This is a genomic window from Blastococcus saxobsidens, assembly GCF_002938435.1.
GTDB classification, from domain to species: Bacteria; Actinomycetota; Actinomycetes; order Mycobacteriales; family Geodermatophilaceae; genus Blastococcus; species Blastococcus saxobsidens.
Genome location: NZ_POQT01000020.1, coordinates 1 through 57,257 on the forward strand (window position 1 = coordinate 1; position 57,257 = coordinate 57,257).

51 protein-coding genes are annotated in these 57,257 nt (G+C 73.4%); 22 read left to right on the top strand and 29 right to left on the bottom strand.

Annotated elements, in window-relative coordinates:
* Both C5507_RS12985 and C5507_RS12990 read left to right on the top strand, forming a co-directional pair.
* The coding region (locus C5507_RS12985) for an NAD-glutamate dehydrogenase domain-containing protein (RefSeq protein WP_211295521.1) at positions 1-491 on the top strand (491 nt) is incomplete at its 5' end.
* A 103-nt stretch (positions 492-594) separates the two neighbouring features.
* A complete protein-coding gene (locus C5507_RS12990; protein WP_207225973.1) occupies positions 595-1,086 on the top strand; it encodes an Lrp/AsnC family transcriptional regulator in 492 nt (163 codons plus the stop codon).
* A gap of 6 nt (positions 1,087-1,092) precedes the next feature.
* Here the strand turns inward: C5507_RS12990 and speB (C5507_RS12995) are convergent, their stop codons facing one another.
* Complete coding sequence (gene speB, locus C5507_RS12995) at positions 1,093-2,049, bottom strand: agmatinase (RefSeq protein WP_104528951.1); 957 nt, start codon at positions 2,047-2,049, stop codon at positions 1,093-1,095.
* A 142-nt stretch (positions 2,050-2,191) separates the two neighbouring features.
* On the opposite strand from speB (C5507_RS12995), the gene C5507_RS13000 reads away from it, so the two are divergent.
* The 3 genes from C5507_RS13000 to C5507_RS13010 all read left to right on the top strand — a co-directional run bounded on the left by C5507_RS13000 (position 2,192) and on the right by C5507_RS13010 (position 4,947).
* Positions 2,192-2,791 carry a helix-turn-helix domain-containing protein gene (locus C5507_RS13000; RefSeq protein ID WP_104529004.1) on the top strand — a complete coding sequence of 200 codons (600 nt, stop codon included), beginning with the start codon at positions 2,192-2,194 and terminating at the stop codon, positions 2,789-2,791.
* Between the two features lie 162 nt (positions 2,792-2,953).
* Complete coding sequence (locus tag C5507_RS23155) at positions 2,954-3,250, top strand: nitrilase-related carbon-nitrogen hydrolase (RefSeq protein ID WP_242611057.1); 297 nt, start codon at positions 2,954-2,956, stop codon at positions 3,248-3,250.
* Complete coding sequence (locus C5507_RS13010; RefSeq protein ID WP_104528952.1) at positions 3,247-4,947, top strand: flavin monoamine oxidase family protein; 1,701 nt, start codon at positions 3,247-3,249, stop codon at positions 4,945-4,947. Before C5507_RS23155 ends, C5507_RS13010 begins: the two co-directional genes overlap by 4 nt.
* A gap of 155 nt (positions 4,948-5,102) precedes the next feature.
* On the opposite strand, the gene C5507_RS13015 is transcribed toward C5507_RS13010, so the two are convergent.
* The 4 genes from C5507_RS13015 to speB (C5507_RS13030) form a co-directional block, all read right to left on the bottom strand.
* A complete protein-coding gene (locus tag C5507_RS13015; protein WP_104528953.1) occupies positions 5,103-6,620 on the bottom strand; it encodes an HNH endonuclease signature motif containing protein in 1,518 nt (505 codons plus the stop codon).
* Positions 6,621-6,800: 180 nt separating this feature from the next.
* Positions 6,801-7,217 (bottom strand): hypothetical protein, encoded by a 417-nt coding sequence (locus C5507_RS13020; RefSeq protein ID WP_104528954.1) that lies wholly within the window; start codon positions 7,215-7,217, stop codon positions 6,801-6,803.
* Positions 7,217-9,157: a primary-amine oxidase gene (locus tag C5507_RS13025; RefSeq protein WP_104528955.1), complete on the bottom strand. Its 1,941-nt coding sequence runs from the start codon at positions 9,155-9,157 to the stop codon at positions 7,217-7,219. The genes C5507_RS13020 and C5507_RS13025 overlap by 1 nt, the downstream gene beginning before the upstream one ends.
* A complete protein-coding gene (speB, locus tag C5507_RS13030) occupies positions 9,154-10,194 on the bottom strand; it encodes an agmatinase (RefSeq protein WP_104528956.1) in 1,041 nt (346 codons plus the stop codon). The genes C5507_RS13025 and speB (C5507_RS13030) overlap by 4 nt, the downstream gene beginning before the upstream one ends.
* 472 nt (positions 10,195-10,666) lie before the next feature.
* Here speB (C5507_RS13030) and C5507_RS13035 point away from each other — a divergent pair, with 472 nt between their 5' ends.
* The 3 genes from C5507_RS13035 to C5507_RS13045 all read left to right on the top strand — a co-directional run bounded on the left by C5507_RS13035 (position 10,667) and on the right by C5507_RS13045 (position 15,006).
* Positions 10,667-12,193: an APC family permease gene (locus C5507_RS13035; protein WP_104528957.1), complete on the top strand. Its 1,527-nt coding sequence runs from the start codon at positions 10,667-10,669 to the stop codon at positions 12,191-12,193.
* Between the two features lie 284 nt (positions 12,194-12,477).
* Entirely contained in the window at positions 12,478-13,683 is a 1,206-nt protein-coding gene (gene serA, locus C5507_RS13040; protein ID WP_104528958.1) for a phosphoglycerate dehydrogenase, read from the top strand.
* Between the two features lie 45 nt (positions 13,684-13,728).
* Positions 13,729-15,006, top strand: coding sequence for an MFS transporter (locus C5507_RS13045; RefSeq protein ID WP_104528959.1), 1,278 nt, complete (start codon positions 13,729-13,731; stop codon positions 15,004-15,006).
* A 158-nt stretch (positions 15,007-15,164) separates the two neighbouring features.
* On the opposite strand, the gene C5507_RS13050 is transcribed toward C5507_RS13045, so the two are convergent.
* From C5507_RS13050 to C5507_RS13085, 8 genes are read right to left on the bottom strand one after another with little or no spacing between them, the layout of a single operon-like run.
* Positions 15,165-15,656 carry a heme-degrading domain-containing protein gene (locus tag C5507_RS13050; RefSeq protein WP_207225725.1) on the bottom strand — a complete coding sequence of 164 codons (492 nt, stop codon included), beginning with the start codon at positions 15,654-15,656 and terminating at the stop codon, positions 15,165-15,167.
* Positions 15,653-16,687, bottom strand: a complete 1,035-nt coding sequence (gene mgrA / locus C5507_RS13055; RefSeq protein WP_104528960.1) for an L-glyceraldehyde 3-phosphate reductase — start codon at positions 16,685-16,687, stop codon at positions 15,653-15,655. The genes C5507_RS13050 and mgrA overlap by 4 nt, the downstream gene beginning before the upstream one ends.
* Positions 16,688-16,713: 26 nt before the next feature.
* The gene (locus C5507_RS13060; protein ID WP_207225724.1) at positions 16,714-17,331 is read right to left on the bottom strand and encodes a bifunctional 4-hydroxy-2-oxoglutarate aldolase/2-dehydro-3-deoxy-phosphogluconate aldolase; all 618 of its coding nucleotides are present in this window, start codon (positions 17,329-17,331) and stop codon (positions 16,714-16,716) included.
* Positions 17,328-18,071 carry an IclR family transcriptional regulator gene (locus C5507_RS13065; RefSeq protein ID WP_104528961.1) on the bottom strand — a complete coding sequence of 248 codons (744 nt, stop codon included), beginning with the start codon at positions 18,069-18,071 and terminating at the stop codon, positions 17,328-17,330. Before C5507_RS13065 ends, C5507_RS13060 begins: the two co-directional genes overlap by 4 nt.
* A gap of 19 nt (positions 18,072-18,090) precedes the next feature.
* Positions 18,091-19,011 carry a sugar kinase gene (locus tag C5507_RS13070; protein ID WP_207225723.1) on the bottom strand — a complete coding sequence of 307 codons (921 nt, stop codon included), beginning with the start codon at positions 19,009-19,011 and terminating at the stop codon, positions 18,091-18,093.
* The gene (locus tag C5507_RS13075) at positions 18,983-20,488 is read right to left on the bottom strand and encodes a tripartite tricarboxylate transporter permease (RefSeq protein WP_104528962.1); all 1,506 of its coding nucleotides are present in this window, start codon (positions 20,486-20,488) and stop codon (positions 18,983-18,985) included. Before C5507_RS13075 ends, C5507_RS13070 begins: the two co-directional genes overlap by 29 nt.
* Positions 20,485-21,057, bottom strand: a complete 573-nt coding sequence (locus tag C5507_RS13080; RefSeq protein ID WP_104528963.1) for a tripartite tricarboxylate transporter TctB family protein — start codon at positions 21,055-21,057, stop codon at positions 20,485-20,487. The genes C5507_RS13075 and C5507_RS13080 overlap by 4 nt, the downstream gene beginning before the upstream one ends.
* Positions 21,054-22,037: a Bug family tripartite tricarboxylate transporter substrate binding protein gene (locus C5507_RS13085; protein ID WP_104528964.1), complete on the bottom strand. Its 984-nt coding sequence runs from the start codon at positions 22,035-22,037 to the stop codon at positions 21,054-21,056. The genes C5507_RS13080 and C5507_RS13085 overlap by 4 nt, the downstream gene beginning before the upstream one ends.
* Positions 22,038-22,460: 423 nt before the next feature.
* On the opposite strand from C5507_RS13085, the gene C5507_RS13090 reads away from it, so the two are divergent.
* Complete coding sequence (locus tag C5507_RS13090) at positions 22,461-23,369, top strand: pyruvate, water dikinase regulatory protein (protein ID WP_104528965.1); 909 nt, start codon at positions 22,461-22,463, stop codon at positions 23,367-23,369.
* Complete coding sequence (gene ppsA, locus C5507_RS13095) at positions 23,369-25,789, top strand: phosphoenolpyruvate synthase (RefSeq protein ID WP_104528966.1); 2,421 nt, start codon at positions 23,369-23,371, stop codon at positions 25,787-25,789. The genes C5507_RS13090 and ppsA overlap by 1 nt, the downstream gene beginning before the upstream one ends.
* Before the next feature lie 56 nt (positions 25,790-25,845).
* Here the strand turns inward: ppsA and C5507_RS13100 are convergent, their stop codons facing one another.
* On the bottom strand, positions 25,846-26,454 hold the full coding sequence (locus C5507_RS13100; RefSeq protein ID WP_104528967.1) for a TetR/AcrR family transcriptional regulator: 609 nt from the start codon (positions 26,452-26,454) through the stop codon (positions 25,846-25,848).
* Between the two features lie 72 nt (positions 26,455-26,526).
* Between C5507_RS13100 and C5507_RS13105 the strand changes: the two genes are divergently transcribed.
* The 4 genes from C5507_RS13105 to C5507_RS13120 all read left to right on the top strand — a co-directional run bounded on the left by C5507_RS13105 (position 26,527) and on the right by C5507_RS13120 (position 31,493).
* The gene (locus tag C5507_RS13105; protein ID WP_242611056.1) at positions 26,527-27,738 is read left to right on the top strand and encodes an MFS transporter; all 1,212 of its coding nucleotides are present in this window, start codon (positions 26,527-26,529) and stop codon (positions 27,736-27,738) included.
* A gap of 2 nt (positions 27,739-27,740) precedes the next feature.
* The gene (locus tag C5507_RS13110) at positions 27,741-28,988 is read left to right on the top strand and encodes a 3-deoxy-7-phosphoheptulonate synthase (protein ID WP_104529008.1); all 1,248 of its coding nucleotides are present in this window, start codon (positions 27,741-27,743) and stop codon (positions 28,986-28,988) included.
* 167 nt (positions 28,989-29,155) lie between these two features.
* Positions 29,156-29,986 (top strand): PaaX family transcriptional regulator, encoded by an 831-nt coding sequence (locus tag C5507_RS13115; RefSeq protein ID WP_104528969.1) that lies wholly within the window; start codon positions 29,156-29,158, stop codon positions 29,984-29,986.
* A 106-nt stretch (positions 29,987-30,092) separates the two neighbouring features.
* Positions 30,093-31,493, top strand: a complete 1,401-nt coding sequence (locus C5507_RS13120) for an alpha/beta fold hydrolase (protein ID WP_104528970.1) — start codon at positions 30,093-30,095, stop codon at positions 31,491-31,493.
* A gap of 78 nt (positions 31,494-31,571) precedes the next feature.
* Here C5507_RS13120 and C5507_RS13125 read toward each other — a convergent pair whose 3' ends face one another.
* The 4 genes from C5507_RS13125 to C5507_RS13140 all read right to left on the bottom strand — a co-directional run bounded on the left by C5507_RS13125 (position 31,572) and on the right by C5507_RS13140 (position 35,506).
* Positions 31,572-32,195: a LutC/YkgG family protein gene (locus C5507_RS13125; RefSeq protein WP_104528971.1), complete on the bottom strand. Its 624-nt coding sequence runs from the start codon at positions 32,193-32,195 to the stop codon at positions 31,572-31,574.
* A complete protein-coding gene (locus C5507_RS13130) occupies positions 32,192-33,652 on the bottom strand; it encodes a LutB/LldF family L-lactate oxidation iron-sulfur protein (protein ID WP_104528972.1) in 1,461 nt (486 codons plus the stop codon). The genes C5507_RS13125 and C5507_RS13130 overlap by 4 nt, the downstream gene beginning before the upstream one ends.
* A 67-nt stretch (positions 33,653-33,719) precedes the next feature.
* Positions 33,720-34,493, bottom strand: a complete 774-nt coding sequence (locus C5507_RS13135; protein ID WP_104528973.1) for a (Fe-S)-binding protein — start codon at positions 34,491-34,493, stop codon at positions 33,720-33,722.
* Entirely contained in the window at positions 34,490-35,506 is a 1,017-nt protein-coding gene (locus C5507_RS13140) for a LacI family DNA-binding transcriptional regulator (RefSeq protein WP_346193783.1), read from the bottom strand. The genes C5507_RS13135 and C5507_RS13140 overlap by 4 nt, the downstream gene beginning before the upstream one ends.
* Positions 35,507-35,692: 186 nt before the next feature.
* Between C5507_RS13140 and C5507_RS13145 the strand changes: the two genes are divergently transcribed.
* The 8 genes from C5507_RS13145 (at position 35,693) to C5507_RS13180 (ending at position 45,802) form a co-directional block, all read left to right on the top strand.
* Positions 35,693-37,246: a sugar ABC transporter ATP-binding protein gene (locus C5507_RS13145; protein ID WP_207225722.1), complete on the top strand. Its 1,554-nt coding sequence runs from the start codon at positions 35,693-35,695 to the stop codon at positions 37,244-37,246.
* Positions 37,243-38,316 (top strand): ABC transporter permease, encoded by a 1,074-nt coding sequence (locus C5507_RS13150; protein WP_104528975.1) that lies wholly within the window; start codon positions 37,243-37,245, stop codon positions 38,314-38,316. The genes C5507_RS13145 and C5507_RS13150 overlap by 4 nt, the downstream gene beginning before the upstream one ends.
* The gene (locus C5507_RS13155) at positions 38,306-39,349 is read left to right on the top strand and encodes an ABC transporter permease (protein ID WP_207225721.1); all 1,044 of its coding nucleotides are present in this window, start codon (positions 38,306-38,308) and stop codon (positions 39,347-39,349) included. The genes C5507_RS13150 and C5507_RS13155 overlap by 11 nt, the downstream gene beginning before the upstream one ends.
* 88 nt (positions 39,350-39,437) lie before the next feature.
* Positions 39,438-40,523: a rhamnose ABC transporter substrate-binding protein gene (gene rhaS, locus C5507_RS13160; protein WP_207225720.1), complete on the top strand. Its 1,086-nt coding sequence runs from the start codon at positions 39,438-39,440 to the stop codon at positions 40,521-40,523.
* Positions 40,524-40,592: 69 nt separating this feature from the next.
* Positions 40,593-40,964 carry an L-rhamnose mutarotase gene (locus C5507_RS13165; protein ID WP_104528976.1) on the top strand — a complete coding sequence of 124 codons (372 nt, stop codon included), beginning with the start codon at positions 40,593-40,595 and terminating at the stop codon, positions 40,962-40,964.
* Positions 40,961-42,133: an L-rhamnose isomerase gene (rhaI, locus tag C5507_RS13170; RefSeq protein WP_104528977.1), complete on the top strand. Its 1,173-nt coding sequence runs from the start codon at positions 40,961-40,963 to the stop codon at positions 42,131-42,133. The genes C5507_RS13165 and rhaI overlap by 4 nt, the downstream gene beginning before the upstream one ends.
* Positions 42,134-42,222: 89 nt before the next feature.
* Entirely contained in the window at positions 42,223-44,259 is a 2,037-nt protein-coding gene (locus C5507_RS13175; RefSeq protein WP_242611055.1) for a bifunctional aldolase/short-chain dehydrogenase, read from the top strand.
* A gap of 73 nt (positions 44,260-44,332) precedes the next feature.
* Positions 44,333-45,802, top strand: coding sequence for a rhamnulokinase (locus C5507_RS13180; RefSeq protein WP_104528979.1), 1,470 nt, complete (start codon positions 44,333-44,335; stop codon positions 45,800-45,802).
* 7 nt (positions 45,803-45,809) lie between these two features.
* Here the strand turns inward: C5507_RS13180 and galK are convergent, their stop codons facing one another.
* The 11 genes from galK to C5507_RS13235 form a co-directional block, all read right to left on the bottom strand.
* Positions 45,810-46,970, bottom strand: a complete 1,161-nt coding sequence (galK, locus tag C5507_RS13185; RefSeq protein WP_104528980.1) for a galactokinase — start codon at positions 46,968-46,970, stop codon at positions 45,810-45,812.
* On the bottom strand, positions 46,967-47,983 hold the full coding sequence (locus C5507_RS13190) for a UDP-glucose--hexose-1-phosphate uridylyltransferase (protein WP_207225719.1): 1,017 nt from the start codon (positions 47,981-47,983) through the stop codon (positions 46,967-46,969). Before C5507_RS13190 ends, galK begins: the two co-directional genes overlap by 4 nt.
* 2 nt (positions 47,984-47,985) lie before the next feature.
* Positions 47,986-49,170 (bottom strand): glycoside hydrolase family 1 protein, encoded by a 1,185-nt coding sequence (locus C5507_RS13195; RefSeq protein ID WP_104528981.1) that lies wholly within the window; start codon positions 49,168-49,170, stop codon positions 47,986-47,988.
* Positions 49,167-50,819, bottom strand: coding sequence for an FAD-dependent monooxygenase (locus C5507_RS13200; RefSeq protein WP_104528982.1), 1,653 nt, complete (start codon positions 50,817-50,819; stop codon positions 49,167-49,169). The genes C5507_RS13195 and C5507_RS13200 overlap by 4 nt, the downstream gene beginning before the upstream one ends.
* Positions 50,820-50,994: 175 nt before the next feature.
* Positions 50,995-52,248: a DUF3500 domain-containing protein gene (locus C5507_RS13205; RefSeq protein ID WP_104528983.1), complete on the bottom strand. Its 1,254-nt coding sequence runs from the start codon at positions 52,246-52,248 to the stop codon at positions 50,995-50,997.
* 4 nt (positions 52,249-52,252) lie between these two features.
* Positions 52,253-53,098 (bottom strand): fumarylacetoacetate hydrolase family protein, encoded by an 846-nt coding sequence (locus C5507_RS13210; RefSeq protein ID WP_104528984.1) that lies wholly within the window; start codon positions 53,096-53,098, stop codon positions 52,253-52,255.
* A complete protein-coding gene (locus C5507_RS13215) occupies positions 53,095-54,030 on the bottom strand; it encodes an alpha/beta hydrolase (protein ID WP_104528985.1) in 936 nt (311 codons plus the stop codon). The genes C5507_RS13210 and C5507_RS13215 overlap by 4 nt, the downstream gene beginning before the upstream one ends.
* A gap of 67 nt (positions 54,031-54,097) precedes the next feature.
* Positions 54,098-54,652, bottom strand: a complete 555-nt coding sequence (locus tag C5507_RS13220) for a quercetin 2,3-dioxygenase (protein WP_104528986.1) — start codon at positions 54,650-54,652, stop codon at positions 54,098-54,100.
* A gap of 106 nt (positions 54,653-54,758) precedes the next feature.
* The gene (locus C5507_RS13225) at positions 54,759-55,556 is read right to left on the bottom strand and encodes an SDR family NAD(P)-dependent oxidoreductase (protein WP_104528987.1); all 798 of its coding nucleotides are present in this window, start codon (positions 55,554-55,556) and stop codon (positions 54,759-54,761) included.
* A 53-nt stretch (positions 55,557-55,609) separates the two neighbouring features.
* Positions 55,610-56,170: an antibiotic biosynthesis monooxygenase gene (locus tag C5507_RS13230; protein ID WP_104528988.1), complete on the bottom strand. Its 561-nt coding sequence runs from the start codon at positions 56,168-56,170 to the stop codon at positions 55,610-55,612.
* 1 nt (position 56,171) lies between these two features.
* Entirely contained in the window at positions 56,172-57,152 is a 981-nt protein-coding gene (locus C5507_RS13235) for an alpha/beta hydrolase (RefSeq protein WP_104528989.1), read from the bottom strand.
* Between the last annotated feature and the right edge of the window lie 105 nt (positions 57,153-57,257).

A 57,257-nucleotide genomic window follows, 5' to 3' on the forward strand; every position in this document is an offset into this window, starting at 1 on the left:
CCCGGCCGGGCGCCGCCGGCGACCGCGCCCGCGCGCTGCGGGACGAGCTGGCCGACGCCGGCGCCGCTCCGGTGCTCGCCGCCCGGGTGGCAGTGCTGGCTGCCCGCGCCGATCTCGTCGACCTGGCCGGGGTCGCTCGAGGTACGGGTGCGCCGATCGACCGGGTCGTGGCCGCCGACGCCGCCGTGGAGGAGCTGCTGGCACTGCCGCGGGTGCACGCGTGGACCGCGGAGCAGGCCGGCATCTCGCACTGGGTGGTCGCCGCCCGCGCGGCGGTGCGCGACGAGGTGGACCGGTTGCGCTGGGCCCTCGTGGCGGCGCTGCTGCGGGAGACCGACGGGGACGTCGGTGCCTTCACCGCCCGGCACGCGGCCGCGCTGGCGCGCTTCACCGCTGTCCGCGAGCAGGCCGTGTCCGCCCGCGACGACGTGCTGGGCCGGGCCTGCGTGGTGGCCGCGGAGCTGCGCAGGCTGGTCGAGGGCCTCGGCTGAGGCTCCCCCGGAAGGAGGGCGCCGGGCCCGGCGGGTGATCGTTACGATGCCTGGGCCCGGAGCCGCCGGGTCCACGAGCACCAGGCGGGAGCGACGGGTGAGCATGCGCCGGCAGTTCGTCCTGGACGACGTCTCCCGGGCGATCATCGAGCAGCTGCAGGAGGACGGTCGCCGCCCGTACGCCCGCATAGCGGCGGCCGTGGGGCTCTCCGAGGCGGCGGTCCGCCAGCGGGTGCAGCGGCTGCTCGACTCCGGGGTCATGCAGATCGTGGCGGTGACCGATCCGATGCAGGTCGGCTTCTCGCGGCAGGCGATGGTCGGCATCCGCACCAGCGGTGACGCCCGGGTCGTGGCCGAGCGGATCGCGGACTTCGGCGAGGTCGACTACGTCGTCATCACCGCCGGGTCGTTCGACGTGCTGGCCGAGGTCGTCTGCGAGGACGACGACCAGCTGCTCGACGTCGTCGCCCGGATCCGCGGCGTCGACGGGGTGGAGACGACCGAGACCCACCTCTACCTGGGGCTGGCCAAGCAGACCTACGCCTGGGGCACCCGGGGCCCGCAGAGCCCGACGTCGTCCGACGCCGGGCTCTGACCCGGCTCAGCCCGCGGCGCGGTTGAGCGCCAGGACCGACAGCAGCTCGTAGCCGACGTGGGCCGCGGCGATGCCGGTGAGCTCGGCGTGGTCGTAGGGCGGGGAGACCTCGACGATGTCGGCCCCGACGACGTCGAGCCCGACCAGCCCGCGCAGCGTGTTGAGCAGCTCGCGGCTGGTGAGCCCGCCGGCCTCGGGCGTGCCGGTGCCCGGCGCGTGCGCGGGGTCGAGGACGTCGATGTCGACCGACACGTAGACCGGTCCACCGGTGAGCCGGCGCCGCATCCGCTCCACGATGCTGCGCACGCCGTCGACCTCGTAGTCGTCGGAGCGGATGACCTGGAAGCCGAGGACGGCGTCGTCCTCCAGGTCCTGCTTGCTGTAGAGCGGGCCGCGGATGCCCATGTGCAGCGAGCGCTCCATGTCGATGAGCCCCTCCTCGCTGGCCCGGCGGAACGGCGTGCCGTGCGTGTAGGGGGCGCCGAAGTAGGTGTCCCACGTGTCGAGGTGGGCGTCGAAGTGCAGCACGGCGACCGGGCCGTGGTCGCGGGCCAGCGAGCGCAGGATCGGCAGGGCGATCGTGTGGTCGCCGCCGATGGTGAGCAGCTGGGTCCCGTCCGAGCGCAGCGCGGTGACCTCGCGGTCGATGGTCTCGATCGCCTCACCGAGGTCGAAGGGGTTGACGCCGATGTCCCCGGCGTCGGCCACCTGCTGGGTCCCGAAGGGGGTGGCGTCCAGTGCCGGGTTGTACGGGCGCAGGAGCTTGGAGCCGGCGCGCACGTGGCCCGGGCCGAAGCGGGCGCCGGGCCGGTAGCTGACCCCGGTGTCGAAGGGCACCCCGACCACGGCGACGTCGGCACGCGAGACCTCGTCGATCCGCGGCAGCCGGGCGAAGGTCGCCGGGCCGGCATAGCGGGGGACCCGCGTGGCGTCGACGGGGCCGATCGGGCTCTGCTCCTGCACGGGATCTCCTGTGTGCGCGAGGCCGGGTGGTGCGCGGGGGAGCGGATCCCCCGTCCGGGTCGGAGGCCACTGTCAACTCGTGTTTCTTATTTGTCAACGCCGACGCGGGAACTACTGTCCGCCAGGAGACCGGGAGGTGGCGATGGAGGCGGTGTCCAGCGGTGGCGCGGTGTCCGAGGTGCCGCGCATCGGCGAGCGGCTCAAGGCCGTCCGGCAGGCGCGCCGGCTGACCCTCACCGACGTCGCCGGGGCGAGCGGGCTGACCAAGGGGTTCCTGAGCAAGCTCGAGCGCGACCAGGCCAGCGCCTCGGTGGCCGCCCTGGTGCGGGTGTGCGCCGTCCTCGGCATCTCTCCGGGCAGCCTGTTCGAGGCGCCGTCCGGTGGCGAGGCGGTCCGGGCCGGCAGCTACCCGCCCATCGCGTTCGGTGGGCAGGGTCTGACGGAGTACCTGCTCACGCCCTCCGGGGAGCGCCGGGTGCAGGCCATCCTCTCCGAGATCGCGCCGGGGGGCGGCAGTGGCGAGGAGACCTACGCCCTGCCCGCCGAGGTGGAGTTCGTGTTCGTGCTCGACGGCGACCTCGAGGTCACGGTCGGCGGGGATGTCACGGTCCTCGGGGCGGGGGACGCCTTCACGTTCTCGCCGGGCTCCCAGCACGGCTTCCGGTCCCTGCGTACCGACGGCGCGACGCGCGTGCTGTGGGTGTTCGCCCCGGCGCTCTCGGCGGGTCGGACCGCTCCGTAGGAAACGTTCGTTGACACTCAGGCAACCGGTGGCGATGCTCTCTGCGATGCGGACCACGCAGAGACCCGGGGGAGCACCTCCGGGGAGGCAGTGAGCGCCGCCTCCGGCCCGACACCGTCGCGGCGTCGGCCGGTGCACGAGCCCGGACCGGAGGGGAGAACCGTGCGCATCGCACTCTCGCAGGGACCGGCCGAGACGCCCGACCCCGAGGCCGGGCTGGCCGCGGTCGCGGTCGCTGCCCGGTCGGCCGCGGCGGCCGGCGCCCGGCTGCTGGTCACGCCGGAGATGTCGCTCACCGGTTACGCGATCGGAGCGGAACGGGTGGCCGAGCTCGCCGAGCCCCTGCCCGAGCTGCTCGTGGTCGACGTCGACCCCGCCGCCCGGACCGCCTGGCGCCGGGTGAACACCCACCTGGCCGACCGGCGTCCCGAGCTCTACCTCCCGGAGCAGCCCGCATGACCTCCGCCATCCCGGTCAACGCCCACGAGCCGGGTCAGCAGCGGCCGGCCCGCCCGCTGACCATGTTCGGCCCGGACTTCCCCTTCGCCTACGACGACTGGCTGGTGCACCCCGCCGGGCTCGGGCAGGTGCCGGTGGACCGGCACGGCACCGAGGTCGCGGTCATCGGTGGCGGCCTGTCGGGCATCGTGACCGCGCACGAGCTCGTGAAGCTGGGGCTCAAGCCGGTCGTCTACGAGGCGCACGAGATCGGCGGGCGGCTGCGCTCGGTCGGGTTCGAGGGGCACCCGGGCGTGGTGGCCGAGATGGGCGCGATGCGCTTCCCGCCGTCGTCGACCAGCTTCTTCCACTACGTGGACGACCTGGGCCTGCCGACCACGCGGTTCCCCAACCCGCTGGACCTGGCGACCCCCAGCACGGTCGTGGACCTCAAGGGGGAGTCGCACTACGCCCGCACGCTCGACGACCTGCCACCGCTGTACCGGGCGGTCGCCGACGCCTGGCACGAGACCCTGGTCGAGCGTGCGCGCCTGGAGGAGATGCAGGCGGCGATCCGGAACCGCGACGTCAAGGCGATCAAGGCCGTCTGGGACGACCTGGTCGAGCGGCTCGACGACACCACGTTCTACGGGTTCCTCGCCGCCTCGCCGGCGTTCAGCTCCTTCCGGCACCGCGAGGTGTTCGGCCAGGTCGGGTTCGGCACCGGCGGCTGGGACACCGACTACCCGAACTCGATGCTGGAGATCCTGCGGGTCGTCTTCACCGCCGCCGATGACGACCACCTGTCGATCGTCGGAGGCTGCCAGCAGGTGCCGGTGCGGCTGTGGGAGAAGCGGGTCGCGGCGCCGGCGCACTGGCCGGCTGGCACCAGCCTGGCCGACCTGCACCCCGGCGGGCGACCGCTGCCCGCCGTCACCCGGCTGCACCGGACCGAGCCGGGCAACATCACCGTCACCGACGAGGCCGGCGGCATCCGCACGTACGCCGCCGCGGTCTTCACCGCGCAGAGCTGGAACCTGCTGTCGCGGATCGTGTGCGACGAGAGCCTGTTCCCGATCGACCACTGGACGGCGATCGAGCGGACCCACTACATGGGGTCGACGAAGCTGTTCTGCCTGGTCGACCGGCCGTTCTGGAAGGACGTCGACCCGCAGACCGGGCGGCACCGGATGAGCATGACCCTCACCGACCGGATGACCCGCGGCACCTACCTGCTCGACCAGGGGGAGGGGCGACCGGGGCTGATCTGCCTGAGCTACACCTGGGCCGACGACTCGCTGAAGTGGCTGCCGCTCTCGGCGACCGAGCGCATGGAGGTCATGCTCGAGTCGCTGCGCGGGATCTACCCGGACGTGGACCTGCGCCGGCACATCATCGCCTCGCCGGTGACGGTGTCGTGGGAGTCCGAGCGCGACTACATGGGCGCGTTCAAGGCCAACCTGCCCGGCCACTACCGGTACCAGCGGCGGCTGTTCACCCACTTCGTGCAGGACGAGCTGCCGGAGCAGTACCGCGGGCTGTTCCTCGCCGGGGACGACATCTCCTGGACCGCCGGCTGGGCCGAGGGCGCGGTGCAGACGGCGCTCAACGCCGTGTGGGGCGTGGTGCACCACCTCGGTGGGCGCACCCACCCGGAGAACCCCGGACCGGGTGACCTCTTCGACGAGCTCGCGCCGGTGCGGTTGCCCGAGGACTGACCTCCGGCTGCGGAGTGCCGGTCGGCGAACGTCGCACGCAGCCTTACCAACCTGACACGCCGCCTCGCCGCCGAGCCGCCGCCCCTTCCGCTCGACACCTGTCAACCTTCGGCTGGGCGGCACGGGTCGCGCCCGGACCACCGCGGCACGGGTGGTCAGAACGGTGGCGGGTCGTCGTCCGAGGTGGAGCCGGCCGGTGTGCTCTCCGGCTGCGGTGGCTCGGCTGGTTCGGGTGGCTCCGGGGGCTCCGGTGGCCGTGCCCGCATGCCGGGTGGCCGGGTGGTGCGGGTGACCCCGGACGGCGTGGTCACGTGCAGCGTGCCGTCGTCCTCCATGACGAATCGCCAGCCGGGGGCGAGGGTCTTGAGCCGGTGGTGGCTCCGGCACAGGCAGCAGAGGTTGGCGCAGTCGGTGGCTCCGCCGGCGGCGTGCGGAACCACGTGGTCGCGGTCGGTCCACCCGACCCGCTGTCCGCAGTTGGGCATGCGACAGCCGCGGTCGCGGGTGGTGAGGAACAGATCCTGGGCGCCGGTGGGCGTGTAGGCATCCGTCGGCGCCGGCCGACCGAGCACCGTGCAGCCGCAGCCGTCCCCGTGGGCGGCGCATCCCCGCCGGGCGAGCCGCTGCAGCTGCTCCGGAGTGGCGGTTGCCAGCAGTCGCCCGTTGGCATCGGTGAGCGCGAGGGTGAGAGAACCGCCTTCGGGCGTCTGCAGACCCAGCGCGCCGATCCGTCGCAGCAGATCGCAGACGTGCGCTGCGGTGATGGGAAACCCGCCCACCGACCCCGCCGTCGCCGAGCCGCCTTCGAGGGCGTCGAGGGCGGCGGTGACGGTGACGTGCGCTTGGACGGCGGGCAGGCCGTGCCCAGCCGGGCGGCGCAGCAGCAGGGAGAACACTTCTGCGCGGATCTGCCCGATCGGCCGCGGGTCGCCGTCGGCTTTCGCCATGCGCGCCAGCCGGTCGATCAGGTCGTAGCTCTCGGCGGCCTCGTCGGCGGGCAGCTCGGCGGCGAGGGTGGCCATGCCCTCCAGGTGCGAGGGGTGGCTGCGCACGTCGGCGTGCCGGCGGGCGTCCTTCCGACGGGCATCTATGGCCTCCGCGTCGAGCGCCAGGAGCAGCTCGAGTGCCCGGGCGTGCAGCCGGGCCCTGGACATCTCGGTCGCGTCCGGCAGCAGGCGCGACTCGATCTGCCGGGCGATGTCCGGCGAGGTGTGCTGCAGGACGTCGGCGAGCACCTTCGCTCGCCCTTCGTCCAGGGTGCCGTCGGCCATGGCCGCCCACGTGGCCGGGAGGCTCTCCCGGTAGATCCACGCCCGGTGCGCCAGGTGGGAGGCCGCACCGCGGCCGATGTTGAGCACGACGGCCAGTTCGGCTGGGAAGAACTGCGACACCCCGGGCGGCTGGGTGTCCGGCGCCCACGAACCCTTCCGCGCTCCCGGGTGGTCCGGCGACGGGTCGAGGGTGTCGGGGGTGTCCTCGGCCAGGCCGAGGATCAGCTCCGTCTCGTACGCGGCGTCCATGGCCTTGCGGGCCTGCAGCCGCTGCAGCTCGGCAGCCTTCTCCTGCTTCGTCAGCACGCCGACCGGAAGTCGCGCGCTCGTCGGCGGCCGGCCGAGGAACCACCCCACCAGGCCGGCCTCCAGCGGCGAGCGCACGGTGCCGGCTGCTGTCATACCTCGAACATACGTTCGAGGTATGACAGTTCCGGGCGCGCTGTGGGATCGGATCCGATTCTGCTCGGTTCGGGGGTCGATGCACCCGACGGGGGCCGGGGCCCTGGTGGAGGCGGAATCCGGTCCCGGGGATCCCGTCCGTGGCACGCAGCCGCCGGCCTGGCGAGCCGGGAGGTACGACTACGCGGTTCGGCGGACCGCCGAGCCCGTCCGCGCGGAGGCGAGGGTGAGCACCGCCGAGCCTGCGCGCACGGCGGCCAGGACCAAGGCCGCCACTGCCAGTCCGCCGGCGACCGGGCCGGCCCAGGCGGCGAGCTCGGGGGCCGCATGCGCCGCGTGGCCGGTGAGCACGGGCGGGTGGGCGACGAGCATCGCCGTCGTCAGCACGACGTGCGCCGCCCACGCCACCGGCCCCGGCCGTCGGAACAGGTGCACCGCGCACAACAGGCACGCCAGGACCAGGGCGGCGGTCGCCGTCGTGCCGGGGTGCGGCGCCGCGGCCAGCGCCAGGCCGTGCACGGCGGCGCAGCCCGCGGCGGCCCCCGCCGCACTCCGGGCGAGGAACCGCGGCAGCGCGGCGGGGCCGAGCGGCTCCATCAGTGGCAGCGACCCGGGGCCGGCGGCACGTCGAGCGCGGGGTTGCGGTCGAAGAACCCGACCGGCTTGAGCTCGAACGAGACGACGTCCACCGGCATGACCGGCCAGTCCTCGGGGCGCGGCACGTGGTGGATGCCGAACACGTGCCACAGGACGACGTCGGTGTCGGTCAGCGGCCGGTCGGCCTTCTGCCACTCCGGCAGGCCCTCGTCCCGGCGGCTCTGGTTGCAGAACTCGCCGGACGGCCAGCGCTCCTCCTCGTCGAAGCGGCTGACCCACACCGGGTGGTCGATGACCTGCGCCCGCTGCCGGAACGGCGCATCCGGGTGCGCCATGGAGGGCAGCGCCGAGGTCGGGTAGAGCTTGTAGCCGGGCGCCGTCCCGAGGCGGTTGGGCTTGGTCCGGTTGACCACCTTGAACGACCGCTGGGTGGCGAAGTCGAGGTCCAGGCGGCCCTCGGCCTCGGTCTCCACCGGCCGGCTGCGGGTGACCACGGCCAGCCCGTGCGGGTTGTCCTCCGACATCGGCAGCGCTTCGCTCTCGGTGACGACGACGGTGTTCTCCGGCCCGTCCACCTCCATGTCCAGCCGCGCGACGATGAAGTGCTGGTGGATCGGCGCGTAGGTGCGCTCGTCGACGACGGTGCCGTACGGCGGCGCGTCCCCCTCGAAGGCGCTGGTCACCATGATCCCGGTGGCGCGGACCTCGCACTGGATCGTGCCGTCCTGGTAGAAGCGCCAGTAGGTGAGGTACTCGTAGTTCGCCACCGTGGCGTGGAAGGACACCACCATCCGCCGCGACCGGCGCACCTCGGACCCCGCCTGCTCGTCGACGTGCTTCCACAGCACGCCGTCGTCCTCCTCGTGGAGGCAGATGGCGTTCTCGATCGTGTAGGGCTCGCCGCGGGTGTCGTGCAGCACGGCGTCGACGTAGGTGATGTCGCCCAGGCAGTCGCAGCCGAGCTTGAGCGACGTCGTCATGTTGCCCAGGCCCCACTCGCCGGCGTCGAACGCGGTGCGCCGGTGGTGGTCGGGGCTGGGGTCTCGGTAGGGCACGACCATCTCGGCGAAGGACATCCGGTGGGCGACCGGCCGGCCGTCGTACTCCAGCCGGTGGATGACCAGGCCCTCGCGGTAGTTGAAGCCCAGCCGCATCGTCCACTTCTGCCAGCGCAGCTCGTGGCCGTCCAGGGCGAAGGAGACGCCCTCGGGCTGGATGATCTCCAGCGCCTTGACGTCGGTGCGCTGCTGCAGGCCCGGGACCAGTGACGGCACGTACTCACCCATCACCGCCGGTTCGGCCGGCGGCGCGGTGTCCTCGATCTGCAGCAGCTCCATCGTGTTGAGGTCGACGACGAAGTGCAGGCCCATGACCGGGTTGGCGTAGGGGTTGGCGTTCGGTGCGGAGCGGCGCCACACGTCGGTCCAGCCGACCCGGCGGTCCTGGAACCCCTGCGGGATGAGCGAGTGGCCGTAGGCCCAGGTGTCGATGAGCACCAGGTCCAGGTCGGTGATGCCGCGCTTCGCGAGGGCGGCGACCACGTCGGGGTGCCGGATCAGCACCTCGTGCGCCTCGTGCCACTCGTCGACGGTCATGTTGGCCTGCTGGCCGGGCACGGCCTCCCACGAGACGACGGCGTCGTCGGTGAGCGACACGACCGCCTTGTAAGGGACGCCCTCGTCGCGGCTCCAGGCGGTGACCCGGGCCTCGCGGCGGACGGGGTCACCGGCACGGAAGGCGCGGACGACGTCCTTGGCCGGCTCGCGCAGCTCGATGGCGGCGAACCGCCAGCGCTCGTCGACGCCCTTGTCGCGGCGCAGGACCGCCGCGGCGGCGCGGAACTCGTCGGCGGTCAGCGGGTCCAGCGGGTGCGGGGTGCCGGGAGCCGCCGGGGCACTGGCGGTGCCGGAGCCGTGGCACGACGGCGCGGACTCGGTCATGACGGGTTCTCCTGGGTGGTGTCGGGGCGGTCCGCGAGCAGGGGGAGGGACGGGTCCCAGCGGGTGCCGTCGCGGGCGTCGCGGCGGCGCCGGGCGATCGCCGACAGCGCCTCGAGGACGACCCGGTTGGCCAGTGCTGCGGTGATGTCGGCGTGGTCGTAGGGCGGGCTGACCTCGACGACGTCGACGCCGACGACCGGCAGCTCCAGGCAGATGCGGCGCACGGAGTCCAGCAGCTGGCGCGCCGAGAGCCCGCCCGGCTCGGGGGTGCCGGTCCCGGGCGCGTGGCCGGGGTCGCAGACGTCGATGTCGACGGAGAGGAAGACGCCCTCGCACTCGTCGGTGGCGATGCCGAACGCCTCGGTCAGGCAGTCGGTGAGCCCGCGGTGGACGATCTCGGTCATCTCGTAGCTGCGCATGCGCTGCCCGGCCATCCAGTCCAGCGTCTCCGGCGGCGGCCAGTAGCCGCGCAGGCCGATCTGCAGGAACCGGTCGCCGCGCAGCGCGCCGGACTCGATGAGCCGGCGCATCGGCTGGCCGTGGCCCCACAGCGAGCCGAACTCGATGTCGCCGGTGTCGGCGTGGGCGTCGAAGTGCAGCATCGACACGCGGCCGTGCCCGAGCACGTTGGCCACGCCCTTGGCGTCGGCGAAGGCGATCGAGTGGTCACCGCCGAGCACGACGGGGATCGCCCCGGAGCGGGCCACCTTCTCCACGGCCCGCTCCAGCGCGGGCAGCGCCGTCTCGATGTCGCCGGAGTACATCTCGACGTCCCCGGCGTCGAGCACCCGCAGGTCGCGCAGCCCGTCGGTGCGCAGCGCCAGGCTGGGCCGGGACCCGTCGTGCGGCAGGTAGTCGGTCATCCGGATCGCCTGCGGGCCGAAGCGGGTACCGGGACGGTGTGACGTGCCGCCGTCGAACGGCGCCCCGAGGACGACGACGTCGGCGTCGGCGTAGGACGCCGGGTCGTCGAGGTCGCAGCGGTCGACGCCGAGGAAGGTGATGTCGGGGCCGAACTGGGGGCCGTAGCGGGTCATCGCTCGAAGTCCGATCGGTCGTGCGGTGGGGGGATCCGTCGTGCGGGTGAAGCTTCGCACGGTGCCTGCGCCACGGGTGGCGGCTCACACGCCACGTTCGACGGAATCAGTTGCGTCAGCGAGGGTAAGCCACGGATCGCGTCGGCACCACGGTCGTCCACTGCGGTTCCGAGGATCGGGTGACGTCGAGCGGTCCGCCGCCCCCGGCTCCCGGGCGTGCGCCGGCGAATCTGCCGGATCTCCAACGGATAACGATTGTCCGACGGCGATACGCCGACGAAACAGTCGTCGGGCATCCTCTCGGCGCCGGGATCCGTGATCCACCTCTCGTGCCGGACCGTCGATGCCGTCGGCGGTCGGTGTACGAGGCGGAGTCTTCCCCCAGGGGGCGGGTGGCTGGCTGGCTTCACTGTGATCCGGCGCACAGGCCGGCACCGGACGCGCGCCACGCCGGCGCGACGAGGAGGACCGCATGACCCTGAACCAGGGCGCCACCACGGGTGGCACCGACCTGCGGGCCAAGGGCCTGTCCAAGAACTCCGTGGGCCTGCTCGCCAGCGTCGTCCTCGGCGTCTCGAGCATCGCGCCGGTCTACGCGCTGACCGCGACGCTCGGCCCGACGGTGACCGAGGTGGGGTTGCAGATGCCGGCGATCTTCCTCGCCGGCTTCCTGCCGATGCTCCTCGTCGCCTACGCGTACCGGGAGCTCAACCGGGTCGCCCCGGACTGCGGGACCTCGTTCACCTGGACCACCAAGGCGTTCAACCCCTACGTGGGCTGGCTGGCCGGCTGGGGCGCCCTGCTGGCGACGATCATCGTGCTGTCCAACCTGGCCGGCGTCGCCGTCTCCTTCTTCTACCTGCTGCTCGGCGAGATCACCGGCTCGGCGACGATCGGCGACCTGGGCAGCAACACCCTGGTCAACGTGGTCACCTGCGTCGCCTTCGTGGCCCTGGCCACCTGGGTCACCTACCGCGGCGTCGAGGCCACCAAGCGCGTCCAGTACGTGCTGGTCGGCTTCCAGATGGTGGTGCTGGCGGTGTTCGCCGTCCTCGCGCTGTCCGAGGCCGGCTCGGCCCCGGGCGGCATCCCCTTCGAGCTGTCCTGGCTCGACCCCACGGCGATCACCTCCTTCAGCGCCTTCACCGCCGGACTGTCGCTGTCCCTCTTCATCTACTGGGGCTGGGACACCTGCCTGACGGTCAACGAGGAGACCTCGGGCAGCAGCCGCACCCCGGGCCGGGCGGCGCTGGTGACCATGCTGGTCATCATCGTCACCTACGTCGGTGTGGCGATCGCCGTGCAGATGTACGCCGGCATCGGCACCGAGGGCACCGGGCTGGGCAACCCCGACACCGGTGACAACGTCTTCGCCGCGCTCGCCGGGCCGGTGCTCGGCCCGGGTCTGGCGTTCATGCTCTTCCTCGCCGTCGTGGCCAGCTCCGCGTCCTCCCTGCAGACGACGTTCCTGCCGACCACCCGGACCATGCTGGCGATGGGCGCCTACGGCGCGCTGCCCAAGCGGCTGGCCGAGGTGCACCCGCGCTTCCTGGTGCCCTCCACGGCCACCTTCGTCGCCGGCGCCGCCACCGCGGTCTTCTACGTCGCGATGACGCTGATCAGCGAGAACGTCCTGCTCGACACAATCTACGCGCTCGGGCTGATGATCTGCTTCTACTACGGCCTCACCGCCTACGCCTGCGTCTGGTACTTCCGGCACGAGCTCCGGCGCAGCGCGCGCGACCTGGTCTTCAAGGGCGTCCTGCCGCTGCTGGGCGCGCTGATGCTCACGGCGGTGTTCCTGCAGACGGCGGTCGACACCCTCGACCCCGCCTACGGCAGCGGCTCGTCGGTGTTCGGCCTGGGCAGCGTCTTCGTCATCGGCATCGGCCTGCTGGCCGCCGGCGTGGTCTTCATGTTCGTGTGGCGGGCCCGGCACCCGGAGTTCTTCCGCGGCGAGACGCTCAAGACCGACACCCCGGCGCTGGTCTTCGACTGATCCGCCGGACCCCGTCACCCGGGCGGACGACCGGGTGGGTGCACGGCGGGCCACGACCTCCCTCCGGGAGCGTGGCCCGCCGTGGGCCGCCGCGGCAGGTGCGCGGCGTACGGCGGATTTGGGGTCGCCGCTAGCGTGTCTGTCGTCCGATGCGCACCCCGTCCGGTGCGCAGCCCGTCCGGTGCGCAGCCCGTCCGATGCGCAACCCGCCCGATGCCCAGCCCGCCCGGTGCCACGACGTCGGGCGGCGGCCGCCCCGTGCCTCCCGAGGAGACCAGCCCGACATGCCCAGAGCCCTGCTGCTCGAGAACATCGACCCGGTGGCGGTCGAGCTGCTGTCCTCGGCGGGCTTCGAGGTCGAGTCCCTGCGCGGGGCGCTGGACGAGGCCGACCTCATCGCCGCGCTCGACGGCGTCGACGTGCTGGGCATCCGGTCCAAGACCCAGGTGACCGCGGAGGTCCTGGCCCGCCGCCCGCAGCTGGCCGCCGTGGGCGCGTTCTGCATCGGCACCAACCAGATCGACCTGACCGCGGCGGCGGAGGCGGGAGTGGCGGTGTTCAACGCGCCGTACTCCAACACCCGCAGCGTGGTGGAGCTGGCCATCGCCGAGATCATCAGCCTGGCCCGGCGGCTGACCGACCGGGACCGCGCGCTGCACGCGGGCATCTGGGACAAGTCGGCGACCGGCAGCCACGAGATCCGCGGGCGGACCCTCGGCATCGTCGGCTACGGCAACATCGGCAGCCAGCTGTCGGTCCTGGCCGAGGCCCTGGGCATGCGGGTGCTGTTCTACGACCTGGAGGACAAGCTCGCGCTGGGCAACGCCGAGTCCTGCGGCAGCCTCGAGGAGCTGCTCGAGCGCTCGGAGACCGTGTCGCTGCACGTCGACGGCCGGGGCGGCAACGCGGGGCTGTTCGGTGCCGAGCAGTTCGCCCGGATGCGCCCCCGCAGCCTGTTCCTCAACCTCTCCCGCGGGTTCGTCGTCGACCACGAGGCCCTGCGCGACCACATCCTCAGCGGGCACATCGCCGGCGCCGCGGTGGACGTGTTCCCCGAGGAGCCGAAGAAGCAGGGCGACGAGTTCAGCTCCGTGCTGCGCGGCCTGCCCAACGTCATCCTGACCCCGCACGTCGGCGGGTCGACCCAGGAGGCGCAGTACGACATCGGCCGGTTCGTCGCCGGCAAACTGGTGGACTACTCCCGCACCGGGACGACGACGCTGAGCGTGAACCTGCCCGCGGTGGCGCTGCACGGCTCCTCGGTCTCCCGGTTCGCGCTGCTGCACCGCAACGTGCCCGGCGTCCTGGCCCGCGTGGACGCCCTGGTCGGGGAGCACGGGCTCAACGTGGACGGTCAGATGCTGTCCACGCGCGGCCCGTTCGGCTACGTGGTGACCGACGTCAACGGCGCGCTGCCCGCGGACCTGCTCGACCAGCTGCGGGCGCTGCCGGAGACCGTCCGCCTGGTGACGTCGCACCGCCGCGCCTGACCTCGAGGCCACCCCGGGACGAACTGGAAGGTCCGGACGACGAACGTGACGACAGGCCCCGACCGCGTCCCGTCCCCGCTCGACGTGCAGGACGGGCGGCGGGCGTGGTCGGTCCTGGCGGCCGCCTTCGTCGCGATGTTCGTCAGCTTCGGGGTGGCCTACAGCTTCGGGGCGTTCCTCGTCCCGGTGAGCGACGCGCTCGGCTCCGGGCCGGGAGCGACCGCCGGCGTCTTCTCCCTCACCCTGATCGCCCTGTTCGGCCTCGGCGCGCTCTCCGGGCCGGCGGTCGACCGGTTCGGGCCCCGGCGGGTGGTGCTCGTCGGGGCCCTCGCGATGGGCCTCGGACTGCTGCTGACCTCCCGCGCCACGGCGCTGTGGCAGGCCTACGTGGGCCACGGTCTCGGCGTGGGGCTCGCGGTGGCCTGCAGCTACGTGCCCCTGGTCGCGGTGGTGGGCGGGTGGTTCACCCGGCGGCGCACCCTCGCCGTCGGCATCGCGGTGTCCGGGATCGGGCTCGGCACGCTGCTGGTCGCCCCGCTGGCCGCCGACCTCATCGCCCGCCTCGGGTGGCGGGAGGCGTACCTCGTCCTCGCCGGCGTCGGCACGCTCGCGCTCGGCGGGTGCGCCTTCCTCGTCCGCGCGGCCCCCGGGGTCGTCTCCGCCGAGCCGGCGCCGCTGCGCCCCCGGCTGCGCACCCCGACGTACCGGCGGCTCTACGCCAGCGGCCTGCTGCTCTCGATCGTGCTCTTCGTCCCCTTCGTGCACCTGCCGGCCTACGCCGTGAGCCGGGGGACGGGGCAGGTGGCCGCGGCGACCCTGGTCGGGGTCATCGGGGCGGCCAGCATCCTCGGGCGCCTGGCCCTCGGCGCCGCCGCCACCCGCACCGGGGTGCTGCGCACCTACCAGGGCTGCTTCGCCCTGATGGCCGGGAGCTTCCTGCTGTGGCTCGGGGAGCCCGGCTACCCCCGGCTGGTCGTCTTCGCCGCGCTGCTCGGGATCGGGTACGGAGGCTTCGTCGCCCTCGGCCCGACCCTGGTGGCCGAGCTGTTCGGGCTGCACGGGCTGGGGGGTCTGCTCGGGATCCTCTACACGTCGGCGGCCGTCGGGTCCGCGATCGGTCCCCCCGCCGCGGGCGCGGTGATCGGCGCGACGGGGGAGTACCTGGCGGTGATCGTGGCGGCCCTGGTGCTCGGGGCGGCGGCCACCGCGATGGTGCTCACCGTCCGGCCGGCCACCCCGGCGGACCCGCACCCGTGGTCGATGCCCGCCCCGGCGTCGAGACGTGGCCGGCGGCGAAGGGTCCTGGATGGCCGGAGCGGGTGATCGGCCAGCCGGCGCAGGGCCAGACCACCACCTCGCGCGGTGACCACAGGTCCTCGATCAGGTCCCGAACGCCGGCACGGGTCCCGCTGGCGCGGTGAGCGACTGGTTAGCGGCCGCCTCCTCACCCCGGTCGCGCCGGCGGGGGCGACGAGCGGTGCTCAGCCGGCCAGGAACGCGCGCAGCTGCTCGACCACGAAGGCGTGGTCCTCCACCTGCGGCAGCCCGGAGATGCCCACCGTGCCGACCACGCCGACCCCGGCGACCGTGATCGGGAAGACCCCGCCGTTGGCGGCGACGCGCGTGTGGTCCAACCGGGAGTCGGCGGCGTAGTCCCGGCCGGCAGCACGGAATTGCTCCCGCACGCCCAGCGAGGAGCGCTGGAAGTGCACGACGGCGGCGACCTTGCGGTCCAACCAGGCGTCGTTGTCCGGGGAGGCGCCGGGCAGGGCGGCGTGGAAGAGCCGCTGCCCGGCGAGCGTCACCCCCACGACGACCGGGAGGGCGCGCCCGAGCGCGGCGTCGCGCAGGAAGGCGCCGAGCGTCCAACCGGTCTGCCGGTCGAAGCGCGGGAACACCAGTTCCCGCTCCTCGGCGGTGATCCGGGCGAGCGCGGCGGCGGCCTCCTCCCGCTCGTCCATCGTGGCGCTCACGCCTGCGACGAGGCGGCCCACATGTTGAGGCCCCCGTCCTGGGCGTGCTCGTCGATCCGGGCCAGCTCCTCCGCGGTGAAGCCGGAGGCCTGGACGCAGCGGACGGTGTCGTCGAGCTGCTCGGGGCGGCTGGCGCCGATCAGCACCGAGGTGACCCGCGGGTCGCGCAGCGCCCAGGACAGGGCCATCTGCGGCAGGGTCTGCCCGCGCTGCTCGGCGATGGCGTTGAGCGCTCGGACGCGCTCGATGTTGGCCTCGCTCAGCATGCCCTCGCGCAACGTCTTGCCCTGCGTGGCTCGCGACCCCTCGGGCACCCCGTCCAGGTACTTGGTGGTGAGCAGGCCCTGGGCGAGGGCGGAGAAGGCGATGACGCCGAAGCCCTGCTGCTCGGCGACGTCCAGGAGGCTGGGCTCACCCTCCTCGATCCAGCGGTTGAGCATCGAGTACGAGGGTTGGTGGATCAGCAGCGGCGTCCCCAGCTCGTGCAGCAGCTCGCTGATCTCGGCGCTGCGGGCAGGGGAGAAGCTGGAGATGCCCACGTAGCGGGTCTTGCCCGCCCGGACGGCGGCGTCCAGGGCCGAGGCGGTCTCCTCCAGCGGCGTCTCGGGGTCGAAACGGTGCATGTAGAAGATGTCCACGTGGTCCAGCCGCAGGCTGCGCAGCGAGTGCTCCAGGCTGCCGAGCAGGTGCTTGCGCCCTCCGCCGGTGCCGTGCGGGCCGGGGAAGAACGGGTAGCCGGCCTTGGTGGCGACGACCAGCTCGTCGCGCAGCCCGGCGAAGTCCTCGGCCAGGAGGCGGCCGACGTTGCGTTCGGTCGAACCGGGCGGCGGGCCGTACCCGTTGGCGATGTCGATGTGGGTGATGCCCAGGTCGAAGGCGTGCTGCAGCAGGGCCCGCTGGCGCGCCAAGGGGGTGTCGTCGCCGAAGTTGTGCCAGGTACCCAGGGACACGGCCGGCAACTGCAGGCCGCTGCGGCCCACCCGGCGGTGCGGCATGCGGTCGTAGCGGTCGGGGGCCGGGATGTAGCTCATCAGGACTCTCTCTTCCGTGGTGGAGCTCAGCCGGCGGTGAGCTCAGCGAGCAGGTCGAGCTGGCGGGGATCGTCGAGGGCCGATCCGACGGCCACCACGCGGGCGCCGGCGGCGAGGTAGTCCCGGGCGTTGTACGCGTCCATGCCACCGGTGGCCACCAGCGGCAGCCCGGGGAACGGCCCGCGCATCGCGGCGAACCACCCCGTGCCCAGCACCGAGGCCGGGAACGCCTTCACCCAGGTCTGGCCGTCGGCCAGTGCGGCCTGCACGTCCGAGGGAGTGGCGACGCCGGCCAGGTGCGGCAGCCCGGCGGCCCGGCTTGCCGCGGTGACGGCCGGGTCGAAACCGGGGGCCACGGTGAACACGGCACCGGCATCGGCGGCTCGGCGGACCCGCTCGGCCGAGGTCACCGTCCCGGCGCCGACCACCCGGCCGGCGCCCGCGGCGGCCGCCACTGCAGCCCGCAGCGAGGCGACGGCGTCGGGGGACTGGATGGGCACCTCGACGACGTCGATGCCGACCGACCAGGCGCGCTCGCACAGCGCGACCGTCCGGGCCGGGTCGTAGCCGCGCAGGATCGCCATCACCGGGGTGCGGGCGAACCACGCGTCGAAGGCCGGCGGGCTGCCGCCTGCCGCGGTCACGGTCGCCACCCGATGGCGCGCGACACGTCGCTCACGACCTCGTCGAGCCGCGGCAGCAGTTGCTCCAGGGCGGCCAGGTCGGCGCGCGCCTTGAGCGCGGTCACGGACACGGCGGCCAGCACGTTGCCGCGGGCGTCGCGGATCGGCATGGCCACGCAGTTGACGTAGTCCTCGTACTCGGCGTCGTCCACCGACCAGCCGCGGCTGCGGACCCGGTCGAGTTCGGCGTCGTAGGCGGCGCGGGAGGTCAGGGTGGTCTCCGTGTATCGGGTGAAGGCGTGGGTGGCCAGCATGCGGTCGACCACGGCGGCGGGTTGGAACGCGAGGATGGCTTTGGCCACCCCGGCGGTGTGCAGCACGACCGGCTGCCCGACCTGCGAGTAGAGCCGCACCATGCCCGGCTGCTCGATCTTGTCGGCGTAGACGATCGCGCTGCCGTCGAGCACGGCCAGGTGCACGGTGTGCAGGCACTCCCGGCCCAGCGACGCGAGGTGCGGACGGCTGATGTTGCGCAGGTCGAACTGCTCGGCGGCGACCGAGGCCAGGCCGGCCAGCCGGTAGCCGACGCCGTAGTGGCCGTCGGCGTGCCGACGGGTCAACCCGGCCTCGGTCAGGGTCTGCAGCATGCGCAGCGCCGTGGAGCGGTGCACCCCCAGGTGCTCGGCGACCTCGCTCTGGGTGCGGGGGCGCAGGCTGACCAGTTCGAGGATCTCGGCCGCGCGCTGGATGCTCTGGGACATCGTCGTCTCCTTCTGTCGCTCAGGCAGGCACGAAGTCGTGGGTGCTGCCCAACGCGCGGGCGGCGGTCCGGTGCCCGCAGCTCAGCCGCCCGCCGACGTCCTGCCCGCCGAGCATCGCGGACAGGTAACCCGCGGCAAAGGCGTCCCCCGCACCGACGGGCTCCACCACCTGCACCGGGATCGCCGGCTCGAAGGTGGCAGTGGTCCCGTCGAACTCGGTGGCGCCGACAGCGCCGTCCTTGACCACGACGGTGCCGCCCAGCCCCAGCCGGCCGTGCAGCCGGACGGCGTCGCCCTCGCCCCACAGGCCCTCGGCCTCGTCGCGACCGACGAAGACCAGGTCGGCCGCGGCGGACAGCCGCGCGAGCTCCGGCGCCGCCTCGGCATGGGACCACAGCCCCGCACGGTGGTTCACGTCGAAGGAGACGAGGGCTCCGGCGTCCCGGGCGGCCGCGATCGCGGCGTCGGTCAGCCGGGCGCAGCCCTCTGACAACGCCGTGGTGATGCCGGTCAGGTGCAGGATGCGCACCCCCCGCAGGTCCACCCGGTCCAGCACCGCCGGGTCCATCCGGGACGCCGCGGAGCCGGCTCGGTAGTAATGCACCGTGGTCGCCTCCGTGCCGGGGTCCTTGAAGTAGACGCCGGTGGGCGCAGCGGGATCCACGTCCACCCACCGGACGTCGACGCCGTGCCGGCTGACCTCGTCCAGCAGCCGGGACCCCAGCGGGTCGGAACCGACGGCGCTGACCCAGGCGGTCCGGTGGCCGAGCCCGGTCAGGTAGAGCGCCACGGTCGACTCGGCGCCACCGGTACGGACGGAGAAGTTCTCCGCTGTGCGCAGCGGCTGACGGAGCGTGGGGGTGACCATGGCCATGCTCTCGCCCAGGGTCACGACCGCGGGCACGTCGGCCTCAAACGACCGGGGTGGGAGTGCGCTCACGGGAGCGTCGTCCTTTCATGGAGCTGCGCAGGGGCTGGACGGTGACCGCGAGCAGGCTCAGCGCGATCAGCGTCATCCCGATGGGGCTGGAGAACAACGCGTCGCCGCCGTCGATGAGCAACGCGCGCCGCAGGTTGCTCTCCGCGAGCGGGCCCAGGATCAGCCCGAGAACCAGCGGGCCGGGTGGGAACCCGAACCGACGCATCAGCAGGCCGAGCAGACCGAACACCCACATGAGGGCGACGTCGAAGACGCTGTTCTGCACCGCGAACGTCCCCACCATGCAGAAGGTCACGACGACGACCGCCAGGTAGCGCGGGGGCAGGGCGAGCAGCTTGATCACCCCGCGCATGCGCATCAGGGCCAGAGCCAGGGCCAGGAGGGTGGCCAGCGTCATGAGGCCGGCCAGGCTGTAGACCAGGTCGGGGTTGGTGACGAACAGCGCCGGGCCGGGCTGCAGACCCCACACGACCATCGAGCCGAGCATCACGGCCATCACCGAGTCGCCGGGCACCCCGACGGCCAAGGTCGTGGTCAGCGAGCCGCCCATGGTGGCGCAGCTGGCACTGTCCGGCGCTGCGACGCCCTCCAGCGCTCCCTTGCCGAAGCGTTCGGGGGTCTGGGAGGTGCGACGCGCCTGATCCCAGGCGACGACCCCGGCGATGTCCCCGCCGGCGGCCGGCACGACACCGACGACCGACCCGACCGCGCAGCCGATCATGGTGGGCTTGACCAGCGAGCGGGTCTCTGCCCGGTTCGGCCACCAGCGGCCGAGCTGGGAGATCGGCTGCGGGACCCTGCCGGGGCGGGCGGAGACGAGCTGGTTGGTCACCTCGGCGATGCCGAAGAGCCCGATGATGGCGGCGATGAAGGGCACCCCGCTGGCGAGCTCGTCGAAGCCGAGGGTGAACCGCTGGTCACCGGTGATCGGATCGCGGCCCACGACGCCCAGCAGGAGTCCGAAGAGCCCGGCGCCCAGGCCCTTGACGATCCGGCCGCCGGAGACGCCGACCATCATGGTCAACCCGAACACGACCAGGCAGAACAGCTCGATCGGCCCGAACTGCAGGGCGAACCCGGCCAACGGCTGGGCCAGGAAGACCAGGATCAGGATCCCGGTCAGCGACCCGATCGCGGACACCAGGGCGGAACTGGTGAGCGCGATGCCGGCCTTGCCCTGCTTGGCCATGGGGTAGCCGTCGAAGGTGGTGGCGATCGAGGCGGGGGTCCCCGGGGTGTTGATCAGGATCGAGGGGACCCGGTCGCCGAACTGGGCGGCGACGTAGATCGACAGGAGCACGGCCAGGCCCGGCAACGGGTCCAGGGTGAGGGTGAACCCGGCAGCCAACGCCACCGCCATGGTCGCGGTGACGCCCGGGACGGCGCCGACCAGCGAGCCGAGCAGTACCCCGATGACCAGGCAGACCCCGATGTAGGGATCGGCGAGGGCGCCGAGCCCCTCGGCGAGTGCGTTCACAGCGGCACCCGCAGCAGCAGGCCGAAGATCCCGTACGTCAACCCCACGATGACCGCCGGGAAGACCACCAGAGCGTGGACACCCCGGCTGCCCAGCACCGCGGTCAACGCCGCGACGAACACGAAGGTCACGGGCACGAAGTGGAAGTACTGCCAGGCGCTGCCGTAGCAGATGACCAGGGCAGCGAGGCCACCGAGCTGCAGCAGCCCGTGCCGGGTGACCGACTCGTCGTCGGGCACCGCACGGTGCAGCAGCCCGGCGGCGGCGATGCCCCCGGCCGCCAGCAGCAGGCCGAGGCCCAGCACGGTCGGCCACCAGTCCGGGCCGAGGCTCCCGTCGTCGCCTCCTGTCGGCAGGCCGCGGCTGCCGGCCAGGGTAAGCACCCCGCAGCCGGCGACGACGGCGGCGACCAGCAGGTCACGGGCCCGGCCGTAGGGGACCCTCGCCTCGGCGTCGAGGTGTCCGTCCACCGCGTTGCCGGGCACGGCCGCGTCTGGGCCGGTGGGCTCGACGGGCGGGCCGCCGGTGCCCCCCGCCCCCGCCGGGCGCACGGAGATCCGGGGGCTCATGACGCCAGCAGTTCGGCGAACCGAGCGCTCTCCTCGGTGACGAACTCGCTTGCCTCGTCGGCGTCCCGGTAGGTGACGATGTTGCCGCCGCTCTCGATCAGCTCGATGTAGCTCGGGGCCTCCACGGCAGTGCCGATGGCGGACTCCAGGGTGTCGCGGACCTCGTCGGGCAGGCCGGCCGGTGCGGCGATGACCGCCCAGCTGCCGATCTCGACGTCGTAGCCCTGCTCGATCGCGGTCGGGACGCCCTCCAGGGCCGGAGCCGGTTCCTCGGTGAACACCGCCAGCACTCGCAGTCGCCCGTCGGCGTGGGCCGGGGCGGTCTCGCCGATCCCGGCGACCACCGCGTCGACCTGGCCGCCGATGGCCGCGGTGACCGCGGGGGCGCCGCCGTCGAAGGGCACGGCCTGCAACTCGATGTCGGCGGCCTGGGACAGCGCAGTCACGCCGGCGTCCCAGATCGAACCGGCACCGGCGGTGGAGACCGACACCGTGCCAGGCGCCTCCTTCGCCGCCGTGATCAGGTCCTCGAGGGTCTGGTAGGGGCTGTCGGCGGGGACGGCGATGGTGCCCGGCTGGGCGTTGACCTGCCCCAGGAAGTCGTAGTCCGCCGGGTCGACGTCGAAGTCCTGATACTGCAGCATGCTCACCTCGACCGGCAGGACGGCGATCGAGTAGCCGTCGGGGTTCTGGTCGGCGAGGAACTGCATGCCGACCGAGCCGGAGGCGCCCGGCCGGTTCTCCACGACCACCGAGACGCCGAGGTCGTCCTCGAGCTCCGTGCCCAGGGTGCGGGCGGTCAGGTCGGTGGCCCCACCGGCCGCCGTGGGCGTGTAGAGCGTGATCGTGTCGTTCGGGAAGTCGTTGCCCGGGGGGGTCTCGCCGGCGCCTCCGCGGGAGGCGCACCCGTTCAGGGCGACGGCGACGGAGGCGACCGCGACGGCAGCGGCGGTGCGACGGGCGGTGACGGATGGGGACATCGTCGTCCTTTCGTTTGTTGCATAGGCTGCAACAGGTGTGCTCAATGCGCACACGCTATGCCATGTGCATCACACCGACAAGGGGATGAGCGGGCCAGTTCGCGGTCGTGTGCGGTGGAGCGCCACCTCTGCGCCCTCGAGGAGCCGGGCACGCGCTCCGGCCACTCGCCAGACGGCATGCTGAGTACCGCGTGCCGCGGCCTGGGCTCGCTACCCCGTTCGGCGATGTCCGGGGGCTGCACCTGCGGGGTGTGCGACAGCACGCGGGCCGGTGATCCGACGGCCCGACACGTGCCCAACAAGCCGTGCGCGGGGCAGACTCGGCCCTCGAGCTGTTTCCTGCGACGACGCGGAAGGCCAGAGGTGCGACATGACGCCCGATCCCTCGGGTGACCGTTCCGGCGACGTCCGCCGGGGTGCCCGGTGACCCATCGCCTCCCGGCCCTGCCCGACGACGGCGACGACGAGACCGTCGTCCCGGTGTTCTTCCTGTCCGACAGCACCGGCATCAGCGCGGAGACGATGGGCAACGCGCTGCTCATCCAGTTCCCGGACGTGCGCTTCGAGCGCACCGTGATCCCGTTCATCTCCTCGGTCGAGGAGGCCCGCGAGGTGGTGGCCCAGCTCGACGAGGTGATGGCGGGACCGGTCGCCCCGCTGGTCTTCACCACCGCGGCGGTCGACGAGGTGCGCGCGGAGCTGATGCGGACGAAGGCCCCGATCATCGACTTCTTCGGGCTGCACATGGACCGCGTGGAGGCGCAGCTCGGCGCCCGCGGGCTGCGCGAGGCCCGGCGGCTGCACGGCCTCGGCGACGTCCGCCGCTACAACGACCGGATGGCGGCGATCGAGTTCGCCATCGAGCACGACGACGGCCTGAGCCCCCGGGGGCTGGACCGGGCCGACGTCGTCCTGCTCGCGCCGTCGCGCTGCGGCAAGACCCCGACGGCCATGTACCTGGCCCTGCAGCACGGCCTGTTCGTCGCCAACTACCCGCTCGTCGACGAGGACCTGGAGACCACCGACCTGCCGCGGCCGGTCCGGGGTCTGGCCGACCGCTGCTTCGGGCTGACCACCACCGTCGCCCGGCTCAGCCGGGTGCGCCAGGAGCGCCGCCCGGACTCCCGGTATGCCTCGGAAGAGCAGTGCCGGTTCGAGCTGCGCCGGGCGACGGCGATGTACGACAGGCATGATCTGCCCACCGTGGACACCTCGGCGGCCTCCGTCGAGGAGATCGCCGCCGTGGTGATCCAGACCCTGGCCCGGCAACGGCGCAGCCTCGCGCGCCGGCAGGCCGGCCACGACCTCCGCCGAGGAAGGATGGACCGCTGATGAGCACCGACACCACCTCCGACGTACCGACCGGGGGCACGCCGGACGACGGCGACAACGTCCGCTGGTTCGCCGAGCTCGGGCTGGCCGACCTGGAGGTGGTGGGCGGCAAGAACTCCTCGCTGGGCGAGATGATCTCCCAGCTCGCCGACGCCGGGGTCAGCGTGCCCGACGGCTTCGCCACCACGGCGGCGGCCTACCAGCGCTTCCTCGGTGACACCGGGCTCGCGGACCGGATCGCCGAACGGCTGCGCGGCCTGGACACCGACGACGTCCGGGCCCTGTCGGCCGCCGGCCAGGAGATCCGCCGGGCCGTGGTCGAGCAGCCGTTCCCGCCGGCCCTGGAGGGCGACATCCGCAAGGCCTACGAGCAGCTGGCCGGCGACGACGCCGAGGCCTCCTTCGCGGTCCGCTCCAGCGCCACCGCCGAGGACCTCCCGGACGCCTCCTTCGCCGGGCAGCAGGAGACGTTCCTCAACGTGCGCGGCATCGACGCGGTGCTGCAGGCCGTTCGCGAGGTCTACGCCTCGCTCTACAACGACCGGGCGATCGCCTACCGGGTGCACCACGGCTTCGACCACGAGGCGGTCTCGCTGTCGGCGGGCGTGCAGCGGATGGTGCGCTCCGACATCGGCGCCTCGGGCGTCATGTTCACCATGGACACCGAGTCCGGGTTCCGCGACGCCGTCTTCATCACCTCGGCCTACGGCCTCGGCGAGGGGGTCGTGCAGGGCGCGGTCAACCCCGACGAGTTCTACGTCTACAAGCCCGCGCTGGCCGCCGGGCGCCCGGCGATCCTCAAGCGGGGCGTGGGGGAGAAGGCCACCAAGATGGTCTACACCGAGCACGCGGAGGTGGGCCGGACGACGGCGTTCGTCGACGTCGACCCCGCCGAGCGCCGGCTGCTGTCCCTCACCGACGACGAGGTCCTCGAGCTGGCCCGCCAGGCCGTCCGGATCGAGGAGCACTACGGCCGGCCGATGGACATCGAGTGGGGCAGGGACGGGCTGACCGGGAAGCTGTTCATCCTGCAGGCGCGCCCGGAGACCGTGCAGTCCCGGTCGGGCAACACCTCCGAGCGGTACCGGCTCACCGGCACCGGGGAGGTCATCGCCGAGGGGCGGGCGATCGGCCAGAAGATCGGGGCCGGTGCCGTCCGGGTGCTCGACGACATCGACCAGATGGACTCCTTCGTCGCCGGGGACGTGCTCGTCGCGGACATGACCGACCCGGACTGGGAACCGATCATGAAGCGGGCCTCGGCGATCGTCACCAACCGCGGGGGGCGCACCTGCCACGCGGCGATCATCGCCCGCGAGCTGGGCATCCCCGCCGTCGTCGGCACCGGCACGGCCACCCGTACGCTGTCCGACGGCGACACCGTGACCGTCTCCTGCGCCGAGGGCGACACCGGCTTCATCTACGCCGGTGAGGTCGGCTTCGAGGTGGCCGAGACCGAGCTCGACGCCATGCCGGAGATCCCGACCAAGATCATGATGAACGTCGGGACGCCGGAGCAGGCCTTCGCGTTCTCCCGGCTGCCGCACTCCGGCGTGGGGCTGGCCCGGCTGGAATTCATCATCAACCGGCAGATCGGCATCCACCCGCGGGCGCTGCTGGAGCTCGACCGGCTCGAGGGGAAGCTCAAGGCGCAGATCGAGGAGCGGATCGTCGCCTACCCCTCGCCGCGGGACTTCTTCGTGCAGCGGGTCGCCGAGGGCGTCTCGATGATCGCCGCGGCGTTCGCGCCCGAGCCGGTGATCGTGCGGATGAGCGACTTCAAGTCCAACGAGTACGCCAATCTCCTCGGCGGCGAGCAGTACGAGCCGCACGAGGAGAACCCGATGATCGGCTACCGCGGGGCCTCGCGGTACCTGTCGGACGACTTCACCGAGTGCTTCGCCATGGAGTGCGAGGCGCTGCGGTACGTCCGCGACGAGATGGGCCTGACGAACGTCAAGATCATGATCCCGTTCGTCCGGACGGTGGCCGAGATCGAGGGCGTCGTCCGGCTGCTGGGCGAGCACGGGCTGCGCCGCGGGGAGAACGACCTGTCCGTGGTGATGATGTGCGAGCTGCCGTCCAACGCGCTGCTGGCCGGCGACTTCCTCGAGCACGTCGACGGCTTCTCCATCGGCTCCAACGACATGACGCAGCTGACGCTGGGGCTCGACCGCGACTCCGCACTGGTGGCCGGGGGCTTCGACGAGCGCGACCCCGCGGTGCTCGCGCTGCTGGAGATGGCGATCCGGGCCTGCCTGGAGCGGGGCAAGTACGTCGGCATCTGCGGCCAGGGCCCCAGCGACCACCCCGACCTCGCGCAGTGGCTCGTGGAGCAGGGCATCGAGAGCATGTCGCTCAACCCGGACACCGTCGTCGACACCTGGCTGCACCTGGCGAAGCTCGCTCGCGCGTCCTGACCGACCGCGGCCGCACCGGCACCGCTCCCGGGAGCGGTGCCGGTGCGGCGCGGGGCTCAGCCCGCCCGGGGGTCGCTCAGCTGGGTCCCGATCCACGCCGCGGCGAGCCGGCGGGCCCGGGCGAGCGGGTCGTCGCCGGGCAGCCCGGGGGTCGTGGCCGCGCGCGCGAAGCGGTTCAGGGCGCCGTCGTAGAGCAGCAGCAGGGTGGCCGCGGCCTCCTCCGGGTCGAGGAGGCCGGCGGCGGAGGCGAGCTCCCGGAGGCGCTCGCCGAGCAGCCGGGTGTCGGCCTCCAGCCACGGGTGCCCCGGGTGGTCGGCGGGCAGCTCGGTGGCGGCCGCGAGGAAGGCGCAGCCGCGGCCGTTGCCCTCCCGGGACCGGTACCGCGCGACCGCGTCGAACAGCGACAGCAGCCGGTCGACCGGGTCGTCCCGCTCGGCCAGCACCTCGTCCCAGGTCAGCCGCCACCTCTCGTGCCGGCGGCCCAGGTACGCGGCCACGAGGGCGTCCTTGCCCGCGAAGTGGGCGTACATCGTGGCCGGGGAGACCCCGGCGCGGGTCAGCACCGCGTCCACCCCGGTCGCGGCGATGCCGGAGGCGTAGAACAGCTCGCCGGCCGCGGTCAGCAGCCGCTCGCGTGCCGGTGGGGTGGCGGGAGCCCTCGTCATGCCCCTACTGTAACGAGCGTTATGCCGAAACGATCGTTACGTCGCCCGCCGGAGCCGCACGGCGGTTCGGGGATGGTCGTGGCCGGCCTGGCTGTCATCGCCGTCACCTACGGCCTGGCCCGCTACGGCTACGGCCTCTACCTGCCCCAGTTCCGCGCGGCGTTCGACCTGTCGGCCGGTACCGCCGGCGCCATCGCGGCCGGCGGGTACGTCGGCTACTGCGCTGCCGCCGTCGTGGCCGGCGGCCTGACCGGCGGGGGCCGGGCCCGCCTGGCGCTGTGGGCGGCCGGCGGGAGCGCCGCTGCCGGTTCGCTGCTCGTGGCTGCCGCCTGGGACGGCGCCTCCCTGGCGGTCGGTGCGCTGATCGCCGGCAGCGGTGCCGGTGCCGCCACCCCGGCCCTGGTGGCGGCCGTCGCCGGCACGGTCGCGCTCCGCGAGCAGCCACGCGCCCAGGGCGTGGTCAACAGCGGGACCGGCGCCGGCGTGGTCGTCGGCGGAATGCTGGTGCTGGCGCTCCCTGCGGCCTGGCGCTGGTCGTGGGCCGGCTTCGCCGTCGCGGCACTGCTGGTCACCGGCTGGGCGGACCGCCGCAGCCGCTGGCCCGCGGCCCCGGGCGGTCCGTCCGGGGGCTCGGCGGCTGCCGGCCGGGTGCCGGTCCGGCAGCTCCGCCGGCCGCTGGCCGCCGCGCTGCTCGCCGGTGCCGGCTGCGCGGGCGTGTGGACCTTCGCCCGCGATCTCCTGACCACCGACGGCGGGCTGTCCTCGGCGGTCACCGGGCTGCTGTGGTGCCTGCTGGGTGCGGCGGGCCTGCTGGGCGGGCTCAGCGGGGTGCTCGTCGGACGGGTCGGCCTGCGCGCCGCCTGGATCGGCACCGTGCTGGCCGCCGCCGCGGGCACGGCCGCGCTCGGCGTGCTCCCGGGGGCCGTGCTCCCGGCGGCGCTGGCGCTGGCGTGCTTCGGCAGCGCCTTCGTCACGCTCAGCGGCGTCCTGCTCGCCTGGGGCGCGGAACGGGCTCCCGCGGCCGCGGCCGCGGCGGCCGCCGTGCTCTTCATCGGGCTGACCGTCGGGCAGGCGCTCGGCGCGGTCGGGCTCGGCCTGGTCGCGGGGGCGGCCGGTGCGCCGGTCGCCTTCCTCGCCGCGGGCGCGCTGCTGGTCCTCGCCGCGGCCGGGGCCGAGCGGCCGCCGCGGGGGTCCGGTGACGGTGCGGGGAACAGGTCCGGCCATGCTGTGCGGGCGGCGATCCCGTCCGGGGCGCCGGCCCGCCGAGCCGCTGGAGAACCGTGACGATGCACGAGCCGACCGTTCCCGCGGACGACATCCTCGGTGCGGCGACGCGGGTCGCCGACCTGCTCGTGGACGTCCAGACACGGGTGAACGCGCAGATCGACGCCGCGCACGCCGAGCTCCTGCCGGCGGTCCGGCGACAGCTCGGCGCCGCGGAGCCGGAGCCGCTGGACGACGCCGGTCTGGTGAACGCCCGGATCACCGGCCTGAGCGTCGTCGTCACGCCGGCCGCCGTCGCGACCGTCGTGCCGCTGTCACCGGCGTCCCTGGCCACGACGCGGGCCGGCCGGGCGGCCATGACCGGCATCGTGACCGGAGCCGACGACCGACTGGCCGTCATCGCCGGGCCCTGCTCCATCCACGACGCGGCCGCCGCGCTCGAGTACGCCGCCTTCCTGGCGCGCATGCGCGAGCGGCACGGCGCGGACCTGGAGATCCTCATGCGGACCTACACCGAGAAGCCGCGCACCGAGGTCGACTGGAAGGGCTTCGCCTACGACCCGTTCCTCGACGGTTCCAGCCGGATCAGCGTCGGCCTGGTCGCCACCCGGATGCTCATGCGCCGCATCACCGAGCTGGGCGTCCCGGTGGCCGCCGAACCGCTCAACGCGCTCACCCCGCAGTACGTCGACGGGCTGATCACCTACAACGGCGTCGGTGCCCGCAACGTGACCGACCAGACGGCGCGCGAGCGCGTATCCGGCTTCTCGTCGGTGGTGGGCTTCAAGAACTCGCCGGAGGGCAGCATCGACTCCGCGATCCAGGCGGTCGTGGCCGCGCGGGCGCCGCACCAGTTCCTGGGCGTGGACCACCACGGGGTCAGTGCCCAGCTGTCGACGACGGGCAACGACACCGGCCACGTGATCCTGCGCGGCGCCAAGGACGGTCCCAACTACTCCGCCGCCCACATCGCCGGGACCCGGGCGAAGCTCGCGGCGCGCGGGCTGCCCGAGGTGATCGTGGTCGACGCCTCCCACGGCAACAGCCAGAAGGACCACCTGCGCCAGATCGAGGTGGTGCGCGACCTCGCGGGGCAGATCGCCGGCGGTGAGCGGGCGATCCGCGGGGTGATGGTCGAGAGCAACCTGGTGGCCGGGCGGCAGGACCTCGACCAGCAGCGCCCGGCGGACCTGGAGTACGGCAAGAGCGTCACCGACGCCTGCGTGGACCTGCCGACCACCGAGGCCATGCTCGCCGAGCTCGCCGGGGCGGCCCGGGCCCGGCGGGAGGTCGCCGGTCGGCACGGCTGACCGCGCGGAAACGGGTGAAGGTGCCCGGTCGGTGCCGGGGTCGGCACCGGATCGGGAGAAGATGACCACCGAGCCGCCGACTTACCCGTCCGGCGGCTGCCGCGACCGGCGTCCGGCGAACAGGTCCTCGAGCCGGGGCGCACGCCCCGACCGTCCCAGGGGGGGCTATGGAGAACACTGCCGCCGAGGTGCGCGCCAGGCCGCAGGACCTGCTGCTCGCGCTGGGAGGCGCGCTGGTCCTGGACAGGTACGAGCAACCGCTCCCGACCCGGGTCTTCCTGGATGCGCTGAGACCCCTGGGCGTCAGCGACGACGCGGTCCGGTCGACACTGACCCGGCTGACCGAGCGCAACCTCCTGACCCGCCACCAGGACGGCCGGGTGGCCAGCTACGGCCTGACCGACCGGTCGCACCGGCTGCTGCGGGAGGGGCGGGAGCGGGTCGAGGCCACCGAGCCCTTCCACCAGCCGAGCAGCGACTGGACGCTGCTGAGCTTCTCGCTGCCCGAGACGCACCGGGACGTCCGCAACCGGCTGCGGTCCCGCCTGGCCTGGGCTGGCTTCGGCTGCCTGCGGGACGGGCTGTGGATCGCGCCGGGGCGCGTCGACGTCGACCGGATCGTCGACGTCCGCGCCGAGGTCGAGGGCACCCTGCAGATCGACGGGTTCGTCGCCACCCCGACCGCCGACACCGACGTCGCGAGGTTCGTCCGGCGGGCATGGGACCTCGACGCGCTCCGCCGCGAGCACGAGGAGTTCATCCGTCGCTGGAGCGGTCCGGCTCCGCAGGGCCTGGACCCGGTCGCGCTGTTCACCCTGCACGGCGCCGACTGGATCCGGCTGCTCCGGCAGGACCCGGTGCTGCCCGGGCAGCACCTCGGCGAGGACTGGCCTGCCCCCCGATCGGCCGACGTGCACCGCGCCGTCGTGGCTGGGATCGAGGCCTCCGCGCACGCCGCCTTCGCCGATCTCGTGGCAGACGCCCGGGCCCGTCGCTGAGCACGACGTGAACCAGTTCACAGAAACATTCGGCAGATCATTGACGGTCGTCGCTCAACTTCCTAGCGTCTGGAGCTGTTCCCAGCCCCTCCCGTGAGGATGTCGAATGTCCCCCAGATCCCGTGCCACCGGCCTCGGCTGCGCTCTCGCCGTCTCCCTCTCTCTCGTCACCGCTTCACCTGCCATGGCCGAGGAGTCCTCGGGTCCCCAGCACTACGAGGGGCAGCTGGCGAACGAAGACACCACCTGGGTAGCGGACGTCCCCGCCGACTGGACCGGCACCGTGATCCTGTACAGCCACGGTTACCGGCCAAGCTTCGTCCCGAACGACGCCGCGAACGCTCCGGACGACAAGACCCGGCAAGCACTCCTGGACCGGGGGTACGCGCTGGTCGGCTCCTCCTACGAGCGCAGCGGCTGGACCTTGGACACCGCGGCCGAGGACCAGCTGCAGACCCTGGCGGCGTTCGGTGCGACGGTCGGTGAGCAGCCGTCGAGGGTCCTCGCGATGGGCACGTCCATGGGCGGCCTGGTCACCGGACAGCTCGCCGAGTTGCCGGGCGCGCCCATCGACGGGGCGCTGTCCACCTGCGGGCTCATGCACGGTGGTGTCGACCTGCTCAACTACCAGCTCGACGGTGCCCACTCGATCGCCGAGCTTCTCCTGCCGGAGGGCGCCGACGTGCAGCAGGTCGGCTTCGGTGGCAACCTCGGCGCAGCCCTCGGGACGGCGGGCACCCTCAGCGTGGCCGTCCAGAACGCGAAGAACAGCCCCGAGGGGCGGGCGCGGATCGCGCTGGCCGCCGCGCTCTTCCATCTGCCCCGCTGGGCGCCGAACCAGGCGGAGCCGGGCCCGCGGGACTACGAGGCGCAGGTCGACGCGCAGGTCGCGCAGCTGACCGGCGCCCTGTCCTTCTACTACATCGGCCGCGTCGACATCGAGAACACGGTCGGCGGCAACCCGTCGTGGAACGCCGGAGTGGACTACGGGGCGCTGCTGCAGCACGCCGACGAGCGGGAGCAGGTCGAGGCGCTGTACCGCGCCGCCGGCCTCGATCTCCGTGCAGACCTCGACCTCCTCACGGACACGGCATCGATCACGCCCGACGAGGGCGCGCTCCAGGAGAACTACGCCATCTCGGAGCTCACCGGCGACCTGCAGGTCCCGACCCTGAGCCTGCACACCACGCACGACGTGCTCGCACCGGTGCAGGTCCAGGAGGAGTACGCGGAGACCGTGCGCCAGGCCGGCGCGAACGGCCTGCTGCGCCAGGCCGTCACCCACCGGCTCGGCCACTGCGCCTTCACCCCCGCAGAGCTGGTCGCCTCGGTCGAGGCACTCGACCAGCGGGTCGACACCGGCCACTGGGGATCGGTGGCGAACCCGCGTCAGCTGGACGCGGCCGCCGAGCGGCTCGACCTCGGCGGCTCGGAGATCCTGCCGAACTACCGGCCGGCGGAGTGGCTCGGCGACCGCGGTGGCGTGTTCGGCGGACCGCGCTTCTGATCGCGACCTCGATCGGCACCGGGCCGGGCACCAGGCGTGCCCGGCCCGATGCCGGCCCGGCCGTCCCGCTGTTCGGGGTCAGGCCACCAGGACGACGACCAGCGTCCGGGGACCGTGCACGCCCTCGACGCGCTGCAGCTCGATGTCGCTGGTCGCCGACGGCCCGCTGATCATCGTGAGCGGCGCCAGCGGGTCCAGCCGGGCCAGGCCCTCCGGCACGCTGCCGACGACCTGGGCCGCCTCCACGACGCACACCAGGCAGTCCGGCAGCAGGGAGAGGGCCCGCCGGCCCGACAGCGGGCTGCCGTCGAGCACCAGGGTCCCGGTCTCGGCGATCGCGACGGCGACCCCGGTGACGGTCGCGGCGTAGCCGGCCAGCGCCACCGCGGGGCGGCCGTCGTCCTCGACCGCGCCGTCGGGCCGCCGGTCCGCGGGCACTCCCGGGGCGACGACGACGTCGGCGGGGGAGTGCTCGCCGAGCGCCGTCCGCAGGGCGCTGCCGACGGTGGCCGCGACCTCGGAGGGCGCGCAGCGCACGACCGTCGCCCTGTAGTCCTCGAGCCGGTCGGTCAGTACGTCGAGCAGCTCGTCGGGGGAGCGGTCGTCGGTGAGCCGGTAGTCGCGCCGGACCTCCGCCGGGGCGGCGCGGTCCGGACCGAGCGCCGTCCGGATGCGGCCCAGGATCTCGTCGCGGGCGCTCATCCGCCGTGCTCCCGGGCCCAGGCCTGCGTGAACGTCTCCTTCGGAGGCGTCGGCAGGTCGCGGGTGCGGGTCCACCTCGACGCCGGCGGCGGCAGCGCGGCGGGCAGGGTCGGCCTGCCCCATGCGAGGAACCGGCCGAGCCCCGCGGCCTTCTGGGCCAGCCGCCACAGGCGGGGGTTCGACATGGCCTTCGACAGCGCCCGGAACGCCAGCGCCTCCGGGCCGGCGTGCTGCTGGGCCTCGACGTGCTCCGCGCGCAGGTGGACCAGGATCGAGGGGATGTCGATCGCGACCGGGCAGACGTCGTAGCAGGCTCCGCAGAGCGAGGAGGCGTACGGCAGCGAGGCGTTGTCCTCGATCCCGGTCAGCTGCGGGGACAGCACCGCGCCGATGGGGCCCGGGTACACGGAGCCGTAGGCATGCCCGCCCGCGCGCTCGTACACCGGGCAGACGTTCAGGCAGGCCGAGCAGCGGATGCAGTGCAGCGCCTCGCGGCCCACCTCGTCGGCGAGCACCGCCGTCCGGCCGTTGTCCACCAGGACCAGGTGGAACTCCTGCGGGCCGTCGCCGGGGGTGACCCCGGCCCACAGGGAGGTGTAGGGGTTCATCCGCTCGCCGGTGGAGCTGCGGGGGAGGAGCTGGAGGAAGACCTCGAGGTCGCGCCAGGTGGGCACGACCTTCTCGATGCCCATCACGGTGATCAGGGTCTGCGGCAGGGTCAGGCACATCCGGCCGTTGCCCTCGGACTCGACGACGGCGAGCGTGCCGGTCTCGGCGACGGCGAAGTTCGCGCCGCTGATGGCCACCCGGGCCCGGAGGAACCGCTCGCGCAGGTGCGCGCGGGCGGCCATGGCGAGCTTGCGCGGGTCGTCGGTCAGCCCGGGGTCGACGCCGGGCATGGTGCGCAGGAAGATCTCGCGGATCTCGGCCCGGTTCTTGTGGATCGCCGGCACCAGGATGTGCGAGGGCGTGTCCTCGCCGAGCTGGACGATGAGCTCGGCCAGGTCGGTCTCGTGCGCGGCGATGCCCGCGGCCTCCAGGGCCTCGTTGAGCCCGATCTCCTGGGTGGCCATCGACTTGACCTTGACGACCTCGTCGGTGCCGGTCGCCTGGACCAGTCGGGTGACGATCTCGTTGGCCTCGGTGGCGTCGCTCGCCCAGTGCACCGTCCCGCCGCGTGCGGTCACCTGCTCCTCCAGGGCGATGAGGTGCTCGTCGAGCCGGGCCATCGTCGCGGCCTTGATCGCCCGCCCGGCCTCGCGCAGCTCCGCCCAGTCGGGCACCTCGCCGACGACGGCGGCCCGCTTGCCCCGGATGGTCGCCGTCGCGTGCCCGAGGTTGGCCCGCAGCTGCCCGTCGCGCAGCGAGTCGCGGGCGGCGTCGGGGAAGGACAGGTCGCCGCGCAGGTGCCCGACGCCGCGGGGAGCGGTCGGGATGCCGAGGAACACCGCGGTCATCGGAGCCACCTCTCCTGGTCGGCGGTTCGTGCGCGAGAGCGCCGGCACTTCGTGCACTTTCCGCCCGTCATGCCGGCACCGCGGGCGTCGTGGACTGGTGCGGGGTCACGGCTTCCTCCGTCGAGGCGAGGATCTCGGCGAGGTGCACCGTGCGGGTGCCCGAGCGCAGCCGCGACAGCCCGCCGCCGATGTGCATCAGGCAGGACGCGTCGCCCGCGGTGCACACCTCGGCGTGCGTCGAGAGCACGTTGGCCATCTTGTCGGTGAGCATCGCCGTCGACGTCTCGGCGTTCTTGACCGCGAACGTCCCGCCGAAGCCGCAGCACTGGTCGGCCGCGGGCAGCTCGACGAGGTCCAGCCCCCGGACGGCGCGCAGCAGCTGCAGCGGGCGGTCGGCGACCTTCAGCATGCGCAGCGAGTGGCACGTCGGGTGGTAGGTGACGCGGTGCGGGTAGTAGGCGCCGACGTCGGTGACGCCGAGGACGTCGACCAGGAACTGCGAGAGCTCCCAGGTCCGGTCCGCCAGCGCCGCGGCCTCCTCGGCCAGCGCGTGCTCGCCGGCCCGCCGGGCGACCGCGGCCTGCTGGTGGTGGATCGAGGCCACGCAGGAGCCGGACGGCGCCACGACCGCCTCCGCCCCGGCGAAGGCCCGCACGTGGTTGGCCACGATCGGCACGGCCTCGCGCCGGTAGCCGGTGTTGACGTGCATCTGCCCGCAGCAGCTCTGGCCCGGCGGCACGACGACCTCGTGGCCCAGCCGCTCGAGCAGCCGCGCCGTGGCCATGGCGACCTGCGGGACCATCGTGTCGACCAGGCAGGTGGCGAACAGCGCGACCTTCATCGGGACTCCTCACGGCGGACCATGCTGGACTCGCGGACCACGAGCACCGGCTCGAAGACCGGCTGCTCGTGGCGGTGGCCGTCGCGCGCCTCGTCGAGCAGCAGCTGAGCGGCGCGACGGCCGAGCTCGTGCCGTGGCTTGCGGACCGAGGAGAGCGGGACGGCGGCCGCGGCGGCGAACTCGATGTCGTCGTAGCCGACGATCGCGAAGTCGTCGGGCACCGAGACGCCGTGCCGCACCATCTCCTGCAGCATCCCGAGGGCGATCAGGTCGTTGGCGCAGACCGCGGCGGTGGGTCGCCGCGCCGCAGGGATCCCGATGATCCGGGACGCCGCCTCCCGACCACCGGCGACGGTGAGCTCGTCGGGGGACAGGACGGTCAGCTCCGAGCCGGGGGCCTCGTCCACGGCGGCGGCGACCCCGGCGTGCCTCTCCCGCACCTGGGGCAGCTCGGCGTGCCCGCCGACGAACGCGATCCGCCGGTGGCCGCGCTCCACGAGGTGCTCGGCGGCCAGCCGTCCGCCGAGGACGTCGTCGGTCGCGACCGCGCACTGGTGGGTGTCCGCTGCGCGACGGTCGAGCAGCACCACGGGCACGCCGCGGGCGCGCAGGGCGGCGATGTCGTCGTTCAGCTCGGCGGTGGGGGTGATCAGCACACCGTGCACCCGCTGCTCGGCGAGCACGGCGAGGTGGGCGCTCTCCCGCTCCCGGCGGTCGTCGGTGTTGCACAGGATCAGGGACAAGCCGGCCGCCTCGACCACTTCTTCCACGCCGCGCGCGACGTCGGTGAAGAACGGGTTGGCGATGTCGAGGACCACCAGACCGACCGTGCGGCTCGAGCCGGCCCGGAGCTGCCGGGCCGACTCGTTGCGGACGAAGCCCAGGTCGGCGATCGCGTCCAGGACCCGCTGACGGGTGCCCTCGCTGACCGTCTCCGGGCGGTTGAGGACGTTGCTGACGGTGCCGACCGAGACGCCGGCGCGTCCGGCGACGTCCCGGATGCTGGTGGTCAGCGGTCCTCCCGATGTGGTGGTCGAGGCTGAATCGTGACGTCGCCACTGAAACGTGTCAACGCCGCCTCGAGGCGTCGGTTGCGGTTCAGCTACGGCGCGAGGGTGGCGGTTGACACATTCCTAGCAGACTCCCTATGGTCTGCGCCACAACGCCTGTGAAACGTTTCATCCCTGGAGGCGGTCACCGTGGACCACGCCCCGGCGCCACCCGCGCCCGGCCGGCCGACGACCGGATCGGTCGTCCTGGCACTGGACGACGTGAGCAAGAACTTCGGAGCGGTCGCCGCCCTCCGGGGGGCCCGGCTGGAGCTGCGAACCGGTGAGGCGCACGCACTGGTGGGGGAGAACGGCGCCGGCAAGTCGACGCTGGTCAAGATCCTCGCCGGCGTGCACGGGCCCGACAGCGGTCGTCTGCTCCTCGATGGCCGCGAGGTGACGCTCGACAACCCGGCGGCCGCGCGGGCCGCGGGCATCGCCGTCATCTACCAGGAGCCGACGCTGTTCCCGGACCTCTCGGTGGCGGAGAACATCTTCATGGGCCGGCAGCCCCTCACCGGCGGTCGGCGGATCGACCGCAAGGAGCTCGCCTCTCGCTGCCGGGCGCTGTTCGACCGGCTCGGCGTACGCCTGGACCCCGACCGGCCCGCGCGCGGGCTCTCCATCGCCGACCAGCAGATGGTGGAGATCGCCAAGGCGCTGTCGTTCGACGCCCGCGTGCTCGTCATGGACGAGCCCACCGCCGCCCTCTCCGGCGTCGAGGTGGAGCGGTTGTTCACGGTCGCCCGGTCGCTGCGCGCCGGCGGCGCCGCAGTCCTGTTCATCTCCCACCGGTTCGACGAGGTCTTCGCACTGTGCGACCGCATCACCGTCATGCGCGACGGCCAGTGGGTGTCCACGGACCCGACGGCCGACCTCACCGTGGACCAGGTCGTGCGCCGGATGGTCGGCCGTGAGGTGGCCTCGCTGTTCCCCAAGATCGACGTCGAGCCGGGCGAGGTCGTCCTCGAGGTCCGCGGGCTGACCCGGCTCGGGGTGTTCGCCGACGTCTCCTTCGACGTCCGCGCCGGTGAGATCGTCGCCCTGGCCGGCCTCGTCGGCGCGGGTCGCAGCGAGGTGGTCCGCGCCGTGTTCGGCGTGGACGCCTACGACTCCGGCTCGGTGCGCGTCTCCGGTGCGGACCTGCGCAAGGGCAGTCCGGCCGCGGCGATGGCCGCCGGCATCGCGCTGGTCCCGGAGGACCGCCGCCAGCAGGGGTTGGTGATGGAGCTGTCCGTGGAGCGCAACGCCACGCTGACGCGGCGCTGGAAGCTCGCCCGGTTCGGTCTGCTGTCCGCCCGCGGCGAGCGGGCCACGGCGGAGGAGTGGGCAGCCCGCATGCACGTCAAGGCGGGCAAGCTCTCCGACCCGGTGTCCACGCTGTCCGGCGGCAACCAGCAGAAGGTCGTGCTGGCCAAGTGGCTCTCCACCGACCCGCGCGTCCTGATCGTCGACGAGCCCACCCGGGGCATCGACGTCGGCACCAAGGCCGAGGTGCACCGCCTGCTGTCCCAGCTGGCGTCCGACGGGATGGCCGTCGTGATGGTCTCCAGCGAACTCCCGGAGGTGCTCGGCATGGCCGACCGTGTCCTGGTCATGCACGAGGGCCGGCTCGTCGACGACATCCCGCGCTCCCGCGCCGACGAGAGCGCCGTGATGCTGGCGGCCACCGGCCAGGGCGGGACGACGGCGGTGGCCTCATGAGCGCCGCCGGGACGAAGGCGCCCTCGCCGGCGCCGGTCGACCAGGCCCCCGAGCACACCGGGAGCCGTGGCGCCACGCTCGTGCAGCGGCTCGTCGTCGTCCGGGAGCTGGGCATCTTCGCCGCGCTGCTCCTGCTGGTCCTCGTGACGGTGATCGCCAATCCGCGGTTCCTCTCCGGCCAGAACATGCGGGACCTGCTGCTCTCGGCGTCGATCCTCACCGTCCTGGCGGCCGGGCAGACCATCGTGATCGTCACGCGCAACGTCGACCTGTCGGTCGGCTCGGTGCTCGGCCTCTCCGCGTACGCGTCGGGCACGCTGCTGGCGAACGCGCCGGGCACCCCGGTGATCGTCGTGATCCTGGCCGGGATGGTCGTCGGCGCCCTCTGCGGCGTGCTGAACGGCGCGATCGTGGCGATCGCCAAGGTGCCGTCGCTGGTGGTCACGCTCGGCACGCTGTACGCCTTCCGCGGCCTGGACTCGCTGTGGGCGAGCAGCAGCGACCGGCTGCAGATCAACGCCGCCGACCTGCCCGCGAGCTTCAAGTCCCTCGGCGGGGCCCGGCTGCTGGGCATCCCGGTGCTCTTCCTCATCGCGGCCGCGGTCGTCCTGCTGGTCGGCTTCTACCTGCGCAACTACCGCAGCGGCCGCGAGCTGTACGGCATCGGCTCCGACCCCGCGGCCGCCCGGCTGTCCGGCATCCCGGTCGGCCGGCGGGTGCTCGTCGCGTTCGCCGTGAACGGGGCCCTCGCGGGTCTGGCCGGGGTCCTCTACGCCGCCCGGTTCCAGACGCTCGACGCCACGGCCGGCACCGGCCTGGAGCTGAACGTCGTGGCGGCGGCCGTGGTCGGCGGTGTGGCCATCTTCGGTGGCAGCGGCTCGGTCTACGGAGCCGCGCTGGGTGCGCTCCTGCTCACCACCATCGGCACCTCGCTGCCGCAGCTGGGGCTCAACCCGTTCTGGCGGGACGCCGCCGTGGGCGCGCTGATCCTGGCGGCCATCGTCCTGGACCGGACGCTCTCGCTGCGCCTGGCCCGTCGCCTCCGAGGGAGGAACCTCCGTGGCAGTTGACACCGCTCCCGCGACCCCGGCCGGTCAGGCCCCGGCCCAGCGCCCCCAGGGGCCCTCGCGGCTGCGTCTGCTGGGCACCGGTGACGGCGTCATCACGTTCGTCCTCGTCGCGTTCCTGCTGGTCGCCGGCTTCACCGTCGAGGGCTTCGCCTCGTCCCGGAACACCGGCTTCCTGCTGCTCGACGTCGTCGTGATCATGCTGATCGCGCTGCCGCTCACCCTGGTCATCGTCACCGGCGAGATCGACCTGTCGGTGGCCAGCACGGTCGGGCTGACCAGCGCGGTCATGGGCCAGCTCTGGTTCTCCGGCCTGCCGCTGGAGCTGATCATCCCGATCTGCCTGCTGCTCGGCGCGTTCCTCGGCGCCGTCAACGGCTTCCTCGTCACCCGGCTGGGGCTGCCGTCGCTCGCGGTGACCATCGGCACGCTGGCGCTCTACCGCGGGCTGGCCTTCGTGGTCCTGGGTGACCGGGCGGTGGCCGACTTCCCGCGCTCCTGGACCGGCTGGGCGCTCAGCAGCATCGGCACGACCGGCATCCCGGTCGTCGTCGTCCCGTTGCTCGTGCTGGTCGTGCTCACCGGGGTCGTCCTGCACGCGACGCCGATCGGCCGCTCGCTCTACGCCATGGGCAACAGCGAGGACGCCGCCCGGTTCAGCGGGATCGGTGTCGAGCGCACGAAGTTCTGGCTGTTCGTCGTCACCGGTGCTGTCGCCGCACTGGGCGGCATCTACTGGACGCTGCGCTACGGCAGTGCCCGGGCCGACAACGCCCAGGGCCTGGAGTTGCAGGTGATCGCGGCGATCCTGCTGGGCGGGGTCTCGATCTTCGGCGGCAGCGGCGGCCTCGTCGGCGTCATCGCCGGGGCGCTGCTGCTCGGCTCCCTGCGCAACGCCCTGCAGCTGGTCAACGTGCCCTCCGACGTCCTCAACATCGTGACCGGCGTCCTGCTCATCATCGCCGTCGTCACGCCGCAGGTCGCCGCCGCGGTCCGCGGCCGCCGGCGACCCCGTGGCCGACCGGCCGCCCCGTGAACGCACCACCCGCGCCCCAGGGACGGGGCGCACGACCGTCCACCGACTCCGGCCGACCTGACGCCGGCGCACCTCAGAGAGGGAACCAATGACCAGCTTCCTGACCAGCCGCCGCATGCGCGGAGGCCTGACCGGCGTCGCCGTCGCGGCCATGGTGCTGACCACCGCCGCCTGCGGCGGTACGACCCGTGGCGAGGACGAGGGCAGCGACGCCGGCGCCGAGGCGACCGCGTCGGCCGACCCGGACGCCGAGATCCCTGCCGATCTGGCCTTCGCCTTCCTGCCCAAGCAGCTCAACAACCCCTACTTCGACATCGCCGCCGAGGGCGCCGAGAGCGCCGTCGCCGAGGTCGAGGGCGAGCTCAACGTGACGGGCCCCTCCGAGGCCAGCGCCTCCTCGCAGGTCAGCTACATCAACACGCTGACGCAGCAGGGCGCCGAGGTCATCCTGACGTCGGCCAACGACCCGAACGCGATCTGCAGCGCGCTCGACCAGGCGCGTTCGGGCGGCGCCAAGGTCGTCACCTTCGACTCGGACACCGACCCCGAGTGCCGTGACCTCTTCATCAGCCAGGCCACGTCCGAGGGCATCGCCCAGGCCCAGATCGACATCATGGCCGAGCAGATCGGCGGGTCCGGCCAGGTCGCCATCCTGTCGGCCACGGCCAACGCCACGAACCAGAACGCCTGGATCGCGCTGATGGAGGAGTACGCCGCCGAGGAGTACCCCGACATGGAGATCGTGGCCACCGTCTACGGCGACGACGAGGACGAGAAGTCCTTCCAGGAGACCCAGGGTCTGCTGCAGACCTACCCGGACCTCAAGGGCATCATCTCGCCGACCACCGTCGGCATCGCCGCGGCCGCCCGCTACCTGTCCGGCTCGGAGTACAAGGGCCAGGTCGCGCTGACCGGTCTGGGTACCCCGAACCAGATGCGTGAGTTCGTCAAGGACGGCACCGTCACCGCGTTCGCGCTGTGGAACCCGGAGGAGCTCGGCTACCTGGCCGCCTACGCGGGTGCCGCACTGGCCGCCGGGCAGATCACCGGCGAGGAGGGGGAGACCTTCGAGGCCGGTGAGCTGGGCGAGTACACGATCGAGGCCGACGGCACCGTCGTCCTCGGGGAGCCCACCACGTTCGACGCCGACAACATCGACGACTTCGACTTCTGAGTCGTCCGCTCCTGCCGTCGCCGGCCTCCCCGGCCGGCGACGGCAGGACACCCTGAGAGGAACTCCCGCGTGCCCCGCGTCTGCTTCACCCTGCAGGTCCGGCCCGACCGGCTGGACGAGTACCGCCGTCGGCACGCCACCGTCTGGCCGGAGATGCTCCGGGCGCTGCGCGACGCCGGCTGGCGGGACTACCAGCTCTTCCTGCGCGAGGACGGGCTCCTCGTGGGTCTCGTCGAGACCGACGACCTCGCCGCCGCGCAGGCCGCGATGGACGCCACCGAGGTGAGCGCCCGCTGGGAGAGCGAGATGGCTCCCTTCTTCGACCTCCCGGGCGGCCGTGACGGCCGCTCGAAGCACGAGTTCGACCCCGTCTTCGACCTGGCCGCCCAGCTGAGGGCGGCCGGCGAGAGCACCACCGCGACCACCGGAGAGACACCGTGACCACCGACCTCCGCACACCAGCGCTGTCCGCCCTGGCCGGGCAGACCATCGAACTGCCCTCCTGGGCGTTCGGGAACTCCGGCACCCGGTTCAAGGTCTTCGGCCAGGCCGGTGTCGCCCGCGACCCGTACGAGAAGCTGGAGGACGCCGCCCAGGTGCACAAGCACACCGGTGCGGCCCCTCGCGTCTCGCTGCACATCCCGTGGGACCTCGTCGACGACTACGCCAAGCTCGCCGCCCACGCCCGCGACCTCGGCGTGCAGATCGGCGCGATCAACTCCAACCTCTTCCAGGACGACGAGTACAAGCTCGGGTCGCTCACGCACGCCGACGCCGCCGTCCGCCGGCGGGCCGTGGAGCACCACGCGCAGTGCATCGAGGTGATGCGGGCGACCGGCTCCACCGACCTGAAGATCTGGCTGCCCGACGGCACCAACTACCCGGGCCAGGACGACCTGCGCGAGCGCCAGGACCGGCTCGCCGACTCGCTGCGGCAGATCTACGCGATGCTGGATGCGGACATGCGGATCCTGCTCGAGTACAAGTTCTTCGAGCCGTACTTCTACGCGATGGACATCCCGGACTGGGGCACCTCGCTGGTGCACTGCCTGGAGCTGGGGGAGCAGGCGACCGTCGTGCTCGACACCGGCCACCACGCGCCGGGCACCAACATCGAGTTCATCGTCATGCAGCTGCTGCGGCTCGGGCGGCTGGGGGCCTTCGACTTCAACTCGCGCAACTACGCCGACGACGACCTGATCGTCGGCTCGGCCGACCCGTTCCAGCTGTTCCGGATCATGAACGAGATCGTGGCCCAGGGCGCCCACCGCCCGGAGTCGGGCGTCAACTTCATGCTCGACCAGTGCCACAACCTGGAGAAGAAGATCCCCGGGCAGATCCGCTCGGTCATGAACGTCCAGGAGGCGACGGCGAAGGCGCTCCTGGTCGACCGCGAGGCGCTGGCGGCCGCGCAGCGCAGCGGTGAGGTCCTCGACGCGCACTCGGTCCTGATGGACGCGTTCAGCACCGACGTCCGGCCGCTGCTGGGCGAGCTGCGCGAGTCCCAGGGCCTGGACGCCGACCCCTACGCCGCGTTCGCCCGCAGCGGCTACCAGCAGCGCATCGAGCGCGAGCGGGTCGGCGGCCAGCAGGCCGGCTGGGGCGCCTGAACCAGTCATCTTTCGGCGTTTCGTGCACTAACCGCGCGGCGCTTAGTGCACAAAACGCCCTCATGATCACTCCCGGAAGGAACCACCCCGTGACGAATCCTGTCGTCAGTGACCTCATCGCGCGCAGCAACCGGCTCGGCGCCGACCCGCGCAACACCAACTACGCCGGCGGCAACACCTCCGCCAAGGGCACCGGAACCGACCCGGTCACCGGTCAGCCGGTCGAGCTGCTCTGGGTGAAGGGTTCCGGCGGCGACCTCGGCACGCTGAAGGAGGCCGGTCTGGCCGTCCTGCGCCTGGACCGGCTGCGCTCGCTCGTCGACGTCTACCCGGGCGTGGAGCGGGAGGACGAGATGGTCGCCGCCTTCGACTTCTGCCTGCACGGCCGGGGCGGCGCCGCACCGTCGATCGACACCGCCATGCACGGCCTGGTCGACGCCGCGCACGTCGACCACCTGCACCCCGACTCCGGCATCGCGCTGGCGACGGCGGCCGACGGCGAGGCGCTCACCCGCGAGTGCTTCGGCGACCGCGTCGTCTGGGTGCCGTGGCGCCGGCCGGGCTTCCAGCTGGGCCTGGACATCGCCGCGATCAAGGAGAAGAACCCGCAGGCGATCGGCTGCATCCTCGGCGGTCACGGCGTCACCGCGTGGGGCGCGACGAGCGAGGAGGCCGAGGCCAACTCCCTCGACATCATCCGCACCGCCGAGCGATTCCTCGCCGAGAAGGGTGCCGCGGAGCCGTTCGGCGCCGTCGTCCCCGGCTTCGAGGCCCTGCCCGAGGCGGAGCGTCGCGCCAAGGCCGCGGCGCTGGCACCGGTGATCCGCGGGCTGGCCTCGACCGACAAGCCGCAGGTCGGCCACTTCACCGACTCCGACGTCGTCCTGGAGTTCCTGTCCCGGGAGAAGCTGGCCCCCCTCGCGTCGCTGGGCACGTCCTGCCCGGACCACTTCCTGCGCACCAAGGTGCGGCCGATGGTCGTCGACCTGCCCGCATCCGCCCCGGTCGAGGACGTCGTCGCCCGGCTGAAGGAGGTCCACGAGGAGTACCGCGCCGAGTACGCCGCCTACTACTCCCGGCACGCAACCGCCGACAGCCCGGCGATGCGCGGCGCCGACCCGGCGATCGTGCTGGTGCCCGGCGTGGGCATGTTCAGCTTCGGGGCCAACAAGCAGACCGCGCGGGTGGCCGGTGAGTTCTACGTCAACGCCATCAACGTCATGCGCGGCGCCGAGGCCGTGAGCACCTACGCGCCGATCGACGAGAGCGAGAAGTTCCGCATCGAGTACTGGGCGCTGGAGGAGGCGAAGCTCCAGCGCATGCCGAAGCCCAAGCCGCTGGCCTCCCGGGTCGCGCTGGTCACCGGCGCCGCGAGCGGCATCGGCAAGGCCATCGCCGAGCGGCTGGCCGCGGAGGGCGCCTGCGTCGTCGTCGCCGACCTGGACCTGCAGAAGGCGACCGACGCCGCCGCCGGGATCGGGAACGCCGACGTCGCGATCGGCGTGGCCGCCGACGTCAGCGACGCCGAGGCGGTGGCCGCCGCGTTCCGGGAGGCGTGCCTGGCCTTCGGCGGCGTGGACCTGGTGGTCAACAACGCCGGCCTGTCGATCTCCAAGCCGCTGCTGGAGACCACCGAGGCCGACTGGGACCTGCAGCACGACGTGATGGCCAAGGGCAGCTTCCTCGTGTCCCGCGAGGCGGCCCGCATCATGATCGAGCAGGGGATGGGTGGCGACGTCGTCTACATCTCCAGCAAGAACGCGGTCTTCGCCGGCCCCAGCAACATCGCCTACTCCTCGACCAAGGCCGACCAGGCCCACCAGGTCCGGCTGCTGGCGGCCGAGCTCGGCGAGCACCAGATCCGGGTCAACGGCATCAACCCCGACGGCGTGGTCCGCGGGTCGGGCATCTTCGCCGGCGGCTGGGGCGCCAAGCGCGCCGCCGTCTACGGGGTGCCGGAGGAGGAGCTGGGCCAGTTCTACGCGCAGCGCACCCTGCTCAAGCGCGAGGTGCTGCCCGAGCACGTCGCCGACGCCGTCTTCGCCCTGACCGGCGGCGAGCTCAGCCGGACCACCGGCCTGCACGTCCCGGTCGACTCGGGCGTCGCCGCCGCGTTCCTGCGATGAGCGCGAGAACGACGCCCGAGCGAGCATCGCAGCGAGGAACGAGCGAGGAGCGGAACGAGGGCGGAGTCGAGCCATGACCGATCGGGAGCTGACCCTCGCGGCCGTCGACCTGGGTGCCTCCAGCGGCCGGGTGATGACCGCGCGGGTCGGCCCCGGCCGGCTGGACCTGGCCGAGGTGCACCGCTTCCCCAACCGGCCGGTCCGGACGGGGGGGACGCTGTCCTGGGACGTGCTTGCGCTCTACGCCGGTGTGCTTGACGGGCTGCGTGCCGCGGGACGGGAGGCCGGGAGCATCGACGGGATCGGCATCGACAGCTGGGCGGTCGACGTCGGCCTGCTCGACGCCGACGGCGCGCTGCTGGGCAACCCGGTGCACTACCGCGACGCCCGGCACGCGACGGCGGTCCCGGCCGTGCACGCCGTCGTCCCGCCCGGCGAGCTGTACCGCGTCAACGGGCTGCAGCACCTGCCGTTCAACACGGTGTTCCAGTTCGCTGCGATGCGGGGCACCGCGCGGTTCGCCGCCGCCCGGCAGGCGCTGCTCGTGCCGGACCTGCTCGCGTACTGGCTGACCGGCGCCCGCGTCGCGGAGGTCACCAACGCCTCCACCACCGGGCTGCTGGACGCGACGACGCGGCAGTGGGCCGGCGGTCTCCTGGACCGGCTGGACCTGCCGCGCGACCTGTTCCCGGCGCTCGTGCAGCCCGGCGAGGAGATCGGCCGGCTCACCGCCGAGGCGCGCGCGGAGACCGGGCTGGCCGACGTCCCGGTGATCGCGGTGGGCTCGCACGACACGGCGTCGGCGGTGGTGGGCGTGCCGGCCGCGTCGGAGCAGTTCGCGTACGTCTCCTGCGGTACCTGGTCGCTGGTGGGTGTCGAGCTGGCGGAGCCGGTGCTCACCGAGGCCGGCCGGCAGGCGGGCTTCACCAACGAGCTGGGCGTCGACGGCACGGTGCGCTGCCTGCGCAACGTCATGGGCCTGTGGCTGCTGCAGGAGTCGCTGCGCACGTGGTCGGCCGCCGGGCTTCCCGCCGACCTCGCCGAGCTGCTGGCCGCGGCCGCCCGGGTGTCGGCGTTCACCGCCGTCGTCGACCCCGACGACGCCCGGTTCCTGCCGCCGGGGGACATGCCGGCCCGCATCGCCGCGCTCTGCACCGAGACCGGGCAGACGCCGCCGCAGAGCCAGGCGGAGACGGTGCGCTGCATCCTCGACAGCCTCGCGCTGGCCTACCGGCGGAGCATCCGGCGCGCGGCCGAACTGTCCGGCCGCGAGGTCGAGGTGGTGCACCTGGTCGGCGGCGGCGCCCGCAACGAGCTGCTCTGCCAGCTCACCGCGGACGCCTGCGGGCTGCCGGTCATCGCCGGGCCGGTCGAGGCGGCGGCGCTGGGGAACGCGCTGGTGCAGGCGCGGGCGCTCGGCGCGGTCGACGGGGGACTGGCCGAGCTGCGTGCACTGCTGCGGGCCACGCAGCAGACGCGGACCTACCTGCCTTCCGGCTCCGCGCAGGCCTGGGCCACGGCGGACGCGCGGGTCTTCGGCTGACGAGTGCTCAGCCGGCCCACACCGCACGCGTGCCGTCCGACGGCGTGCAGATCGTCGCCTCCCCGGGGCGGCCGGTGGCCGACCGGTACCGGGCGGTGATGCTCGCGGCGGCGGCTGCCGCGTCGTCAGCCCGCACCAGGGCCACCGCGCAGCCGCCGAACCCGGCCCCGGTGAGGCGCGCGCCGAGGATCCCCGGCGTGGCGACGGCGAGGTCGACCAGCGTGTCGAGCTCCGCGACGCTCACCTCGTAGTCGTCCCGCAGCGACGCGTGCGAGCGGTTCATCAGCTCGCCGAACTCCGCGACGTCGCAGCGGGCGAGGGCGGAGACGCTCCGCAGCACCCGCTCGTTCTCCTCGACGACGTGCCGGGCCCGCCGCAGCGGCACCTCGCCCAGCAGGTGGGCGTGCTCGGCCAGCAAGTCCGGTGTCACGTCCCGCAGGGCAGCCAGACCGGGCCGCACCGGACGCAGCCGGGTCAGGGCCTCCTCGCACTCGGCCCGCCGCCGGTTGTAGGCCGACCCGGCCAGGGTGCGCGGAACGGCGCTGTCGAGCACGAGGATGCGGACGCCGTCCGGCACGGGGACCCGCTCGGTGCGCAGGCTCCGGCAGTCGACCAGCACCGCGTGCCCCGCCGCCCCGCAGGCGACCGCCAGCTGGTCCATGACCCCGCTGCGGACCCCGACGACGTCGTTCTCCACCCGCTGCCCGAGGCGGGCCAGCTGCTCGGGCGGCAGCACCTCCCCGGCGAGCGCCAGCAGCGCGACCAGCACCCCGAGCTCCAGGGACGCCGAGGAGGAGAGCCCTGCCCCGATCGGCAGATCGCTGTCCACCAGCAGGTCCGCACCGGGGACGTCGTGCCCGTCGGCGAGCAGCACGGCCGCGGTTCCGGCCACGTAGCGCGACCACTCCGGTCCCTCGTGCGGCCGCAGGTCGGCCAGCGGGCGCTCGTCGGTGGCGTCCATGCGCAGCGCGGTGGTCCGCAGCCGCCGGTCCGGCCGTCGGCGGGCCAGGACGACGGTGCCCCGGTCCAGCGCGGCGGGGAGGACGAAGCCGTCGTTGTAGTCGGTGTGCTCGCCGATCAGGTTGACCCTGCCCGGCGACCGGACGACGACCTCGGCGGGTGCGCCGGTCGAGCGGGCGAAGGTCTCCCGCAGGGCGACGTCGTTCACGCCCGCCCCACCGTCCCGCGCAGGCGGGCGGCCGCGGACTCCGGGGTGATGTCCCGCTGCGGCTGGGCCAGCAGCTCGTAGCCGACCATGAACTTCCGGACGGTGGCCGAGCGCAGCAGCGGTGGGTAGAAGTGCCCGTGCAGGTGCCACTCGGGGTGCGCGTCCCCATCGGTCGGCCGCTGGTGCAGCCCCATCGTGTACGGGAAGGGCACGCCGAAGAGGGCGTCGTAGCGGCGGGCGAGCTCGGCCAGCGCGGTGGCCAGGGCGTCCCGGCCGGTCCCGTCGAGGTCGGGCACCGCGCCGCAGTGCCTACGGGGCAGCACGAGGGTCTCGAACGGCCAGACCGCCCAGAACGGGACCAGGACGGTGACGTGCTCGTCCCGGAAGACGATCCGTGCGCCGTCGGCCTCCTCGACCGCCAGGTAGTCGCAGAGCAGGCAGCCGCCCGCTGCTGCGGCGGCCCGCTGGGAGGCGAGCTCGCGGACCGCCTCGGTGGGCAGCCGCTCCTCGGCCCAGATCTGGCCGTGCGGGTGCGGGTTGCTGGCGCCCATCGCCGCGCCCCGGTTCTCGAACACCTGCACCCAGTCGACCCAGTCGAGGCCGCCCAGCTCGGTGTACTGGTCGGCCCACGTGTCGATGACCGCGCGGATGCGGTCGGCGGGCAGCCGGCCGAGCGCGAGGTCGTGCCGCGGTGAGTAGCAGATCACCCGGCAGACGCCCCGCTGGCTCTCGGCGACCAGCAGGCCGTCGGGGTCGGAGGTCGCCGGTGCCACGTCCGGGGTCAGGGCGGCGAAGTCGTTGTCGAAGACGAAGGTCCCGTCGTAGGCGGGGGTGCGCCGCCCGCCCGCCCGCTCGTTGCCCGGGCACAGGTAGCACTCCGGGTCGTAGTCGGGCAGCCGGGGTGCCGCCGTGTCCTCGACCTGGCCCTGCCAGGGGCGGGCCGTGCGGTGCGGGGAGACGAGGACCCATGCACCGGTCAGCCGGTTGAGGCGCCGGTGCGTCGCATCGAGCACCGTCAGGACCCTGCGAGGCCGTTGCGGCGGGCGACGTCCCCCAACCAGGCGAGGCTCGGCTTGGGGGTGCGGGCGAACGTCTCGCGGTCGACGGCCACCAGCCCGAAGGTGGGCCGGTAGCCCAGCATCCACTCGAAGTTGTCGAGCAGGCTCCAGTGCACGTAGCCGCGGACGTCGACGCCGTCGGCGATCGCGGCGGCCAGGCTGCGCAGCGCCTCGTCGGTGAACGCGATGCGGTCGGAGTCGTCCGCCGTCGCGATGCCGTTCTCGGTGACCAGCAGCGGCAGGTCCGGCACGACCGAGGCGGCGTAGGTGACCGCCGCGCCCAGCGCCTCCGGACGGCGCTCCATGCCGTGCGCCAGCGTCTGCCGCTCCGCCGGTGGGGCGATCAGTCCTTCGGCGCCGAACCGCTGGGCGGTGTAGATCTGCAGGCCCAGGAAGTCGTCGGCCGCCGCGCCCTGCAGGAACTGGTCCATCATCGCGGCCCGGGCGGCCTGCAGCCGCTCCTGCCCGCCGCCCTCGTCGATGTACTCCAGCCCGACCAGCGTCATGCCCGCCGGCGGTGACCCGGCATCGCGGAGCACCTCCATGCTGCGACCGTGCAGCCCGATCAGCGCGTCAGTGACGCCCTGGTCCGGCACGGGCAGGCCGTGGATCGGCTCGCCGCGGCGGGCCATCGCACCGATCACCGGCTGGACCGCCATCAGGTTCGGCTCGTTCAGGGTCGCGACGTAGCCGGCGTCGGCCAGCGCGGGGGCGACGAACTCGGTGAACCGCGCGAGCCGGTCGCCGGTGCGGGCGCCGGTCCAGCCGCCGTCGTGCATCAGCCACCGCGGCATCGTGAAGTGGACGAGCGTGACGATCGGGGTCAGCCCGCGCTCCCGGCAGGCGTCGATCATGCGCCGGTAGTGGTCGAGGTTCGCGCGGGAGAACTCGCCCTCGGCGGGCTCGATCCGGCTCCACTCGAGGCTGAACCGGTAGGTGTTCAGGCCGGCCCCGGCCACCAGGTCGAGGTCCTCGGGCCAGCGGTGCCAGGAGTCGCAGGCGTCGCCGCTGGACTCGCTGAACGGCGAGTGCTCGGCGTGCTCCATCTCCCAGTGGTCGTTGTTGACGTTGCCGCCCTCGACCTGGTGCGCGGCGGTGGCGGTGCCCCAGAGAAAGCCCTCGGGGAAGCTGCTGGCGGTCATCGGCTGATCTCCTCGAGGGGGTGGGGAAGGGCGGCGACGACGTTCGCGCCGCCGACGACGGTGCGCAGCAGGTGGTGCGGCCGGTCCACGGCGGCTCCGCGCCAGGCCACGTGCTGGTCGGGCCGGACCAGCACCAGGTCGGCCTCGTAGCGGGAGCGGAGCCCGGGCACGTCGGCGAGGTCGACCACCGTGAGCGGGATCCCGAGCTCGTCGGCGGCCGCGGGAAGCGCCCCGGTGTCGGAGCCGGAGCCCAGGCGCAGCAGGGAGAAGCCGTCGCCCAGCCGGTCGTAGACCGAGCTGCCGTCCGGCAGCCAGGCGTGCGGGAGCCGGGCACCCGGATGTGCCGACGGGGTGAAGGTGGCCAGCGTCGGCTCGGGCACCGTGCGCCCGTCGGGGACGACGACGGGGGAGTGGGGGTAGTCGTAGCCGAGCACCAGCCCCAGGCTGTGGAACTCGGCGTCCTTGACGTGGAGCCGCTGGGCCAGGTCGGCGCGCAGCAGGCGCCCGGCCGTCCCCTCGTCGTCGAGGTCGGTGTCGGCGAACGACGGGGCGAGGAACGCCTCCTGGGCGCCGGCCGCACCGATGGTCCGGTGGGCAACGGGACGGCGCTCGGCCTCGTAGCTGGCGAGCAGGGACGGCGGTGCCCAGCCCTGCAGCACCGCGGCCAGCTTCCAGCCGAGGTTGACCGCGTCGCCGACGCAGGTGTTGAAGCCGTGCCCGCCCCACGGGGGGTTGAGGTGCGCGGCATCGCCGACCAGGAGTACCCGCTCCCCGCGGTAGCGGTCCACCAGCAGCATCCGGGCCGACCACGGGTCGGTGGCCAGGACGTCGACGTCGATCTCCGCGCCCACGAGCGACCGGACGAGCGCCACCGGATCGACGTCCTCGGTGCGCACGTCGACGCCCTGGACGATGGCCCACCAGGTGCCCTCGAGGTCCAGGCGCCCCATCAGGCCGCCGCGCTCGGCGCCGATGACCCAGTAGTGCACGCCCACGGCGCACAGCTCGCGCTCCTCGAGCGCGCGGCTGCGGAAGGTGATGCTCAGGTTCGGCAGGGTGCCCGAGGAGCCCTCGTAGCGGGCGCCGATCGCCGTGCGCGAGAGGCCGCTGCTGCCGTCGCAGCCGAGCAGGTAGTCGGCGCTCACCCGGTGCGGCGCGCCGGCCTGGTCCTCGACCACCGCGCGAACCTCCCCGGGGCCGTCCAGGACGGACGCGACCCGCCAGCCGGTCAGCAGGGTCACGGCCGGCAGGGCGGCGGCGGCCTCGCGCAGGACCTCCTCCACCAGCGGCTGGGGAGCCTGCTGCCCGGCCTCGGCGGCGATGTCCTGACGAGCCGTCCAGAGCCCGAACGCGTTCTCGAAGCGGGTGATCTCGTGCCCGAACAGGCCGGTCACGAAGACGACGTCCTGGGCGTGGTCCACGGCCAGCGGCGCCGCGGCCCGGAGCCGGTCGGCGAGGCCCCACCGGCGCAGGTGCTCCATGGTGCGGACGCTGGTGGTCTTCGCCCGGGGTCGCAGCGGGTCGAGCTGGGTGCGCGGCTCCACGACGAGCACCTCGACGCCGCGGCGGCCGAGCTCGATCGCGGCGGCGAGCCCGCTGGGCCCACCGCCGGCGATGAGCACCGGGACGCGTTCGGGCACGGTGGTCATGAGGTCTCCTGTCAGGGGCGCCGCTCGCCGGGCGAGCGGAGGTGCGAAGGCATGCGCGGTCGGCCGTCCGGGGAGCTCCCGGGGCTCCGTGCCGCCCGTCCAGCATCGGTGGCGGGGGTCACGTCGCCGTAGCCCGTTGCCATTGGGTGGCAGTGCGGAACGGGAGCGTCCGCCATCACCGGGCCGCGTGCCGCTCCTGCCACTGCCGCACCCAGGCGCGGCCGTAGTCGTTGCCGTGCGGGGTCCGCAGCACCGTGTGGATGTGGAAGGGCTGCGGGGTGTCGTAGTCGAGGAAGACCCCGCAGTGGTGGTCGAGCTCGGCGATCAGCACCGGCGACTGCAACCGGTAGTAGAAGACATCGCCGGGAGCCGATCCGCCGATCCAGCAGAACCACGTCTCGTCCAGGTGCTGCTCGACCTCCCGCATGCGGGCCCGGCGCGGCCCCTCGGGCAGCAGCCGGACGAACGCCTCGGCGATCCCGAGCGCCGCCGTGCGGGCCTCGGCCGGCATGTCGGCGACCCGGACGCCCTCGAACGGGATGACCCGGTTGTCCTGGAACGCCCCGGCGAGGTGTCGCTCGTCGCCGGGGTGCACCCGGCCCGGCGGCATGGCCGGGTCGACCATGTGCTGGTAGACCGTCGCCGCCCGTCGCTGGTCGTCGGGGAGGGCGGCCATGAGGGCGGTGCCGAGGGAGATCCGGTCGGCGAACACACCGGCCAGACCGGCGTGCGGGCCGGCGTCGATCTCGTCGGGCTCGGCGCCCAGGAAGACGGGGGAGACCACCATCCGGCCCTCGACCACCAGGCAGTTGACCGCGCAGTGGTGGCCGTACAGCTGCCAGCCCCACGGCGCGCGCAGGTCCGGCTGGCCGTAGAGCGCGATGTTGTAGCTGAACTCGTTGAGCACCGTCGTCAGGTCGACGAGTTCGCCGAGGAAGCCGTTGATCAGCATCATCGCGTGGGCCAGCTCGTAGCCCTCCGGGCTCAGCGAGGCCGCCATCAGCGCCAGCGCCTTCTCGCGGACGACCTCGGGCTGCAGGTCCAGCCGCAGCCCGGTGTCGAACTGCATGAACTCCGGATTGGCCCACGTCTGCCACTCGACGGCGTCGACGGCGAAGCAGATCCGCTTCCGCCCGTCGTCGTCCAGGACGGCGAGCAGGTCGTGGGCGGCGGCGACCATGGCCTCGACGGGCGCCTCCTCACCGGGCCGGGCCGGCTCGAAGGGGTGCAGCCCCTCCCGCAGCGTCCCGTCCTCGGTGACGCCGCGGAACTCGTTCCGGTAGAGGGGCGTCCAGCCCTCCACCAGGCCACCGGTGAAGGTGCCCGGGGTGCGGGCGTGATCCCGGTAGGCGTAGGGGTCCATGCCGCGCACCTCGGCGACGCGCGGGTGGTCGTGCGGGAACAGGTACTGGCGGTACTCGCCGGACATCGCCTCAGGCCGTCCGGGCGTCGTTGCCGACGACGGTGTTGGTGAGGAGGCCGAGCCGCTCGACCTCCACCTCGACGACGTCGCCGGGCTGCAGCAACCACGGGGGCGTCCGGCCGTAGCCGACGCCGGACGGCGTGCCGGTCGCGAGCAGGTCACCCGGCCGCAGCGTGAAGGTGCGGGAGATCAGCGCGAGGGTGTCCCCGACGGTGTAGACCATCTCGTCGGTGCTGCCGTCCTGCACGGTCTCCCCGTTGACCCGGGTCTGCACCCGGAGCCCGTCGCGGAGGTCCCCGACCTCGGCCGCCGGGACGATCGGCCCCAGCGGGCCGGAGCGGTCGCCGTTCTTGCCCAGGATCCACTGGCTGGTGAGCTTCTGCGCCCGCCGGGAGGTGAGGTCGTTGAAGGTGGAGTAGCCGACGACGGCGGCCAGCGCCTCGTCCGGGGTGGCGTCGACGAGCGTGGAGCCGACGTAGGCCATCACCTCGCCCTCCCAGTCGAGACCGTCCTCGTCCGAGGGGACCGGGACCTCCGCGCCGCCGACGGTCAGCGACTGGGTCCACCGGGCGAACAGGGTCGGGTACGGCGGCACGCCCTCGCCGGCGTAGGACCCCTCGGCGACGTGCTTGAGGTAGTTCAGCCCGATGCAGACCACCCGGGCGCCGGGCAGCACCGGCGGCACGAACTCGACGTCCGCGGCCGGCAGCGTCTCCCCACCCGGCTCGCGCGACAGGTGCCCCGCCGCGTCGGCCCAGAAGTCCTCCAGCGCCGCGACGACGGTGACCTGCGCGCCGTCCTCGGACAGCGCCGCCACCTGTGCGCCGCCGTCCCGGCGGATGCCCACGATCCTCATCGGTCCTCTTCCTCGGTCGTGCCGGCCAGCTGCTCCAGCAGCCAGCCGGTGGTCAGGTCCAGCGCCAGATCGGCGGCGTCGGGTGCGCCCAGCCACATGTGGTCGGCGCCGTCGAGCAGGTGGAGCTCCACGTCGGCTCCGGCGGCCTCGAGCGCGGCGGCGAGCCGCTCGCTCTGCGCGCAGGGGATGAACCGGTCGTCCCGCCCGTGCAGCAGCAGGAACGGCGGGGCGCCGGGGGACACGTGCGCGATCGGGCTGGCCTGGGCGGCGAGCTCCGGCACGGCGACCGCCGAGGCGCCGAGCAGCTGGGCCTCGCGGGTGGTCGGGTCAGCCGGGTCCGCGCCGGTGTCGGTCGCCACCGCGGCGACGTCGCTCGGGGCGTACCAGGCGACGACCGCGCGGACGCCGCTCGTCGGACCGGCGGGACCGACGTCCCCCTCGAGGGCGGCGTCGTCCGCGGTCAGGCCGAGGAGCTCGGCGACGTGGCCGCCGGCCGACTCACCCCACGCGGCGATCCGGTCGGGGTCGATGCCGAGCTCGGCCGACCGGGCGCGCAGCCAGCGGACCGCGGCCTTGGCGTCGTGCAGCTGCGCGGGGAAGGTCGCCTCCGCCGAGAGCCGGTAGTCGACGCTGGCCACGGCGATGCCGGCCTGCGCGATCCGCGCGAACGGCGGGGGCGAGGCGTCGCGGTACATCGGACCGGCCCCGTGCCGGCTGCCCAGGCGCCAGCCGCCCCCGTGCAGGAAGACGACGGCCGGCAGCGGCTCGCCGGTCGGCGGCGGCAGGTGGAGGTCGAGCTCCAGCGGACGGACGCCGGGGATCGCCGCATAGGGCACACCGAGCAGGAGCCGGGTGCCGCCGCGACCGGGCAGGGCCGGGGGCAGCGGGAGCTCGTGGGCCGGCGGGGGCAGTGGCAGAGCAGGTGTGGGCACAGTTCTCCTGACGGGACCAGGCGCGGTCCGCGGTGACCCGCGCCTGGTCGGTGCGACGGCTACCGGATCAGGCGTCGGGCCACTCGAAGCCCTGCATGAACTGCATGTTGTGCTGCTGCGCCGCGGCCTGCATGCGCGGGAAGTCCGGGATGAAGGGCGGCTGGTCCTTCGTCGCGTGGTCGGTCGCCGTGCCCATGTGCTGGAAGAACCGCTCGAAGCCGCCCGAGAGCGTGCCCATCATCCGGGCGTCCTCGACGATCTGGTAGGCGTGCGCGAAACCGGCCGGCACGTAGCCGAAGTCCCCAGGGGTGAGCAGCGAGGACTGCTTCTGGCCCTCGGCGTCCTCGTAGAAGAGCTTCACCTTGCCCTCGATGACGTAGAACGTCTCGTGGGTCTCGTTGTGCGAGTGCGTCGGGATGACGTCGCCGGCGGGGGAGTCGGCGGTGACGATCCCGAACTGGTTCTCGGTCTCGTCGCCGGACAGCAGCACGGTGAACAGGTCACGGAAGAGCATGGAGGTCTCGCCCTCGCCCTTGCGGAGGACGTAGGGGACCGGCTTGCCGGGCAGCTGGCCCTTCCACTGCGGGCCCTTGGACGGGTCGATCAGGTACTCGAAACTCATGGGTACTCCCGGCTCGGTCGGCGATGACGGGTCGAGCATGGGTGACCGGCGTCACCCACCCCTAGACCTCTGCCATTGGTCGGAACACCTGTGCGTCGGCACATCGCTACAGGGACGTCATGCCGCCGTCGACGGCGAACGCGCCACCGGTGGCGAAGGCGGACTCCTCTCCGGCGAGGAACACGTACACGCCTTCGAGGTCGGCCGTCGTCCCGGCGCGGCGCATGGGGATCCGGCCGACGATGACGGCGCGGGCGGCCGGGTCCCCGGTGATGGCCGACACGAGCCCGGTCTCGGTGTACGGCGGGATCACCGTGTTCACCCGGATCCCCCTGTCCGCGTAGGCGGCGGCGACCGTCCGCCCCAGGCCGTGCATGCCGGCCTTGGACGAGGCGTACGCGGTGAACTCCGCTCCCTCGCCCCGGACCCCGGTGGGGCTGCCGCTGAGGATGATCGAGCCGCCGCCGATCCGCAGCATGCCCCGCACCGCGTGCTTGACCGTCAGGAAGGCCCCGGTCAGGTTCACGTCGTGGGTCCTCCGCCAGACGTCGAGGTCGAGCTCGGCGACCTCGGCGTCGTGGCCGAACAACTGGACCCCCGCGTTGACCACGACCACGTCAGGGATCCACCCGTCCGCGGCCAGGCCCGCGTAGCCGGCCACGACGCTCGCCTCGTCGGACACGTCCATGTGCACCGGGCGACCACCCGTCGCTGCGGCTGCCGTCTCGGCCCCGGCGGCGTCGCGGTCGGCGTACGCGACGCGGGCGCCCTCGGCGCGGAAGCGGTCGGCGACGGCGAGCCCGATGCCCGCCGCTGCGCCGGTCACCAGCGCCGTCCGCCGATGGAGTCGCGCGGTGCGCGGGTTCCGCCGTGCCTGGTGGTGGTCGGCGGGGCTGTCGGGCACGTGTTCTCCCAGGATCGGAGGAGTCGGTGGACCGGGCCGCGGCACGCCGGCGGTCACGGGTTCCCGGGACCGGAGCGGTAGAGCCAGGAGGCGAGCGAGCGGGAGAGCAGGGGCATGACCACCCACGTCATGAGGGCGACGAGCGGGACGATGACGGCGGCGGTGCGCGCGACCTGCGGCCAGTCGCCGACGAGCGGACGCAGGGCGGCGGACAGCAGCACCTGGAGGACCAGGATGACGGTCGCCGTCATCACGAAGGTCTTCCACCGCGGTGGCCGCGCCGGCGGACCGCCGGGTGCGGCGAACCACGCGTCCATCCCGTCCAGCCGCCGGACGGCGACCGTCCGGACGAACTCGCTGCCGTGCTGGAGCAGCTCCTCCCGCTGAGCCGAGCCCTCCCACGCCGCCAGCCGCTCGGGGGAGTCGAACCGGTAGACCACGTGCCACACGGATCCCTCGGGTGCGGGCTCGCGCAGGCCGGAGCCCAGGTGGCCGGGGAACCGCTGCGCCGCTGTGGGCAGTTCCTCGACCCACGCGTGGAACTCGGCCTCCCGACCTGTTGCCACCTCCCGCGCCACGACCACGGTGATGCCGTCGGCGCCGGTCGCGGACACGTCAGGCCGGGATCGACGTCGGTGCGGTCCTGCGGGCACCGGCGACGGTCTCGCTCATCAGGACCAGGGCCCGGTCGACCGGCTCGACGCCGGGGTGCAGGTTGAGGAAGCCGTGCAGCATGCCGGGCAGCAGCACCTGCCGGACGTCGACGCCGGCCACCGCGAGCTGACCTGCGAACACCTCCGCGGACGCGCGCAGGTCGTCGTACTCGGAGTTGAGCAGCAGCACGGGGCACAACCCCTCGAGCACGGCGCCGCCCGGCATCGCGTAGCCGTCGGCGCTGCTCGCCGGGCCGCCGAGGTAGTTCTCGGTGATGCCCCGGCGGGTGTGGGGCAGGAAGCGCAGCAGCCGTGGGATCTCGTCGAGCAGGGGGGCGAGGGACGGCGACGCCGGCGGGACCACGGCGTGCAGGGTCGTGTACGCGAGCACCAGGGCAGCCGGCACCCAGCCGTCCTCGTCCCGGAGTTTCAGCGCAGCGCCGGCGGCGAGGTTGCCACCGGCGCTCGCTCCACCGAGCGAGATGCGGCCGGGATCGACGCCGAGGTCCGCCGCGCTGTCCCGGACCCACCGGAGGGCAGCCACGACGTCGTCGTGCGGGACCGGGTAGGTGACGCCGCCGACGCACAGCCGGTAGTCGACGCTGACCACGACCGCGCCGGCGCGGTCGCAGACCTGCCGCGCGGTCCAGTCGGCCTCGGGCATGTCGAGGTCCCCCATGCGGAACGCGCCCCCGTGCAGCCAGACGAGGCACGGCAGGTCCGGGCCGCCGCCGGGCGGCGTGTGGACGCGGACGGGGACGGGGCCGTGCGGGCCAGGAGCACTGTCGCCGCGCACGTCGACCTGCGGGGGTGCCGGCGCATCCGCGGCCGACATGAACTCGTCGAGCCGGGCGCGGGTCGCCGGGTCGGCCAGGCCGGCCTCGAAGGACTCGATGCCCTCCAGCAGGTGGAACTTCGACGCGACGACGGGGTGGACGGGCACGCGCGCTCCTCGGTGCGGACGACGGGGGCGGCACGCGGCGGGGCCGATGGCGCCCGCCACGGGCCGCTCCGGCAAGCCTGCGCATCCCCTGCCGCCGGTCCCAGA

Bases quoted from the DNA above. Each gene is read 5' to 3' on its own strand.
- C5507_RS12990 (WP_207225973.1), top strand. From the start codon at position 595: ATGCGCCGGCAGTTCGTCCTGGACGACGTCTCCCGGGCGATCATCGAG.
- C5507_RS13000 (WP_104529004.1), top strand. From the start codon at position 2,192: ATGGAGGCGGTGTCCAGCGGTGGCGCGGTGTCCGAGGTGCCGCGCATC.
- C5507_RS13010 (WP_104528952.1), top strand. From the start codon at position 3,247: ATGACCTCCGCCATCCCGGTCAACGCCCACGAGCCGGGTCAGCAGCGG.
- C5507_RS13015 (WP_104528953.1), bottom strand. From the start codon at position 6,620: ATGACAGCAGCCGGCACCGTGCGCTCGCCGCTGGAGGCCGGCCTGGTG.
- C5507_RS13020 (WP_104528954.1), bottom strand. From the start codon at position 7,217: ATGGAGCCGCTCGGCCCCGCCGCGCTGCCGCGGTTCCTCGCCCGGAGT.
- C5507_RS13025 (WP_104528955.1), bottom strand. From the start codon at position 9,157: ATGACCGAGTCCGCGCCGTCGTGCCACGGCTCCGGCACCGCCAGTGCC.
- speB (WP_104528956.1), bottom strand. From the start codon at position 10,194: ATGACCCGCTACGGCCCCCAGTTCGGCCCCGACATCACCTTCCTCGGC.
- C5507_RS13035 (WP_104528957.1), top strand. From the start codon at position 10,667: ATGACCCTGAACCAGGGCGCCACCACGGGTGGCACCGACCTGCGGGCC.
- serA (WP_104528958.1), top strand. From the start codon at position 12,478: ATGCCCAGAGCCCTGCTGCTCGAGAACATCGACCCGGTGGCGGTCGAG.
- mgrA (WP_104528960.1), bottom strand. From the start codon at position 16,687: ATGAGCTACATCCCGGCCCCCGACCGCTACGACCGCATGCCGCACCGC.
- C5507_RS13065 (WP_104528961.1), bottom strand. From the start codon at position 18,071: ATGTCCCAGAGCATCCAGCGCGCGGCCGAGATCCTCGAACTGGTCAGC.
- C5507_RS13080 (WP_104528963.1), bottom strand. From the start codon at position 21,057: ATGAGCCCCCGGATCTCCGTGCGCCCGGCGGGGGCGGGGGGCACCGGC.
- C5507_RS13085 (WP_104528964.1), bottom strand. From the start codon at position 22,037: ATGTCCCCATCCGTCACCGCCCGTCGCACCGCCGCTGCCGTCGCGGTC.
- ppsA (WP_104528966.1), top strand. From the start codon at position 23,369: ATGAGCACCGACACCACCTCCGACGTACCGACCGGGGGCACGCCGGAC.
- C5507_RS13100 (WP_104528967.1), bottom strand. From the start codon at position 26,454: ATGACGAGGGCTCCCGCCACCCCACCGGCACGCGAGCGGCTGCTGACC.
- C5507_RS13105 (WP_242611056.1), top strand. From the start codon at position 26,527: ATGGTCGTGGCCGGCCTGGCTGTCATCGCCGTCACCTACGGCCTGGCC.
- C5507_RS13110 (WP_104529008.1), top strand. From the start codon at position 27,741: ATGCACGAGCCGACCGTTCCCGCGGACGACATCCTCGGTGCGGCGACG.
- C5507_RS13115 (WP_104528969.1), top strand. From the start codon at position 29,156: ATGGAGAACACTGCCGCCGAGGTGCGCGCCAGGCCGCAGGACCTGCTG.
- C5507_RS13120 (WP_104528970.1), top strand. From the start codon at position 30,093: ATGTCCCCCAGATCCCGTGCCACCGGCCTCGGCTGCGCTCTCGCCGTC.
- C5507_RS13125 (WP_104528971.1), bottom strand. From the start codon at position 32,195: ATGAGCGCCCGCGACGAGATCCTGGGCCGCATCCGGACGGCGCTCGGT.
- C5507_RS13130 (WP_104528972.1), bottom strand. From the start codon at position 33,652: ATGACCGCGGTGTTCCTCGGCATCCCGACCGCTCCCCGCGGCGTCGGG.
- C5507_RS13135 (WP_104528973.1), bottom strand. From the start codon at position 34,493: ATGAAGGTCGCGCTGTTCGCCACCTGCCTGGTCGACACGATGGTCCCG.
- C5507_RS13150 (WP_104528975.1), top strand. From the start codon at position 37,243: ATGAGCGCCGCCGGGACGAAGGCGCCCTCGCCGGCGCCGGTCGACCAG.
- rhaS (WP_207225720.1), top strand. From the start codon at position 39,438: ATGACCAGCTTCCTGACCAGCCGCCGCATGCGCGGAGGCCTGACCGGC.
- C5507_RS13180 (WP_104528979.1), top strand. From the start codon at position 44,333: ATGACCGATCGGGAGCTGACCCTCGCGGCCGTCGACCTGGGTGCCTCC.
- C5507_RS13195 (WP_104528981.1), bottom strand. From the start codon at position 49,170: ATGACCGCCAGCAGCTTCCCCGAGGGCTTTCTCTGGGGCACCGCCACC.
- C5507_RS13200 (WP_104528982.1), bottom strand. From the start codon at position 50,819: ATGACCACCGTGCCCGAACGCGTCCCGGTGCTCATCGCCGGCGGTGGG.
- C5507_RS13205 (WP_104528983.1), bottom strand. From the start codon at position 52,248: ATGTCCGGCGAGTACCGCCAGTACCTGTTCCCGCACGACCACCCGCGC.
- C5507_RS13210 (WP_104528984.1), bottom strand. From the start codon at position 53,098: ATGAGGATCGTGGGCATCCGCCGGGACGGCGGCGCACAGGTGGCGGCG.
- C5507_RS13220 (WP_104528986.1), bottom strand. From the start codon at position 54,652: ATGAGTTTCGAGTACCTGATCGACCCGTCCAAGGGCCCGCAGTGGAAG.